The 57,671-nt window shown below is 39.9% G+C and carries 56 protein-coding genes, 1 tRNA gene and 2 pseudogenes (1 of these 59 running past the window's edge); 18 read left to right on the top strand and 41 right to left on the bottom strand.

Translation table 11 applies throughout. The features are described 5' to 3' along the window. The 4 genes from trmB to CVS91_RS06570 all read right to left on the bottom strand — a co-directional run. Positions 1–1,032, bottom strand: the 5' portion of a protein-coding gene (trmB, locus tag CVS91_RS06585) for a tRNA (guanosine(46)-N7)-methyltransferase TrmB (RefSeq protein WP_107831134.1). The gene continues 156 nt to the left of window position 1, outside the view; the window shows 1,032 of its 1,188 coding nt (coding positions 1–1,032); its start codon is at positions 1,030–1,032; its stop codon lies off the left edge, out of view. Next, positions 1,032–1,445 (bottom strand): hypothetical protein, encoded by a 414-nt coding sequence (locus tag CVS91_RS06580; protein WP_107831132.1) that lies wholly within the window; start codon positions 1,443–1,445, stop codon positions 1,032–1,034. The genes trmB and CVS91_RS06580 overlap by 1 nt, the downstream gene beginning before the upstream one ends. Positions 1,446–1,563: 118 nt before the next feature. Continuing rightward, on the bottom strand, positions 1,564–2,238 hold the full coding sequence (locus tag CVS91_RS06575) for a fibronectin type III domain-containing protein (RefSeq protein ID WP_180996447.1): 675 nt from the start codon (positions 2,236–2,238) through the stop codon (positions 1,564–1,566). After that, entirely contained in the window at positions 2,171–3,142 is a 972-nt protein-coding gene (locus CVS91_RS06570) for an RluA family pseudouridine synthase (RefSeq protein WP_103638460.1), read from the bottom strand. Before CVS91_RS06570 ends, CVS91_RS06575 begins: the two co-directional genes overlap by 68 nt. A 52-nt stretch (positions 3,143–3,194) precedes the next feature. Between CVS91_RS06570 and CVS91_RS06565 the strand changes: the two genes are divergently transcribed. Beyond that, complete coding sequence (locus CVS91_RS06565) at positions 3,195–4,301, top strand: FtsW/RodA/SpoVE family cell cycle protein (protein ID WP_107831130.1); 1,107 nt, start codon at positions 3,195–3,197, stop codon at positions 4,299–4,301. Here CVS91_RS06565 and CVS91_RS06560 read toward each other — a convergent pair. The 9 genes from CVS91_RS06560 to pheS form a co-directional block, all read right to left on the bottom strand. Then, complete coding sequence (locus tag CVS91_RS06560; RefSeq protein WP_107831128.1) at positions 4,298–4,903, bottom strand: DUF4304 domain-containing protein; 606 nt, start codon at positions 4,901–4,903, stop codon at positions 4,298–4,300. The genes CVS91_RS06565 and CVS91_RS06560 overlap by 4 nt on opposite strands. Positions 4,904–4,927: 24 nt before the next feature. Then, positions 4,928–5,494, bottom strand: coding sequence for an elongation factor P (gene efp / locus CVS91_RS06555; protein ID WP_107831126.1), 567 nt, complete (start codon positions 5,492–5,494; stop codon positions 4,928–4,930). Positions 5,495–5,515: 21 nt separating this feature from the next. Next, positions 5,516–7,096: a phosphoglycerate dehydrogenase gene (gene serA, locus CVS91_RS06550; protein WP_223231412.1), complete on the bottom strand. Its 1,581-nt coding sequence runs from the start codon at positions 7,094–7,096 to the stop codon at positions 5,516–5,518. Next, on the bottom strand, positions 7,090–7,572 hold the full coding sequence (locus CVS91_RS06545) for a hypothetical protein (protein ID WP_107831119.1): 483 nt from the start codon (positions 7,570–7,572) through the stop codon (positions 7,090–7,092). Before CVS91_RS06545 ends, serA begins: the two co-directional genes overlap by 7 nt. A 5-nt stretch (positions 7,573–7,577) precedes the next feature. Next, on the bottom strand, positions 7,578–9,254 hold the full coding sequence (locus CVS91_RS06540) for a 30S ribosomal protein S1 (RefSeq protein ID WP_103616994.1): 1,677 nt from the start codon (positions 9,252–9,254) through the stop codon (positions 7,578–7,580). Between the two features lie 80 nt (positions 9,255–9,334). Next, complete coding sequence (locus CVS91_RS06535) at positions 9,335–10,159, bottom strand: 4-hydroxy-3-methylbut-2-enyl diphosphate reductase (protein ID WP_021093116.1); 825 nt, start codon at positions 10,157–10,159, stop codon at positions 9,335–9,337. Then, on the bottom strand, positions 10,140–11,426 hold the full coding sequence (aroA, locus tag CVS91_RS06530) for a 3-phosphoshikimate 1-carboxyvinyltransferase (protein WP_107831117.1): 1,287 nt from the start codon (positions 11,424–11,426) through the stop codon (positions 10,140–10,142). The genes CVS91_RS06535 and aroA overlap by 20 nt, the downstream gene beginning before the upstream one ends. After that, positions 11,423–13,759 carry a phenylalanine--tRNA ligase subunit beta gene (gene pheT / locus CVS91_RS06525; RefSeq protein ID WP_107831115.1) on the bottom strand — a complete coding sequence of 779 codons (2,337 nt, stop codon included), beginning with the start codon at positions 13,757–13,759 and terminating at the stop codon, positions 11,423–11,425. Before pheT ends, aroA begins: the two co-directional genes overlap by 4 nt. Continuing rightward, positions 13,756–14,751: a phenylalanine--tRNA ligase subunit alpha gene (pheS, locus tag CVS91_RS06520; RefSeq protein ID WP_103576109.1), complete on the bottom strand. Its 996-nt coding sequence runs from the start codon at positions 14,749–14,751 to the stop codon at positions 13,756–13,758. The genes pheT and pheS overlap by 4 nt, the downstream gene beginning before the upstream one ends. Positions 14,752–14,869: 118 nt before the next feature. Between pheS and CVS91_RS06515 the strand changes: the two genes are divergently transcribed. Beyond that, a complete protein-coding gene (locus tag CVS91_RS06515; protein WP_004317216.1) occupies positions 14,870–15,223 on the top strand; it encodes a histidine triad nucleotide-binding protein in 354 nt (117 codons plus the stop codon). Between the two features lie 53 nt (positions 15,224–15,276). On the opposite strand, the gene CVS91_RS10700 is transcribed toward CVS91_RS06515, so the two are convergent. From CVS91_RS10700 to argH, 3 genes and pseudogenes are all read right to left on the bottom strand, one after another. Continuing rightward, positions 15,277–15,585 carry a CZB domain-containing protein gene (locus CVS91_RS10700; RefSeq protein ID WP_375338548.1) on the bottom strand — a complete coding sequence of 103 codons (309 nt, stop codon included), beginning with the start codon at positions 15,583–15,585 and terminating at the stop codon, positions 15,277–15,279. A gap of 54 nt (positions 15,586–15,639) precedes the next feature. Beyond that, positions 15,640–15,948: pseudogene (locus CVS91_RS10695) on the bottom strand (methyl-accepting chemotaxis protein); the annotation flags it as partial. 457 nt (positions 15,949–16,405) lie between these two features. Continuing rightward, positions 16,406–17,806, bottom strand: a complete 1,401-nt coding sequence (argH, locus tag CVS91_RS06505; RefSeq protein WP_107831113.1) for an argininosuccinate lyase — start codon at positions 17,804–17,806, stop codon at positions 16,406–16,408. Between the two features lie 269 nt (positions 17,807–18,075). On the opposite strand from argH, the gene CVS91_RS06500 reads away from it, so the two are divergent. After that, positions 18,076–18,465: a hypothetical protein gene (locus CVS91_RS06500; protein ID WP_012001374.1), complete on the top strand. Its 390-nt coding sequence runs from the start codon at positions 18,076–18,078 to the stop codon at positions 18,463–18,465. Positions 18,466–18,467: 2 nt separating this feature from the next. Here CVS91_RS06500 and CVS91_RS06495 read toward each other — a convergent pair whose 3' ends face one another. The 4 genes from CVS91_RS06495 to CVS91_RS06480 are packed head-to-tail and all read right to left on the bottom strand — an operon-like array spanning position 18,468 to position 21,943. Continuing rightward, positions 18,468–19,007 carry an oxidoreductase gene (locus CVS91_RS06495; protein WP_103610818.1) on the bottom strand — a complete coding sequence of 180 codons (540 nt, stop codon included), beginning with the start codon at positions 19,005–19,007 and terminating at the stop codon, positions 18,468–18,470. A 2-nt stretch (positions 19,008–19,009) separates the two neighbouring features. Further along, positions 19,010–21,187, bottom strand: coding sequence for a heavy metal translocating P-type ATPase (locus CVS91_RS06490; RefSeq protein WP_107831111.1), 2,178 nt, complete (start codon positions 21,185–21,187; stop codon positions 19,010–19,012). Between the two features lies 1 nt (position 21,188). Beyond that, a complete protein-coding gene (locus CVS91_RS06485; protein ID WP_004317198.1) occupies positions 21,189–21,392 on the bottom strand; it encodes a heavy-metal-associated domain-containing protein in 204 nt (67 codons plus the stop codon). Further along, complete coding sequence (locus tag CVS91_RS06480) at positions 21,389–21,943, bottom strand: GNAT family N-acetyltransferase (protein ID WP_107831109.1); 555 nt, start codon at positions 21,941–21,943, stop codon at positions 21,389–21,391. The genes CVS91_RS06485 and CVS91_RS06480 overlap by 4 nt, the downstream gene beginning before the upstream one ends. A 151-nt stretch (positions 21,944–22,094) precedes the next feature. Here CVS91_RS06480 and CVS91_RS06475 point away from each other — a divergent pair, with 151 nt between their 5' ends. The 4 genes from CVS91_RS06475 to CVS91_RS06460 all read left to right on the top strand — a co-directional run bounded on the left by CVS91_RS06475 (position 22,095) and on the right by CVS91_RS06460 (position 25,532). Further along, the gene (locus CVS91_RS06475) at positions 22,095–22,802 is read left to right on the top strand and encodes a YebC/PmpR family DNA-binding transcriptional regulator (protein ID WP_009294306.1); all 708 of its coding nucleotides are present in this window, start codon (positions 22,095–22,097) and stop codon (positions 22,800–22,802) included. 11 nt (positions 22,803–22,813) lie between these two features. Further along, entirely contained in the window at positions 22,814–23,308 is a 495-nt protein-coding gene (locus tag CVS91_RS06470; RefSeq protein WP_107831107.1) for a peptidylprolyl isomerase, read from the top strand. A gap of 11 nt (positions 23,309–23,319) precedes the next feature. Continuing rightward, positions 23,320–24,675 carry a cation:dicarboxylate symporter family transporter gene (locus CVS91_RS06465; protein ID WP_021084182.1) on the top strand — a complete coding sequence of 452 codons (1,356 nt, stop codon included), beginning with the start codon at positions 23,320–23,322 and terminating at the stop codon, positions 24,673–24,675. Between the two features lie 164 nt (positions 24,676–24,839). Continuing rightward, positions 24,840–25,532, top strand: coding sequence for an aspartate/glutamate racemase family protein (locus CVS91_RS06460; RefSeq protein ID WP_009294309.1), 693 nt, complete (start codon positions 24,840–24,842; stop codon positions 25,530–25,532). A 535-nt stretch (positions 25,533–26,067) separates the two neighbouring features. Here CVS91_RS06460 and pckA read toward each other — a convergent pair. From pckA to CVS91_RS06425, 7 genes are all read right to left on the bottom strand, one after another. Beyond that, on the bottom strand, positions 26,068–27,642 hold the full coding sequence (gene pckA, locus CVS91_RS06455; RefSeq protein ID WP_199906245.1) for a phosphoenolpyruvate carboxykinase (ATP): 1,575 nt from the start codon (positions 27,640–27,642) through the stop codon (positions 26,068–26,070). Positions 27,643–27,748: 106 nt separating this feature from the next. Further along, a complete protein-coding gene (locus CVS91_RS06450) occupies positions 27,749–29,551 on the bottom strand; it encodes a biotin/lipoyl-containing protein (RefSeq protein ID WP_107831103.1) in 1,803 nt (600 codons plus the stop codon). Positions 29,552–29,673: 122 nt separating this feature from the next. After that, positions 29,674–31,062 carry a TRAP transporter large permease gene (locus tag CVS91_RS06445; protein ID WP_107831101.1) on the bottom strand — a complete coding sequence of 463 codons (1,389 nt, stop codon included), beginning with the start codon at positions 31,060–31,062 and terminating at the stop codon, positions 29,674–29,676. After that, positions 31,050–31,571, bottom strand: a complete 522-nt coding sequence (locus CVS91_RS06440) for a TRAP transporter small permease subunit (RefSeq protein WP_021085810.1) — start codon at positions 31,569–31,571, stop codon at positions 31,050–31,052. The genes CVS91_RS06445 and CVS91_RS06440 overlap by 13 nt, the downstream gene beginning before the upstream one ends. Then, positions 31,564–32,916, bottom strand: coding sequence for a sodium-dependent transporter (locus CVS91_RS06435; protein ID WP_107831099.1), 1,353 nt, complete (start codon positions 32,914–32,916; stop codon positions 31,564–31,566). The genes CVS91_RS06440 and CVS91_RS06435 overlap by 8 nt, the downstream gene beginning before the upstream one ends. Next, positions 32,916–34,247 carry a sodium-dependent transporter gene (locus CVS91_RS06430; RefSeq protein ID WP_107831097.1) on the bottom strand — a complete coding sequence of 444 codons (1,332 nt, stop codon included), beginning with the start codon at positions 34,245–34,247 and terminating at the stop codon, positions 32,916–32,918. Before CVS91_RS06430 ends, CVS91_RS06435 begins: the two co-directional genes overlap by 1 nt. Continuing rightward, the gene (locus CVS91_RS06425) at positions 34,247–35,593 is read right to left on the bottom strand and encodes a sodium-dependent transporter (protein WP_107831095.1); all 1,347 of its coding nucleotides are present in this window, start codon (positions 35,591–35,593) and stop codon (positions 34,247–34,249) included. Before CVS91_RS06425 ends, CVS91_RS06430 begins: the two co-directional genes overlap by 1 nt. Positions 35,594–35,799: 206 nt before the next feature. On the opposite strand from CVS91_RS06425, the gene CVS91_RS06420 reads away from it, so the two are divergent. From CVS91_RS06420 to CVS91_RS06410, 3 genes are all read left to right on the top strand, one after another. Next, positions 35,800–36,102, top strand: a complete 303-nt coding sequence (locus CVS91_RS06420) for a F0F1 ATP synthase subunit C (protein ID WP_004317263.1) — start codon at positions 35,800–35,802, stop codon at positions 36,100–36,102. A gap of 48 nt (positions 36,103–36,150) precedes the next feature. Next, positions 36,151–36,235 (top strand) — tRNA-Leu (locus tag CVS91_RS06415). A 60-nt stretch (positions 36,236–36,295) separates the two neighbouring features. Then, entirely contained in the window at positions 36,296–37,159 is an 864-nt protein-coding gene (locus CVS91_RS06410) for a VIT1/CCC1 transporter family protein (protein ID WP_103576132.1), read from the top strand. Here CVS91_RS06410 and ribD read toward each other — a convergent pair. The 12 genes from ribD to CVS91_RS06350 form a co-directional block, all read right to left on the bottom strand. Next, the gene (ribD, locus tag CVS91_RS06405) at positions 37,156–38,217 is read right to left on the bottom strand and encodes a bifunctional diaminohydroxyphosphoribosylaminopyrimidine deaminase/5-amino-6-(5-phosphoribosylamino)uracil reductase RibD (RefSeq protein ID WP_107831093.1); all 1,062 of its coding nucleotides are present in this window, start codon (positions 38,215–38,217) and stop codon (positions 37,156–37,158) included. The two genes, CVS91_RS06410 and ribD, sit on opposite strands and share 4 nt — an antisense overlap. A gap of 15 nt (positions 38,218–38,232) precedes the next feature. Next, on the bottom strand, positions 38,233–38,784 hold the full coding sequence (locus CVS91_RS06400; protein ID WP_087581118.1) for a hypothetical protein: 552 nt from the start codon (positions 38,782–38,784) through the stop codon (positions 38,233–38,235). An 11-nt stretch (positions 38,785–38,795) separates the two neighbouring features. Next, entirely contained in the window at positions 38,796–40,445 is a 1,650-nt protein-coding gene (locus tag CVS91_RS06395) for a formate--tetrahydrofolate ligase (protein ID WP_107831091.1), read from the bottom strand. A gap of 1 nt (position 40,446) precedes the next feature. Next, the gene (rimP, locus tag CVS91_RS06390; RefSeq protein ID WP_103578884.1) at positions 40,447–40,863 is read right to left on the bottom strand and encodes a ribosome maturation factor RimP; all 417 of its coding nucleotides are present in this window, start codon (positions 40,861–40,863) and stop codon (positions 40,447–40,449) included. Beyond that, positions 40,856–41,221, bottom strand: a complete 366-nt coding sequence (rbfA, locus tag CVS91_RS06385) for a 30S ribosome-binding factor RbfA (protein WP_004317240.1) — start codon at positions 41,219–41,221, stop codon at positions 40,856–40,858. The genes rimP and rbfA overlap by 8 nt, the downstream gene beginning before the upstream one ends. Beyond that, positions 41,218–43,875, bottom strand: coding sequence for a translation initiation factor IF-2 (infB, locus tag CVS91_RS06380; RefSeq protein WP_107831089.1), 2,658 nt, complete (start codon positions 43,873–43,875; stop codon positions 41,218–41,220). Before infB ends, rbfA begins: the two co-directional genes overlap by 4 nt. Then, a complete protein-coding gene (locus tag CVS91_RS06375; protein WP_021085774.1) occupies positions 43,862–44,116 on the bottom strand; it encodes a hypothetical protein in 255 nt (84 codons plus the stop codon). Before CVS91_RS06375 ends, infB begins: the two co-directional genes overlap by 14 nt. A gap of 21 nt (positions 44,117–44,137) precedes the next feature. After that, complete coding sequence (gene thrB, locus CVS91_RS06370; RefSeq protein ID WP_103573430.1) at positions 44,138–45,022, bottom strand: homoserine kinase; 885 nt, start codon at positions 45,020–45,022, stop codon at positions 44,138–44,140. Positions 45,023–45,030: 8 nt separating this feature from the next. Next, positions 45,031–45,393 carry a glycoprotease gene (locus CVS91_RS06365; RefSeq protein WP_107831087.1) on the bottom strand — a complete coding sequence of 121 codons (363 nt, stop codon included), beginning with the start codon at positions 45,391–45,393 and terminating at the stop codon, positions 45,031–45,033. 80 nt (positions 45,394–45,473) lie between these two features. Beyond that, entirely contained in the window at positions 45,474–46,358 is an 885-nt protein-coding gene (gene lpxC, locus CVS91_RS06360) for a UDP-3-O-acyl-N-acetylglucosamine deacetylase (RefSeq protein WP_004317248.1), read from the bottom strand. Between the two features lie 60 nt (positions 46,359–46,418). Then, on the bottom strand, positions 46,419–47,789 hold the full coding sequence (locus CVS91_RS06355; RefSeq protein ID WP_004317224.1) for a M23 family metallopeptidase: 1,371 nt from the start codon (positions 47,787–47,789) through the stop codon (positions 46,419–46,421). 61 nt (positions 47,790–47,850) lie between these two features. Further along, entirely contained in the window at positions 47,851–48,681 is an 831-nt protein-coding gene (locus tag CVS91_RS06350) for a prephenate dehydrogenase (protein ID WP_009294324.1), read from the bottom strand. Between the two features lie 89 nt (positions 48,682–48,770). Between CVS91_RS06350 and bamA the strand changes: the two genes are divergently transcribed. From bamA to recO, 7 genes are all read left to right on the top strand, one after another. Then, positions 48,771–51,026 (top strand): outer membrane protein assembly factor BamA, encoded by a 2,256-nt coding sequence (bamA, locus tag CVS91_RS06345; RefSeq protein ID WP_103636470.1) that lies wholly within the window; start codon positions 48,771–48,773, stop codon positions 51,024–51,026. Between the two features lie 129 nt (positions 51,027–51,155). Further along, on the top strand, positions 51,156–52,073 hold the full coding sequence (gene accD, locus CVS91_RS06340) for an acetyl-CoA carboxylase, carboxyltransferase subunit beta (protein ID WP_107831222.1): 918 nt from the start codon (positions 51,156–51,158) through the stop codon (positions 52,071–52,073). 2 nt (positions 52,074–52,075) lie between these two features. Then, on the top strand, positions 52,076–52,531 hold the full coding sequence (locus tag CVS91_RS06335) for a 23S rRNA (pseudouridine(1915)-N(3))-methyltransferase RlmH (RefSeq protein ID WP_107831085.1): 456 nt from the start codon (positions 52,076–52,078) through the stop codon (positions 52,529–52,531). An 11-nt stretch (positions 52,532–52,542) separates the two neighbouring features. Next, positions 52,543–52,899 carry an RNA polymerase-binding protein DksA gene (dksA, locus tag CVS91_RS06330; protein ID WP_009294329.1) on the top strand — a complete coding sequence of 119 codons (357 nt, stop codon included), beginning with the start codon at positions 52,543–52,545 and terminating at the stop codon, positions 52,897–52,899. 9 nt (positions 52,900–52,908) lie between these two features. Beyond that, positions 52,909–53,907 (top strand): uroporphyrinogen III synthase HEM4, encoded by a 999-nt coding sequence (locus tag CVS91_RS06325; protein WP_107831083.1) that lies wholly within the window; start codon positions 52,909–52,911, stop codon positions 53,905–53,907. Beyond that, complete coding sequence (locus CVS91_RS06320) at positions 53,904–54,827, top strand: tRNA dihydrouridine synthase (protein WP_107831081.1); 924 nt, start codon at positions 53,904–53,906, stop codon at positions 54,825–54,827. The genes CVS91_RS06325 and CVS91_RS06320 overlap by 4 nt, the downstream gene beginning before the upstream one ends. Next, positions 54,828–55,442, top strand: a complete 615-nt coding sequence (recO, locus tag CVS91_RS06315) for a recombination protein RecO (RefSeq protein ID WP_103609165.1) — start codon at positions 54,828–54,830, stop codon at positions 55,440–55,442. Here recO and CVS91_RS06310 read toward each other — a convergent pair. Further along, entirely contained in the window at positions 55,439–56,587 is a 1,149-nt protein-coding gene (locus tag CVS91_RS06310) for a Cj0814 family flagellar-dependent secreted protein (protein ID WP_107831079.1), read from the bottom strand. The two genes, recO and CVS91_RS06310, sit on opposite strands and share 4 nt — an antisense overlap. 164 nt (positions 56,588–56,751) lie before the next feature. On the opposite strand from CVS91_RS06310, the gene CVS91_RS06305 reads away from it, so the two are divergent. Further along, a complete protein-coding gene (locus CVS91_RS06305; protein ID WP_107831077.1) occupies positions 56,752–57,459 on the top strand; it encodes a hypothetical protein in 708 nt (235 codons plus the stop codon). An 80-nt stretch (positions 57,460–57,539) separates the two neighbouring features. Here CVS91_RS06305 and CVS91_RS06300 read toward each other — a convergent pair. Then, a pseudogene (locus CVS91_RS06300) lies at positions 57,540–57,671 on the bottom strand (cell surface protein); the annotation flags it as partial.

Raw genomic sequence — 57,671 nt, 5'->3', positions numbered from 1 at the left:
TTTTAGCAAAATTTCACTCTCGTTTATGGTGTAAATTTCTTCAAAATGTAAAAAGTGATCCTCTTTTTTTATGATGAAATTTTTAAAATTTTTAATGATATTTTTTACGCTAGTCTTTTCTTTGAAGCTAAAATCTCCAGCCAAAACGCTCTCACCGCTTTTTGCCTCACAAGTATAAATAACATCGTAAATGTCCTTATCTTGGCGTCTCCAGCGGTCTTCATACTTGCTAGTTACCTCTAAATTTCTATTTTTAAAAGCCTCTATCTTTGAGTTTGCGGGCTCTAAAAATTTACTCAAACTAAAGTCGCAATACTCCTTGCTATCAGTTCTTAGCTCAAATTTACCGCCAACTTTTAGTATCCTCTCGCACTCAAACGCAAACGCCGATGAGACCACGCGTCTATGCTCGGCCTTATTCCACGGCACTGGGAAATGTAAAAATACTCTATCAACTAAATTTGATCCAACTAGCGAGAGTAAGAGCCTTGCGTCTGTGTTTATCAGACGCACGTTTTCTAGGGCATTTACCTTAGCAAGCTTTGCTACTTGCTCGATACTTGGCTTATAGACCTCTATGCCGATAACTAGGGCATTTGGGTTGTTTTTAGCCTGATAGAGCAAGTGCCTGCCAGAGCCAAAGCCGATCTCGATAAAAATCTCTTTAAATTTATCTTTTAGCTCGCAAAAAGCTGGCACAAACTCTTCAAGGCTTAAAATTTCACTCACTTTTTTGGTCAAATTTGTCTTTTTTACAGCAAATGCTTGGCTGATGATGCCGTTGCAATTTTGCTCTTTAAAAAGCTCAAGCGCTTCTTGCAAAAGCCCAACTTTAGCAGGCTTTGTAAGCTTTTCTCCCTTTACGACGATGCCATTTTTGCCTGGCTTTACGACTAGAAAAAAGCCTTCATCTTCATTTTTTGTGTAGATGAGCCTCTCGTTTCGGCCATTTGCCTGCCAAAGAAATTTGATCTTGTCGTTACCAAATGGAAACGAGAGCTCTTTTAAGGACGAAGCGATGAAATTTGGCATTATTTTATGCTAACTTCTGCTTTTGATGACTTATCAGAAGCGATGCCATACTCATCGACTGCTACGACGCTGTAAGAGTAGCTAGCTCCTTTTTGGACGCTGTCATCTCTAAGCCCAGTATCGCTTATGCCGCTAAAGACTTTCTCGCTAGCACCGCTTCTATAAACTGTATATGAGCTAGCTCTATCAACTGCACTCCAGCTTACATTTACGCCGCTGCCATCGTAGCTAGCGCTTATGCTTGGAGTTTTTGGTGCGCCAAGTGTGTTACCAACGATCGGCTCTTCTTGCTTTAAGCTCTCAAGACCGTCTTTATCGACAGCTGTGACTCTATAATACCTTGTCGCTGCGTTTGTATTTATGAGATCCTCATAGGTGTTGCTAGTCGTTTTTGCTAGGTATGTGTAAGGCAAAATTTTACTTGTCGTTCTATAAACTTTAAAATAAGCAAAATCCTCAGCTGGCGCGTAATCCCACGTTAAGATGATCTTTTTTGGAGCATTTTTGGTCGCTTGGACGTTCGTTACTGATTTAGGGTAACTCCTTTGTTGTGGCGCTTATGTTTTGGCTTGGTTTTGAGATGACGCCAGAAGAAGTTTTAACTAAGATCCTATACTCATAAGATCTGCCAGGTTTTACCTCGGTGTCGATATACTCGGCATTTAGTCTGCCATTTACCTCTGCGATCTGGCTAAATTTATTAGCTCCTGCATCGCTTCTTTGGATGATGTAGCTTGCTACTGTGCTATCAGGATGTGGTCTCCAGATCACTTTTACGCGGCCTGGAAGCCCTGTGATAGCTTGTGCAAATGGCACAGAGTCAAGCAGTGGCTTAGTTGTCGCAGTTGCGACCGCACCTGGTTGAGAGATAGCGTTGCTTGAGTAGGTTCTCATTTGGTATGAGTAAGTCGTCTCTGGAGCTAGGTCGCGATCCACATAGTGCGTAGCAAAGCGGTCTTTTATGTTTGCAACTAGTTGCATTTTTGAGTTTGCATCGTTTGGATTTGAGCGGTAAAGGTAGTAGCCAACGACGCTCTCATCGGTCACTGGGTTCCACTCGAAGCCAACTTCTGTCATATCTGAAATAGTTTTTAAGCTTGTAATCGTTGGTAGTGACGTGCTTTGCTGAGTCGGTACGCTAGAGCCGCATCCCGCTAAAAAAGCTACTAAAAATGGTGTCAATATGCGTAGGGCAAATTTTTTCATCAAAAATCTCCTTGGGAATTTTTTTGTAAATTATTTGGTTAAAGTCATCATACGTTTTTGCGGTAAATTCTACCCTTTTGCCAGTTCGCGGATGGATAAAATAGAGCATATAAGCGTGAAGCATAACCCTGCTTATTTTATCGCCTTGGCTCTTAAATCCGTATAAATCATCGCCTAAAATGTGGCGATTTATGCTAGCAAGATGCACTCTTATCTGGTGCGTCCTGCCTGTAAAAAGCTTTGCTGCTATCAAATTTACTCCGCCTTCACTTAGCAAATTTACAAAGGCGCTTTTGGCAAATTTAGCGTCCTCAATGATCGCTTTTTTTAGACGGTTGTTTGGATTTCTACCGATTGGCTTGTCGATGATGACGTCCTCTTTTAGGGGCAGGTCGGTGAGCGCTAGATAAATTCGTCCCATGCTCTTATCGCTTAGCTGCTCGCTTAGTTTTGCGTGGGTGAAGTTGTTTTTAGCGACGACGATAGCACCACTCGTGCCCTTATCTAGGCGGTGGACGATGCCAGCTCTTACGTCGCCGTTTAAATTTGAGAGCATAAAGCCCTTTTTGTTTAGCCACTCAACAAGTGTCGCCTCTTTGACGCTTGGGGCTTGGTGAACGACGATTTGAGGGGGCTTGTTTAGCACTATGAGATCGTCGTCCTCGTAGATGATCGGGATGTCAAAATTTACTTCGTATTCGTTTTGCACCTCTTTTTTTGGGGCAAAATTTACGCAAATTTCATCGTTTTCGCTCAGTAAAAAGCTTGGTTTTGAAACTGGTTTTAAATTTACACTTACAAGGGAGTCTTTTATCAAATTTAAAGCTTGATTACGTGAAATTTGAAGCTCTTTGGCCACTGCAACGTCGAGTCTTGAGCTATTTAAAACATTAAATTTAACCAAAATCAAAGCCTTGTTTGTGATATAATCTAGCCCAAAAATTAAGGTTTGCTTCTTGATAAAACTAGATCGGCGTATTTTAACACATTTTGATTTTATTCAGCCGTTTTTAATCATCCCAATCATAGCCATCTCATACATCCTAGTCTCCGAAGCAAACGACATTTTGGCAAACAAACAGCTTGTATATTTTGGCATCGGATTTGTCTCATTTTGCATCGCATTTTTACTGCCTATTAGACGCATCGACTGGATCATCCCGATGTTCTACTGGGTCTGCATCGTGCTACTTTTAAGCGTTGATATCTTTGGCGTTAGTAAGCTTGGAGCTAGGCGCTGGCTTGAAATTCCATTCGTTCACTTCACGCTTCAGCCATCAGAGCTCATGAAGCCAGCATTTTTGCTGATGCTAGCCTATCTAGTTAAGCAGCGCCCGCCAGAGGCTGATGGATACGGGCTAAAAGACTTTTTAAGGCTTAGTTTTTACATACTTTTGCCATTTGCGCTCATCATGAAAGAGCCTGATCTTGGCACCGCGCTCATACTTTTAATAGTTGGTTACACCATCCTTTTTGTCATCGGCGTAAATAAAAAAATTTGGATCTGCATCATCCTTGCCATAGGATTTTCGGCGCCGGTTTTATATGAAAATTTGCATGATTATCAAAAAAAGAGGATCCACGACTTCATCGCTGAAGAGCCAAGCTATCACGTCAAGCAAAGCATCATCGCCATAGGTAGCGGCGGACTAAAAGGCAAGCCAAAGGACGAGGCGACGCAAACACACTTTAAATTTTTGCCAATCGCCACTAGCGACTTCATCTTCGCCTACAATATCGAGCGTTTTGGCTTTTACGGCGCGCTTCTTTTGCTTGGGCTTTATGGAGCGCTTATAACGCACTTACTTAGCCTAAACTACGGGCTTAAGAATGATTATTTCACGCAGGTGACCGCCACTGGCATAGCAGCGCTCATCTTTGTCTACGTGGGGGTAAATGTCTCGATGACGATCGGCTTTGCACCGGTTGTGGGCGTGCCACTGCCGTTTTTTAGCTACGGCGGAAGCAGCTTTGTCACCTTCATGGTACTTTTTGGGATACTGCAAAATTTGCTAACTTTTAGGTTTGATCATACCTACAGATCTATAAAGATTAAATTTTAAAAATTTATCTCATCTTTTTTATATTTTCTAAGCAGCTCATTTATTTGGTTTTCAAATTTGTTCCATCTTGCTTCGCCGCCATGCTTTGCGAAGAGCTTTTTGGCATGAGAGATCAAAATTTCACTTTTATCTTTTATCAAAAGATATTCGTAGAGTTGATTTATCGCTGCAAGGCCGTTTTGTTCAAGCATTAGCTCTATTAAATTTACTTCAGAGCTATTTTGCTCAAAAAATTTAAAAACAAAGCCAAGGTCATTTACCACATTTTCATAAATTTTAGCCATGTCACTATCTGGCTCTAGCTCGTAGTATACAGCAGCAGTGCTAGAAATTTCATGTGCTCTAGCTCTAAAATGGCACTCATACTCTTTTGGCTTGCTAAGCGCTTCTTTGCCAAGAGTAGCCTCTATAAAAGGGGCGTAAATGCCGCAATTTATATAAAATCTCGTACGCTCTGAGCCATTGCCACTACTTTTTTGAAAATTTACAACATAGATCAAATTTGGGGTATTTTTGTAGAAATTTAAAGCGCTCTTGCTAAAGCCATTATCCTTAAATAGCGGCTTTAGTAGAGCGATAAGCTCGTCAAATTTCTCTTTCATAAATTTAACGTGCCAGATGTATGGTTATTTATTTGCGCGCTCGATGTACTCGCCACGAACGGTATCAACGCGGATGACCTCGCCCTCAAGCACGTGAAATGGTATCTGAACTACCGCGCCACTCTCAAGTGTAGCTGACTTTTTGCCACCTTGTGTGTCACCCTTGAAATTTGGTGGAGTTTCAACTATCTTTAGCTCGACTACTTGTGGCACTTCGACGCCAATTGCGTTGCCATTGTGAAATAAAATTTCAACCATCATGCCATCGATCATCCATTTTTTAACATCGCCCACATCCTCGTCGCTGATCGCAACTTGCTCGTAAGTAGTCGTGTCCATAAATTGGCAAAACTCACCATCATCATAGAGGTATTGCATCTCTTTTTCTTCAAGATGCGGTTGCTCGCACTTGTCACCTGCGTGAAAAGTCTTTTCAAGAACCTTTCCGTCGACAAAAGATTTGATCTTTGCACGAACAAAAGCTGCGCCCTTGCCCGGTTTAACGTGTTGATATTCTACGATTTTATAAGGAACGCCATCGATCTCGATCTTTAGTCCCTTTTTTAGATCGCCCATTGAATATGAAGCCATTTTTTATCCTTTCGTAATTTGTTATATAACTGCGTATTGAGCCCAAACACAAGCTTCAAGTGCGTTTAATCTCTCTAGCGTTTCTGTTTTTATATGTTCATCAACCAAGATGACCGCAAGCGCCATGCCATGCTCATCTCTGCCAAGACGGAAGTCAGCGATGTTTATCTTCTCGTCAGCTAAAATTTTACTGATCTGAGCGATAACGCCTGGTACGTCGTGGTTTTTAAAGATGATCATCTTACCTTTTGGCTTGAAGTCAGTCTTAAAGCCATTTACGGTTACGATGCGTTGTTGATTTTCACCAAAGACCGTGCCGCCAACGCTTACGATGCCGTTTTCAGTCGTAAGACGAACTGTGATCTTGTTTTTAAAGATACTGTCTCCACCTGTGCTAGTTTCGGTAGTTATGCCTTTTTCGTCACATAAAAATTTAGCATTTACGTAGTTTATCGCATCGCCAAGACTCTCTTTTAAAGCACCCACGATCGCAAAAGTTAGCATTGAATTTGCATATTCGCCAATCTGCCCGTGAGTCTCTATGCGGATAGCTTTGATCGCGCTTTTGTTTATCTGAGCTGCAAGAAATGCCATCTTACTTGTAAGATCGATATAAGGCTCAACAAACGGTGGTAGATCTTCTGTTTTGATAGGTAAATTTAAAGCGTTTGGATAGCTTATGCCGCGTGCTGCCAAGATAGCCTGCTCGACTGCCTCTACTGCGATGTTACGCTGCGACTCAAGGGTGTTTGCCCCAAGATGCGGTGTGACACTTACATTATTTAGATCAAGAAGCGGATGGCTTGTCGCTGGCTCTTTTGTAAAAACATCAATACCAGCAAATGCTATCTTGCCGCTTTTTAGCCCCTCATAAAGAGCCTCTTCATTATAAAGACCACCTCTAGCGCAGTTTATAAGCCTTACGCCATCTTTCATCTTTGCTATCTCTTTAGCGCCGATCATATCTGTGGTTTCTTTGGTTTTTGGAGTGTGGATCGTGATAAAGTCACATGCCAAGATGTCATCAAAATTTTTAGTATAAGTGCCGCCCATATCGATGACCTTAGATGGATCGATGTATGGATCGTATGCGATGATATCCATGCCAAAAGCTTTTGCGCGAGCTGCTACTCTTGAGCCGATGTTACCAAAACCGATCACGCCTAGCTTTTTCTTAAAAAGCTCAACTCCATACCACTTCTCGCGTTTCCAAATTCTATCTAGTTTTAGATCGTTGTGAGCGTATTCAAGTGATCTTGCAGCTGCTAGCATGTGTGCCATAGTTAGCTCAACTGCTGCGATAGTATTTGCAGTTGGGACGTTCATAGCGATGATGCCTCTTCTTGAACAGCCATCTATATCAACGTTATCCACGCCAACACCAGCTCTAACGATAGCTTTTAGTTTCTTGCCAGCTTCTAAAAACGCCTCATTCACCTCAGTCGAGCTTCTAGTGATCGCCACATCAGCCTCACCTAAAATTTTTAAAAGCTCGTCTTTTGGGGTATTAACTGCGTCTATTATATTTATATCTTGCTCTTTTTTTAAAAGTTCAAAACCTACTGGGTGTATAGCATCGCAAACAATGATAGTTTTCATAATTTTACCTCTCTCACACTTGAGTGGATATCGTAAACTCTTAGCTGCAAAATGATATTTTGCAAAAGCCTTGAGTCTTGGGTATTTAAAAAGATCTGGCTCTTAGCCCCATCTCTTACTACAGTAAAATCAACCTCACTATTTCGCAAAGTCTGCATCAAGCAGAACATAGAGTAGATGTCGTTTTTATCTATCATAAGTTCGTATGCTGTGATCTTTGGCTTTTCTATCTTAGGTCGGTTGTATTCTATAAAAATTTCATTTACGGGCAATACGTAATCTTTTTTCTTAATAGTTGCCAGCTCGTTGATCCAGTTTTCACTGCCGGCTGTATTTTTGGTTATATTTTGCTCATTTGTAATATTTTTTTCAGTAGTTTGGCTGAAATTTACGCTTGCAAATTTAACAAGATAAACTCCAACCAAACCTAATATCACAAAAAGCAGAACAACTACTAATAAAAGTGTGCGTCTGCCCATTTATACTAGCGTAATTGTTCTTTTATAATGTCGCCAAGTGTTACTTTGTCGTCGTTATCGTTGATCTCATTTAACACTTCACGCTCTTTTTGTTTTGCTAAACGGCGTATGCTTAGGCGAATTCTATTTTTCTTCTCATCGATAAATGCAATAGCAGCTTCGATCTCATCGCCGATCTTTAACGTGCTAGCATCTACACTGCCTAGATCTTCTTTGCGGATTAACGCATCAACATTATCGCCAAGCTCAACAAATACGCCAAAGTCTTTAATGTCACGGATCGTTCCTTTTACGATGTCGCCAACACTAAATTTATTAGCAAATGCCTGAACTGGACTTTGTTTTAGATCTTTTAGGCTTAGAGAAATTTTTTGCTCAGCGCTGTCGATTTTGATAATCTTTACTTCTAGCTCATCGCCAGCCTTAAACATATCTTTGCACTTATCATTTCTATCCCAAGATGCATCTTCGTTGTGTAGCAAGCCCTCAACGCAACCTACTCTAACAAATGCACCAAAATTTGTGATAGTTGTCACAACGCCTTTTACTACGTCACCCTCTTTGAATTTAGCTTTAAATTCATCAAATGGCTTTGGAAGTAAATTTTTAAGGCTCACTCTTAAGCGGTGTCCTTTTGCGTCTATTTCTATAACCTCAACATCGATCTCTTGGCCTTCACTGATGTGATCTTTTGGATTTTTGATATTTTTGTCCCATGAAATTTCAGATATATGTAAAAATCCTTCAATATCATTTCCAAGATCGACAAATGCGCCATAAGGCTCGATATTGCTAACTGTTACTTTTATAGTGTCGCCAACTTCTAGGCCGTCGCTTATGATCTCTTCCCAAGGATCTGGAGTAGCAGCCTTGATAGATAGAGATAGGTGGCGTTTTTCGTTGTCATAGCTGATAACTTTAACTAAAACTTTATCGCCCTCTTTGTATAAAGAGCTAGGATTTACTGGGCCTTTATAGCTTATCTCGCTGTAGTGAACAAGTCCGTCTACACCGCCAACATCAACAAACATACCATAAGTTGTGATTTTCTTAACTGTGCCCTCTATAACACTATCATTTTCTACTATGTTTGATAGAGCTTCTTTGCGTTTTTTGCGGTCGTCATCTAAAATTTTCTTTCTTGAGACAACGATGCTATTCTCTTCTTTATCAACTTTTATAACTCTTACTTTGTATGATTTTCCAACTACGCCCTCAGCGTTTTTAAATCCACTGTGCGTTCTTGGTAAGAAAAATTCTACGCCATTTGCGTCTTGAGTGATAAAACCACCTTTATTTTTTCCAACTACTTTTACGTCGATTTCGCCAGAATTTTCAGGATCGTAAGCTTCGATGAAAGCTTTAACTTTCTCTTTTCTAAGTGCTTTTTTGTGCGACACTATAGGTCTTCCATTTCTTGATCCAGTTATTACAACTTTGATCGTATCGCCAACTTTATGCGTCAGGTTGCCGTTTGCGTCAGTGATCTCAGAAACATTTAAAATGCCTTCTGACTTCTTGCCAACGTCGATTAAAACCTCATCGCCATTGATACTGACGATCTTTGCGTCACTATCTTCTTCAGTCTTTTTAAAAGACTCCTCTAACATCGCAGCAAAATCAATATCTTCGATATCTTCGTCTTTTGCTTTTCCTAATTGAACACTTTTGTTCACAGCCATCTTGATCCTTTAAATTTTATTATGCCAGTAGAGGCAAATTGGCTTATTATAGTTAATTGTGGCTTTAGCTAGGATAAATTTTATACTTTTTTGATTCTGTCAACGACTTTTTGTATGATCCAGTCAGGTGTGCTAGCGCCCGCACTTATGCCACACAAATTTTTGCCATCAAACCATGATCTTTCAAGCTCTTCTTCGCTTTCAATGAGATAGCTATCTTCGCAGAAATTTTTAGATATTAGGTAGAGTTGCTTTGTGTTTGAGCTGTTTTTACCGCCGATTATTATCATCACGTCAGCTCTTTTTGCTAAATTTTTAGCAGCCTCTTGGTTTTCAAATGTCGCGTTGCAGATCGTGTTAAAAACGCGCAGCTCTTTTACATGAAGCATGAGATAGTTTGCGATCTGCATAAATTTCTCAACTTTTCTAGTAGTTTGGCTAACGAGCGCGACCTTTTGCTTAAATTTAATGCCCTCTAGCTCGCTCTCTTCAAGCACGACATAGACGTTGCCCTTAGCATACGACTTCACCCCTTTTACCTCTGGATGGTGCATGTCGCCAAAGATCACCACATCATAGCCCTCTTCGCTCATTTTTTCGCAAATTTGTTGTGGCTTTGTCACAAACGGGCAAGTTGCGTCGATCACTTTTATATCGGTTTTTTTTAGCTCCGCAAGGTCGTTTTTAGTGATGCCATGAGTGCGGATGATCGCCTTTTTCTCATCTTTTAGCTCATCTATGCCCTCAAGCGTCTTTACATTGTAGTTTTTCTCAAGCCTATTTATCTCTTCGTTGTTATGGATAAGCGGGCCGATAGTTGCGGCATCTCCAGCGTTTTCAGCTATCTTTATCGCTCTTTTTACGCCAAAGCAAAATCCATAACTACTAGCAAGCTCGATCTTCAACTCTAGCTCCCATTTTCTTTAAAATTTCAGCAAAATTTGGAAACGAAGTGGCGATAAATTCGCTCTTTTCTATCTGCATGCCACATTTTAGTCCAAGTATGGCAAAGCTCATGGCGATCCTGTGATCTCCGTGGCTATCTATCGTGGCAAATTTCGCCTCAGAGCCATTTATGATAAAGCCATCTTCAAGCTCGCTAGCATCGACACCGCACTGCTTTAGCGCATTTATCGTGACAGCTATCCTGTCGCTCTCTTTTACGCGAAGCTCTTTTGCATTTGTTAGCTTACTTTGGCCCTTGGCGCAGGCAAATGCGATGGCTAAAGCTGGGGCTTCATCGATGAGCCACGAGATATTTTCGCTAACTTCTACACCTTTTAAATTTGGCGAGTATCTAACCTCGATATCGCCGATATCTTCGTATTTGCTTGAGGTTTTGTGAAATTTTATCTCAGCGCCCATTTTTTCTAAAACCCTGTAAGCTTCGATGCGAGTTTTATTTAACAAGATATTTTTTAAAATGATATGCGAATTTGGGATGATTAGAGCTGCGACTGCGAAGAAAAATGCCGAGCTTGGGTCATTTGGCACGTCTATATCAAGTGGCGCAAGTGGGCCTTTCATCGGCTCTAGAGTGATCTCTAGCTCGTCACGCTTTATATCAGCTCCAATGCCTGCAAGCATGCGCTCAGTATGGTCTCTGCTTAGCTCTGGCTCGCTAAATTTGCAGCCATTTGAGTAAAGAGCTGCTAGTAAAAGTGCGCTTTTTACCTGAGCTGAAGCGATCTTGCTCTCAAAACTAAATCTTTCAAATTTAGTCCCTCTTATGCAAAGAGGAGCGTTGTTTGCATTGTTTGCACCATCTATCTTTGCACCCATCTCACTTAGAGGCTTTGCTATCCTTGCCATCGGGCGAGAATTTAAGTATTTATCACCACTTAGCACAAAAAAACCATCCTGCGCGGCTAATAGCCCCATAAAAAGCCTCATTGCTGTGCCCGAGTTGCCACACTCTAAAATTTCATTTGGCTCTTTTATCTTTTGTGGCGGAGTGATCGTTATCTCAGCTCCGTTATCTTCGATCTTTGCGCCAAGGAGCTCGACTATTTTTAATGTATTTAGCGTGTCGCCTGCTCTTAGGTAGTTTCTAACGCGAGATGGCTTGTTGCTTAAAAGCGAAAACATCGCGCATCTATGCGAGATAGACTTGTCAGCTGCGATGTCGTCGATGGTTAAATTTAGACTTTTTTCTAATGGATAAATTCTCATCTTATTCCGATATTTAGTTTCTCTTTTAGCTCGCTTAAAATTTTATCCATAAGTGCGTTTATATCGTCATCTTCAAGCGTTTTTTCCATATTTTGGAATGTAAATTTAAGGCTAAGGCTAATCGCGCCGTTTAGTTTCGCATCTTTATAGATATCAACTGGCAAGAACTCTTTTAGCTCTTTTAAATTTAGCCCTCTTATGCACTCATAAATTCGTCCAGCCTCGAAATTTTCAGGCACGATGAGACTAAGATCTCTTGTAGTGCTTTGAAATTTTGAGTAAGGCACTGCTAAGATCGGCTCAAATTTAAGCTTTGCAAAATCAATCTCACAGACATAAGTTTTAGGCAGATCCCTTTTTGCCTCTACTCTTGCATCGACTCTGCCGATATAGCCGATCTTTTCGCCATTTTGATATATGTGTGCTTGCTCGTATGGGCTAAGATATGAGATCTCTCGGCAAGGTTTTAGCTCAAATTTACCTATGACATTTTGCACCATCGCTGCAAATGCGTAGAAATTTGCCTCTTCGCCCTTTGCGCCGTTTATAAGTGTTGGCTCTTTTAAGAGACCTGATACGACAAAGCCTAAATTTAAGCCTTGGTTTGCATTTTCGTCAAAAACTTCGCCAAGCTCAAAAAGCCTAACTGAGCGTTTTGAGTTTTTGATGTTTTTCTCGCTTGAGCTTAGGAGGTGATTAACAAGTGCTGGTCTAAGCGTGTTTAGCTCGTTGTTTATAGGATTTAGTATCTTGATCTTGCAAGGCTTGAAATTTAGCTCACTTAGCTCATCAAGGCTGTCAAATACGTAGTGCACGCTTTCAAAAAAGCCATTATCGGCTGCACGGTGCCTTAAATTTAAAGCATTTTTATAGTCAAAATATGTCTTATTTAGCCTATTTTTCTCAGAGAAATTTAGCGGCGTTGAGGCGATATTGTCGATGCCTATTATCCTTACGATCTCCTCGCAGATATCATGAGAATTTACGATGTCATGGCGAAATAACGGCACTTTTACGTTAAAGCTCTCTTGCTCGACATTTACCGCGATCTCAAAGCCAAGTTTCTTTAAAATTTTAACAACATCGTTTCTAGCAACCTCTTGACCGATCATATTTTTAAGCTCACCAAGTGAGATGCTAAGCGTGATAGGCTCGGTGTTTAGAAGTGATTGTTGTGAGCCTGCAAAAAGGCTTAGACTATCTTTAAAGCCAGCTAGCCTTTTAAAAAGATAGTCCGCCCCGTAAGCTAAATTTGGCTCGCTACCACGGCTTGAGCGATAAACTTGATCGCCTTTTGGTAAATTTTTATTTTCAAAAATGGCCTTTGAGACAACATCTGGTTTTACGTAGCTAGCCTCTACCAAGATCACCTTTGAGCCCTCATCAACCCTAGCCTCATCGCTTTGGTAAATTCCAGCAACGCCTAAATTTTTATCCTCGCAAAATACCACACACTCGCCATTTTCGCCATTTTTGATGTCAAAAACTGCCTTTTCGCCCTCGCCCACAAGCTTAGCGTGATCATAAGCTCTAAATAGAACGCCCGTGCAAAATGTCGCGTATTCAAGCAGTCTTTCTACTAAATTTGTCTTTTGACAATCAATTAGAGCTAGTCTCAAGCGAGTTAATAAATTTTCATTTAATGCATTTTTTAGCTCAAATGCTTTATACAAAAACGAGCCATTTACCTTATCTTCAGTTCGCACAGATGCGATCCTGCCGATGCCTAGTAAATTTTCGCTATCTTCATTTTCGTGGCTATCTTTCATATTTAGATCAAGCGCGGTGCAAATTTCTCTTGCGATGCCGTGTAAATTTTGACAGTCGCCCCTATTTGCTGTGACATCAACCTCGATGATCACATCTTTAAACGCTTCAAATTCACCAAGACTTGTGCCAAGTTTTAGCTTGCCGATACTCTCATCAAGTGGCAAGATACCGTCATTTGTCTTAGGCAGTCCTAGCTCAGTTGAAGAGCAGATCATACCGCATGACTCGATGCCTCTTAGCTTTGCCTTTTTGATCTCAAGACCATTTGGCATCGTCGTGCCAATGAGCGCAACTGGCACAAACTGACCTGCCTCGACGTTTTTAGCCCCACACACGATCTGAAGCGTTTCGCTGCCAACATCAACTTGACAAACGCTTAGTTTATCGGCATCTGGGTGCTTTTCTCTACTTTTTACGTAGCCAACTACGATGCTCTTTGGTAAATTTATCTCTTTATAGCTATCAACTTCTAAACCGATTGAATTTAATGTCTTTGAAAGTGTCTCACCGCTAACCTCGCTAAGGTCGATCCACTCGTTTAACCAATGCTTTGAAATTATCATTTAAACTGCTCCAACAATCTTAAATCTCCCTCAAAAAGTGACCTTAGATCAGGCACTCTATGAAGCAACATCGCAAATCTCTCAACGCCAAGGCCAAAGGCATATCCACTTACATTTTTATAGCCAACCGCCTTAAATACATTTGGATCAACAACGCCGCATCCAAGCACCTCAAGCCAAGTAGTCTGCTTGCACACCCTGCAGCCCTTGCCATGGCAGAATATACAACTAATATCAACCTCTGCGCTAGGCTCCGTAAATGGAAAGAAGCTAGGGCGAAAACGTACTTCAACGTCGCCAAACATGTGCTTTAAAAAGCCCTCTAACATTGATTTTAAATTTGCAAAGCTAACTTTCTCAGCATCCTCCACCACAAGGCCCTCGACCTGGTGAAACATCGGTGTATGCGTTAAGTCCATATCACGCCTAAAGACCGTGCCTGGCGCTATCATGCGAATAGGTGGCTTTTGATTTAACATAGTTCGCACCTGAACTGGGCTCGTATGCGTCCTTAAAAGTCTAAAATCATCTAGGTAAAATGTATCTTGCATATCCCTTGCTGGGTGGTATTTTGGTAAATTTAGCGCCTCAAAGTTGTGAAAATCATCTTCTATAAGTGGCCCAGTCTCGAGCGAGAAATTTAGAGCTAAAAAATACTCAATTATCTTATCCATCGTGGCCATTACTGGGTGCAGCGCCCCGCTAGCAACAGGCTCGTTAAAGAGCGTGATATCAGCGGCCTCTTTTTTCATCTTGCTATCTATCTCTTGCTCGCTAAGCTCGGCCTTTTTGGCTTCTATAAGCGCGCTTAGCTCATCTCTTTGCTTGTTTAAATTTGCTGCAAATTCCTTTTTCTCATCCTCGCCAAGCTCTTTTAGCTTTGCAAAGCCTTGCGCCAAGATGCCCTTTTTGCCAAAAATTTCTACCCTGACCTTCTCCAGATCATCAAGAGTTGAAATTTCATTTTTGATTTTGTTAATGAAATCTTGCAATTTTTTACCTTTATGAATTTTTGCATCGATTTTATAGAAAAAGAGTTAAAATCAAGATAAAAAGCGCGAAATTTAAGCACACTTTGATATAATTTCTCAAACTTTCAAAGGAGCTAAAATGACCATATTTGAAAAGATCGTTGCTGGTGAAATTCCTTGTAACAAAGTGCTTGAAAGCGAGAAATTTCTAGCTTTTAACGACATCAACCCAAAAGCGCCGATCCACATCCTCATCATCCCTAAAAAACACTACAAAAACTTCCAAGAGATGGATCCAGTTTTGATGGGCGAGATGACTAAATTTATCCAAGAAGTGGCGAGCTTAATGGGCGTTGATAAGAGCGGTTACCGACTCATAACAAACTGCGGCGAAAACGGCGGTCAAGAGGTTATGCACCTACACTTTCACCTACTTGCTGGCGCAAAACTTGGCTGGAGCGAAGGCGTAGCTGATCCACAAAGCACATTTTAATCCAAATTTAGACTCAAAACTGAGTCTAAATTTCACTTTCTTTAATACTAAATTTATTTTCTAGCAGCTTTTACCGCTTCAAGTAACTCTTCAAAGCCTGCTTTACTTGAGTGCTCAACATCTTTTAGTATCTCGACACCTGCTAAATGCCCCTTATCTTTATCAGCAAAAATCGCCATAGCCTTATCTAGTCCGTGATGGACATTTTCATGGTGCGCAGCTATGCTTGAGAGGGTTCTTGGATCTTTGATGATGGTATTTTTCACATCCTTTTCATACCACTTGCCAAATCTACACTCATGCACGTCTTGAATTTTATTTATCTCGCCAAGAAGCACGCCTCGGTAGCCATTTAGCTTCATGTTGATGTGATCTATCTTGCCGTTACTTACATTTACTTCGTTTGTGACGTTTAGGGCTTGATTTAGGATGTTTTGTGTGTTGGCATTTACGCTTGAGATGTTGCCCTCAAAACCGCCTAAAATTTGCATCGCATTTGCTGAAATTTTAGAGAAATTCTCGCTCATTTCGATCATTGTGTTTGCACTTTGCTTAAGGCCATTTATATTTACTTCAACCTCAAGTGTAGCCTTTTGCGTGCGCTCAGCAAGCTTTCTAACCTCATCAGCCACAACAGCAAAGCCTCGTCCATGCTCGCCAGCACGAGCTGCCTCGATAGCAGCATTTAGCGCTAGCAAATTTGTCTGATCTGAGATATCTTTTATGAGATTTATGATCTCAACGATAGAATTTACACTTCCATCAAGCGAAGAGGCGTCGTTTGAGAGATCGCCACTCATCTGGCTTACTTGCTCGATCGAGCTTAAAATTTCAGCCGTTTGAGACTTTAGCTCGCCTGTTTCTTTGAAGGTTTTTTCATTTAAATGGTTTATATTTTCAAGCATTTTTAGGTTTTCTTCGATGGTTGATTGTAAGAAATTCATACCATCTTGATAGCTAGTAAGCAACAAATTTACAGCCTCTTGCTTATCCTTAGCTTGCTCTTTTGGCTCGCAAGTTTTGGCATTTTTTAGCTCATTTTTAAGTGCTAAAATCTCAGCTTTTAAAGCTTCATTTTCTCTCTCTAAAGCTTCATTTTTACTACCAAGCTCTTTACTTTTGCTGTCAAAAAACATTTTTCATCCTTTAAAATTTGTAAATTTTGCGTAATTATAACTCTTTTTACTTAAGCCAGTCGTCTAAAATTTGAATTTGCTCTTCAATACTTTTATTTGCCGTGCCGCCTTTTGAAGTGCGGGCCTCTTTTGAAGCGTGAAGATCTAGAAATTTAATGGCATTTTCATCTAAATTTTCATCGACACTTTTTAGCTGCTCTTTGTTTAGCTCACTTAGATCAAGCCCCAAGCTTTCAGCCTTTGCGACAGCCTTGCCGGTGATAAAGTGCGCCGTTCTAAATGGGATATTTTTCTCACGCACCAGATAGTCCGCTAGATCAGTAGCACTTAGATGCCCTGTTTTTGTCGCTTTTAACATATTTTTTTCATTAAATTTAGCCGTTTTTATCATCTCATTTAGGATAGTAGCTGAGCTTAAAATGGTCGAAACACTATCAAAAACGCCCTCTTTATCTTCTTGCATATCTTTGTTGTAAGCAAGTGGCAAGCCCTTCATAGTCGTTAGCAGCGCTACTAAATTTCCATTTACACGCCCAGTTTTGCCGCGTATGAGCTCAGCGACGTCTGGATTTTTCTTTTGAGGCATGATGGAGCTACCCGTGCTGTAAGCGTCGCTAATGCTTACAAAGCCAAATTCCTGCGAGCTCCAAAGTATGAGCTCCTCACAAAGCCTAGAAGCGTGCGTCATAAAAACGCTAATGTTAAATAAAATCTCCAGCGCAAAGTCGCGGTCGCTCACGCTATCCATCGCATTTTGCGTGCAACCTGCAAAGCCAAGCTCGCTTGCAACGATAGTTCTATCTATCTTGTGAGGCGTGCCTGCAAGGGCTGCTGAGCCAAGCGGACTTAGGTTATTTCGCTCATACGAACTGACAAATCGCTCAAAATCCCTCTTAAACATAAACGCGTAGGCTAGCAAATGGTAGCTAAGGCTTACTGGCTGGGCATGCTGAAGGTGCGTATAGCCTGGCATTAGCGTATCTTTGTGGTTTTTGGCTAAATTTGCAAGTGTGGCGATGAGCTCTTTAATGAGAGATGAAATTTCTAAATTTTTCTTTAAAACGTAAAATTTAAAATCAAGCGCAACTTGGTCATTTCTGCTTCTAGCTGTGTGTAGTCTGCCTCCAAGCTCAGCTCCGATGATCTCGCTAAGGCGCTTTTCAACCGCCATGTGGATATCCTCATCCTCTATCTTAAAAGCAAATTTACCAGCTCTTATCTCAGCTAAAACCTCATCAAGCCCTTTTATAATCGCCTCTGACTCCTCTTTTTTCAAAATTCCGCAAATTCCTAGCATTTTAGCGTGCGCTTTACTGCCAGCGATATCCTCTTCAAAAAGATTTTTATCAAAATTTATAGAAGCGTTAAATTCCTCAAGCAACTTCGAGCTAGCCTCGCTAAATCTACCCTCCCACATCTTTTTGTGAGTATTTTCATCTTTTTTCATAGCTTTGCCTTTGATTAGTTTTGCGTGATTTTAACAAAATGGTGCTTAACTAGGCTTTTACAAGCATTTTAAAAATAATTTTTTTGGTCAAAAAAGTGAAATGTAATATAAAAATTATGTTAGAGTAGTAAAAAAGTTATATATATAATTTACATTTAAGGTTATTAAAATATAATTCGCCCAGCAACTTTTTAAAAACTATTTCAAGTTTTTTGATTTTTTGCCGATATAGTTTTAAATGAAGAAATAAACTAAAAAGGAAGGACGATATGCAAATAGATGCAAATATGAACTCAAATGTTTTCTATCATAACGGCTACACATCTATATCATCAAGTAGCGCTAAAACCAGCATATTAGTATCTTCTGGCTATGGCACAAAAGATATCGTTAGAAGTAATGATGTGCATGTCGAACAAAGAGAAGAGGTTAGACAAAAACCTACAATTATTAGAAAAGAAGATGTCACAGAGTTACAAAAAAATTTAGAAAAATTACAAGATCAAAGAAGCGATATAGCTGATCAAATTTCAAGCATCCAACACCTGAAAGATCGTGATTCTATGCAGATGCTTCATCATCTAAATTTAGAACAATCAAGCATTCAGAATAACATTTTAAGTATTAAAACTCAGATGACAGAAATGGTACAGGCTTAAGACTAAGCCTTACCGATAATAGTTTTTAAAACCAAACAAAAATCCTCTAAAAAGTATCCCATTGACTTATAGAAGTTACTGCTAGCGTTTTGTTCAAGCTCTTTTGCGAGAAGCTCGGCATAAGGTAAGAAAAACGAGAGGCTAAAAGCAGCAAGAAGCTGCATAGACTCTTTTGTCGCCTCTTTTTTTAAGATATTTGCTATCAAAATGAGCTGATTTGAGATGCTATCAACCTCACCCATTTTCGGCTCAAAATTTATAGCCTTGTAAAATTGTGCCAAATCATCTTTTGCGCTTGAGAAAAAATAGCTTGCTTCAAATTTTGCCTTCAAAATGACAAAATCATCACACAAGGCCGCACTACTCTCATCTTTGATAAATTTAGCGTAAAGCTCATTTCCTTTTATGTTCGCATCGCTCTTTGTCTGCGTTATCCACGCATTTGTCTTTTTGATACGCATAAAAGATGAGACACCCAAGATGCCATTAAAATTTGTAGCAAGTGCAGCCGCTACGACGCTATAAAGCTCTCCAAGTCTCAAATTTAATCCTTAAGCTTCAAATATCTAAGTCTAAGCGCATTTAGCACGACAGTAACCGAGCTTAAGCACATCGCCATCGAGCCATAAACTGGACTTAGAAGCAGTCCAAATACCGGATAGAGCACGCCAGCAGCCACTGGTATGCAAATGGCGTTATACATAAATGCCCAAAACAAATTCTCTTTTATGTTAGCAATAGTCGCATTTGCAAGCTTTACAAGCCCACTCACGCCACGCAAGTCATTTTTTACAAGCACGATATCTCCAGCGCCTTTAGCGATGTCTGAGCCTGAGTTCATAGCGATACCAACGCTTGCTTCTTTAAGCGATGGCGAGTCGTTTATACCATCTCCCACAAAGATCACGCCACCTCGGCTCATGAGCTCTTTTACCTTGTTAAATTTATCCTCAGGCAGCATATTTGCGTAGTATTCGCTCACGTTTAGTTTGCTAGCGATATTTGCCACTACTTTTTTATCGTCACCTGACAGGATCACACTTTGTAAATTTAGCCTTGAAAGCTCGTTTATAACGCCATTTGCTTCATTTTTTAGCTCATCACTTAGTGTTAAAAAGCCGCTAAATTTTTGATTTATCACGCAAAGTATGACGCCGCTTCCATCATTTGTAGCCTCTTTTATCGCTTTACTATCAGCTTCATTTAGCAAGATATCGTTTGCTGCGAGCAGTTTTTCGTTGCCTATTATTATCTTATTGCTCTCGTCTTCATAGACGATGCCTTGACCAACTACGTTTTGAAATTTACCATTTAGCTTTTGTAAATTTATGCAATTTTGTTTTGCATATCTTACGATCGCCTTTGAGATCGGATGCTCGCTTAAATTTTCAGCAGATGCCACTAGCTCTAACTCTTTTTCGCTCAAATTTGAGCTTTTAACGCTGATTAACCCCTTACTTAGCGTGCCAGTTTTATCAAATGCTACAAATTTAGCATCTTTTATCAGCTCTAAAACTTCTGGGTTTTTAACCAAAATTCCAGCTTTTGCGCCGCGTGCAAGGGAGCTTACAATGGCTATTGGCGTAGCAAGTCCCAGTGCGCATGGGCATGAGATGATAAGCACGCAGATCGCGCAAGAGATCGCATAGGCGAAATTTCCACTAAAAATTATCCATATCAAAAATGTAAGAACTGAGATCGCCACGACGCTTGGCACAAAGATGTTTGCTATCTTATCAGCCAGCCGTCCGATAGGCATCTTTTTGGAGCTAGCGTCGCTTAGTAGGCTTAAAATTTGAGATAGTAAGCTCTCGTAAGAACTCTTTGTCACTTTGACGCTTATGTAGCCATTTGTGTTTAGAGTGCCAGCAAATACGCTATCGCCTACCTCTTTATAAACAGGCAAGCTCTCTCCTGTAAGCATAGAAGCATCTATCTCAGCGCCTCCTTGGACTATCACGCCATCACTTGGGATGTTGTAGCCATTTTTTACGATGACGATGTCGCCTACTTTTAGCTCATTTACATTTACCTCTTTGCTCTGTCCATCTGGCATGACCAAAAAGGCGGTCTTTGGTGAAATTTTAAGTAGCGTCTTTAGGTAGTCGCCTGCCTTTGCCTTTGAGCGCTCTTCAAGATACTTGCCAAGCAAAACAAAGGCTATTATCATCGCTGCGCCCGAGACATAGACGTTTTTTAGATCATCTGGGATGAAATTTGAAAAGATCACAACAAAAAGCGAGTATAAAAACGCACTGCCGCTTCCAAGAGCTACAAGCACGTTCATATCGTAGTTTTTGTTTTTAACAGCCTCTATGGCGTGAGCAAAGAAGTCTTTGCCACTAAAAGCTAGCACCAAAAACGCTAAAACTAGCATGAGTAAATTTACTAGCAAGTTATGAGGCGCGAACATCTCAAGCGCCATTATCACGATGCTTGTGATAAATGCAAATATAAATTTATTTCTTATCGAGGTTATATGCTCGTCTCTTTTGGCTTCAAATTCATCAATATTTGTCGCCACAAAGTAGCCAAGCTTCTTTATCTTTTGCTCTAAAACTTCACGCACGCTAGCGTCTTTTAGGACAAACTCACCGCTTGCGTTTGCGAAATTTACATTTGCTTCAAGCACCCCATCTATCTTTTTAGAAACCTTCTCGATAGCGTTTGAGCAATTTACGCAGCTCATTCCCGCTATATTTAGCTTGACTTTTAAAGGCATATCAAAGCTCCTTTATAACGTCAAATCCCAGATCAGCCATTTCTGATTTAAATTTCTCTACATCGCCATCTTTTATATCAAGGCTTACTTGTCTTGGCTCTTTGCTAAGATCGACTTTTATCTCGCCAAAGTCATCCTCAAGTGCGTTTTTTATAGTATTTGCGCAGTTTTGGCAATGCACGTTATTTACCTCAAATGTTTTCATATTATCTCCTTTATCATGTGGTCGTATTCGTGTAAATTTATGATCTTTTTGGTGTTAAATTTAAAGCCAAGGCTCTCGTAAAATTTACGAACTTTTGGCTTTTTTATATCAACTATAAGCGAGACCTTTTTATGTCCTAGCTCTTTTGCTTTGGCAAATGAGTGCAAGATAAGCTCTTTTGCAAGACCTTGGCCTCTAAATTTCTCATCCACAGCGATGCTATCTATATAAAACTCATCGTCAAAGCACTCTTTTTCTACTTTGGCGTCTTTGCCAAGCGCCTTTAGATGCTGAGAAATTTCTCTATCAAGCAGCCACGCGTCGCCACCAAAATAAGCACACATCGCAGCGATGATCACGTCGTCACGCCTATAGACATAAACATTTTTATAGCTAAGTCTGTTTGTCTCGCTTTGAAAAAATTTCTCTAAAATTTCATCGCTTTTTGCAGGATCGTCGTAGCCACTTAGCTTGTAGGCGATATCCTCCATCGCTAAATTTAGTAGTTTTATGCAGATTTTTGCATCTTGTTTTTGAGCATTTTTTATCATGAGTATGATTATATGCCTTTAGCTTAAATTTTTACCAAATATTATTTTCAAATTTGCAAATCAGGCGCTTTAGCAGGCAAACTAAAAATGTTTTAAAAAAGTATAAAATTTTTTTAGTTATAATCCGTAAAAAATTTATTTAAGGATATTTATGGGACGAGCATTTGAGTACCGAAGAGCAGCAAAAGAAGCTAGATGGGATAAGATGAGCAAGGTATTTCCAAAACTTGCAAAGGCTATAACAGTAGCGGCAAAAGATGGCGGATGTGATCCGGATATGAACCCAAAACTTCGTGCAGCCATCGCAGCAGCAAAAGCTGAAAATATGCCAAAAGATAACATCGATGCGGCTATAAAAAGAGCAAATGGCAAAGATAGCGCTGATATTAAGACTATCTTTTATGACGGCAAAGCAGCTCACGGCGTGCAAATCATCGTTGAGTGCGCTACTGACAACCCAACAAGAACAGTTGCAAATGTAAAAGCGATATTTAGCAAAAATGGCGGAGAAATTTTACCAAGTGGCAGCCTTAGCTTTATGTTTACAAGAAAGAGCGTTTTTGAGCTTGAAAAACCAAGTGCAGATATCGAAGAGATCGAGCTTGAGCTCATTGATTATGGACTAAGCGACATTGAAGAAGATGAAAACGCACTATTTGTTTATGGCGATTACGCAAATTTTGGCACACTTCATGAAGGCATAGAGAAGCTAAATTTAGTAGTTAAAAAAGCTTCACTTCAGTACTTACCAAATCAAACCGTAAGCCTAAATGAAGAGCAAATGCTTGAGGTTGAGAGGCTTCTTGACAAGCTAGAAGACGACGATGATGTCCAAGCAGTTTATACAAATATCGAGTAAAAAGGAGCAACATGCGTTTTGATGAGTTAAAAGTTTATGATATAAATTTAGACGAGCTAAAAAAAGATAAATTTGCGGTTTTAAAGACAGAAAAAGGCGATATCAAACTTGAGCTTTTTGCGGAGGATGCACCGCAAGCTGTTGCAAATTTTGTCCATTTGATAAAGTCAGGCTTTTATAATGGCCTAAATTTTCACAGAGTTATACCAAATTTCGTCATCCAAGGCGGCTGCCCAAATGGCACAGGCACAGGTGGTCCTGGCTGGAGGATAAAATGCGAATGCGACAACCAAAAGGTAAAGCACGAGCGTGGTAGCCTTAGCATGGCTCATGCGGGCCGTGACACTGGCGGATCGCAGTTTTTCATCTGCCACAGCAAGCAACCTCATCTTGACGGCGTGCATACAGTCTTTGGAAAGTGCGCTGATGACGAGAGCTTAAAGGTGCTTGATGCTATCAGACAAGGCGACAAGATCCTCTCAGCAGAGATCAAAGAGAGCCTATAAAAGGGGAATTTATGGAGAGTGCAAAAACGCAAAAAAGTCTCTTTGTGAGGCTATTTACCAATCTCGCCATTTGGGTTGTGATAGGTATAGTTGGCGGTGTTATCGTCGGTATGGTGGCACCTGAGCTTGGCATAGCGAGCAAGCCAGGCATTGATTATTTTATAAAAGCCCTTAAAATTTTAATCGGCCCTATCATCTTTTTAACGATCGTTTCAGGCATCGTCGGACTTGAGAGCCTAAAAGATCTTGGCACCATCGGGCTTAAGGCATTTATCTACTTTGAGATAGTTAGCACGCTTGCTCTTGCTGTTGGTATCATCTTTGGCGAGACGCTTCGTCCAGGACATGGCATGAACCTTGACTACACCCAGCTTGATGCCTCAAGTGTGGCTAAATTTACATCTCAAGCTGGAAATATGGACGCAAATAGTGGCTTTTTAGCACACACGCTTCATCTTTTAAGAGGCGCTGTGCCAGTAGATGACATCTTCCCTTACGTGCACATACTTGATCCATTTATAAAGTCAAACACACTTCAAGTGCTTTTCATGGCTATAGTCGTTGCCATCGTGCTTTCGTTGCTAGCGCATGATAAAAAGCAAGCTTGTCTAAAACCGCTTGAATTTATCCAGCACTACGTCTTAAAGCTACTTACTTGGCTTATGCTATTTAGCCCAGTGGCTGCCTTTTCGGCGATGGCTTATTTGATAGGTAAATTTGGCATCGGAACACTTCTTGGTATGATGGAGCTTCTTGTTGTTATGGCACTTGCGAGCTGCTTTTTCATCTTTGTCGTGCTTGGCGTCATTTGCTACTTTGCCAAAGTCAATGTCTTTAAATTTATGCGCTTTATCTCAAAAGAGGTCTTGGTCGTTTTTGCGACAAGCTCGAGCGAAACAGCTCTTGCACCACTTATGCAAAAGCTAGAAGCAGCTGGTATAAATAGAGGCGCAGTTGGCCTTATCATACCAACTGGCTACTCATTTAACCTTGACTGCACCAACATCTATCTAAGCTTAAGCGTTATCTTCTTAGCGCAAGCCTTTAATATCCCACTAAGTTTTGAGCACCTAATAAGCATTTTAATCGTGCTAATGATCACAAGCAAAGGCGCTGTTGGCGTTACAGGATCAGGCTTTGTCGTCCTTGCTGGCACACTAAGCGCACTTCCAAGCACTGGCATACCAGTCGTAACCGTGGCTGTGCTACTTGGCGTTGATAAATTTATGTCAGAGATGCGTGCTGTTGGTAACCTTTGCGGTAATGCCGTTGGCTGCATGATCGTATCTATCTGGGATAAAAAGGTCGATATGGAGAAATTTAGATACGCGCTAGACCATCCAGACGAATTTCACTTCCACTCATAATAGAATTTTTAAGGGGCAAATCGCCCCTTTTTATCTTAAAATTTACTTCAAAACTTAAAGTGCTTATCCCCTATTTTTACAATACCCAATGAAAATTTAGAAATTTTATTTTTAAATATAGAAACTAATATTATAATTATTGAAAATTTTAATTTGGAGGAGTTATGAAGACATTAGGCATCATAGGCGGCATGGGACCACTTGCCACGGCTGATTTATACAAGAAGATCATCGATATAACCCCAGCAACTTGCGATCAAGAGCACCTACACATTGTTATCGACTCATACGCTCAGATAGAAGATAGGACAAAATTTATCATGGGCGAGGGAGAAAGTCCGCTTCCAAAGCTAATTCAAAGTGCTAAACTTTTAAAAAATGCAGGATGCGAAGCTATGCTAATGGCTTGCAACACGGCTCACTACTTTGCCCCAAGCATTGAAAAAGAGGCTGGAGTGAAAATTTTGCACATTGCAAAAGTTACAGTAGATGCCTTGCAAAAAAAATATCCGCACGCTAAAAATATCGCTGTCATCGCAACAAGTGGCACAAAAAAGGCTGGCGTTTATGATCAAATTTTAAAAGAGCGCGGGCTAAAAAGCGTGGATTTTAGCAAAGAGACGCAAGATGTCATCATGGAGTGCATCTACAAAGGTGTCAAAGCTGGCAAACTAGAAGAGTATGTGCCAGTGTTTTATGAAGTGCTTTCAAACATTGAAGCTGACGTTTATATCGCAGGCTGCACCGAGATACCGATGTTTTTACCATTTATCAGCAGCGAGTATAAATTTATAGATGCGACATTTGAGCTGGCAAAAGCTGGCGTAGAATTTGGACTAGAAAAGAGAGTGTTTTGATTAAATTTAGCCAGATACCTGGCTAAATTTTCGTTTTAACTGCAACTTACACTAAATACAACAGCGACTTTTTATAGTAGAAATTTGAGATCAAATTTAGCTGGAGTGTTATGGCCAAATTTTAGTTCTAACTGCAAAGATCGTTTGTATTAAATTTTTTTGATATCTGATGGGTGATTTTTAGAGCTTAATAAGTGTGGTTTTATAGCGAGAAGCTTTAGAAAGTCTAGTGAAATTTAGTATTTTGATTTAAATTTAGCTGGAGTGTTCTGGCTAAATTTTAGCTCTAGCTACAAAGATCGTTTGTATTAAAATTTCTGATGTCAGGCGATTAAATTTTTCAGGCTTATAAAGAGTGGCTTTTGGTTAGAAATTTTAGAAAGTCTATTTAAATTTGGCCGAGCTATTTCGCAAAATGTTTTAAATTTTATATTAGAAATTTAAAAAAGAGCTATATTTTATAGTTCTAAAATTTTTACTATTTGATAGTTTAAATTTAAAAAGCCTTGCAGGCAAGTTCCCGCAAGGCTATAAATTAAGCTGTTGGGCCAGCTTTGGCGTACTCAACACCCTCTTTTACATCTTCGTAGCGTTTGAAATTTTCAACAAACATCTTTGCAAGCTTGTCGCGTGAAATATTGTACTCAGCTGGGTGTGTCCATGTATTTATTGGATTTAGCAGTTTTGTCTCTACACCATCAAGCTCTTTTGGAATGGCGAAGTTAAATTTATCAAAATTTTCAAACTCGCACTTTGTGATGCTACCATCAAGGATCGCATTTATGCAAGCGCGTGTTGCTTTTATGCTCATACGCTTGCCAACGCCGTAAGCACCACCGCTCCAGCCTGTATTTACAAGATAGACATTAACACCGTGCTTATCGATCTTCTCGCCAAGCAGTTTTGCATAGACAGTTGGGTGAAGTGGCATAAATGGCTCGCCAAAGCAAGCGCTAAAAGTAGCGATAGGCTCAGTTATACCGCGCTCCGTGCCAGCAACTTTTGCTGTGTAGCCACTTAAGAAATAATACATCGCCTGCTCTTTTGTGAGCTTCGCAACTGGAGGAAGCACGCCAAAAGCGTCAGCACTTAAAAAGATAATGTTTTTTGGATGGCCAGCGCTTGAGCTTGGCTCGTAGTTGTCGATGTGATAGATCGGATAGCTCACGCGTGTGTTTTCAGTCTTTGAGCCATCCTTATAATCAACCACGCCGTTTTCGTCAGCCACTACGTTTTCAAGTAGCGCATCACGCCTGATCGCTGCGTAAATTTCTGGCTCGCTGCTTGGATCAAGGTTGATACATTTTGCGTAGCAGCCACCTTCGAAGTTAAACACACCATCATCATCCCAGCCGTGCTCGTCATCGCCAATTAGTTTGCGTTTTGGATCGGTTGAAAGTGTCGTTTTACCAGTGCCAGATAGGCCGAAAAATAGCGCCGTATCGCCCTTTTCGCCTACGTTTGCAGAGCAGTGCATGCTTAGTTTGCCCTCAAGTGGCAACCAGTAGTTCATCATAGAAAAAATGCCCTTTTTCATCTCGCCACCATACCACGTGCCACCGATCACCGCGACATTTTCCTCAACGTTAAATATGACAAAAACCTCTGAATGTAGCCCATCAGCCTTGTAGTCCTCATTTTTTGTTTTGCAAGCGTTATATACTACAAAGTCAGGCTCAAATTTAGCCAGCTCTGCTTCACTTGGGCGGATGAACATATTTTTTACAAAGTGCGCTTGCCACGCCACTTCAGTGACGAAGCGGACTGATTTTTGGCTCTTTTTGCTAGCTCCACAAAATGCATCTTGGATAAAAATTTCTTTACCACTTAGCTGATCTTTTGCTTTTTTAAGAAGCTTGTCAAATAGCTCTTTTGTGATAGGCTGATTTATCTTGCCCCAAGCGATGTATTTTTGGCTTGGATCTTGCTTGACAAAGTACTTATCTTTTGGGCTTCTACCTGTAAAAATGCCGGTATCAACCATAAATGTGCCGTTACTTGAGACTCTGCCCTCGTTGTTTGCCTTTTCAAGCTCAAAAAGCTCGTCGTAGCTTAGATTATGATTTATCTTTTTGATCTCTTTTAGACCTAGCTCGTCTAGTTTATTTATCATGTTGTTTCCTTTTAAATTTTCGTTTCTTTATAAATTCTGACCTAAAAGTCATCAAAATGTTAATCAAATTTCGCTTAACACTATCTTTTTAAAAGTGGCAAATTTATTTAAATCTAGCCACCACTTGATTGTTCGCGACACTTTGACCTTTGCTAACCTCGATAGAGCCTATGATGCCGTCTTTTGGGGCTTTGACCTCTATCTCCATCTTCATCGCTTCAAGCACGACTATGGCCTGACCTTTTTTGACATGATCTCCTACGCTTACTAAAATTTTATGCACAGCGCCTGGCAAGCTTGCGACGATGTCATTTTCTGTTGCGTCTGCTACTGCACTTTTGGCATTTTTTACGCTCTTGCCTTCAACTTCGGTGATTGATTTTACTTGGATGCTATCGTTAAAGCCTTCGCTTACTTCGACATTGTAGCGGCTACCATTTACGACGACGCTATATCTGCCACTTTGAGTTTGTCTGCCCTCATTTGCTTTGGCATTTGGATCTACTTTTCTTACATTTACTTTAGCTTCGCCTTTTAAGAATGCGATGCCTTTTTCTTTACAAGCTGCTGCTATAAAGACGTTTTCTTCGGTAACCTTGATCTTATTTTGTTTTAAAATTTCTTTTACGTGCGCAAGTGACTTGCTCTCATCTTTATCAGCTATATCAACTGCGTGTTTTGTGGTTGGTTTTAGCCCTAGTTGCTCGCTAGCAAGCTTAATGATCTCTTTATCAGGCGTAACTGGGGTCTTGCCAAAGTAGCCAAGCACCATTTTGCCGTACCCCTCAGCGATCTTTTTCCACTTGCCAAACATCACGTTGTTAAATGCTTGTTGGAAGTAAAACTGGCTAACAGGGGTCACTGAAGTGCCGTATCCGCCCTTTTGCACCACCTCGCGCATAGCAAGGATGACCTCTGGGAATTTATCTAAGATGTTGTTATCTCTCATCATCTGGGTATTTGCAGTGAGCGCGCCACCAGGCATCGGTGAAAATGGTATGAGCGGGCTTACTTGCACAGCTTCAGGCGGCAAGAAATACTCTTTTAAACAATCATTCAAAACGCTTTCGTATTTTAAAATTTTCTCCACATCAAGGCCGCCAAGATCGTAGTTTTTGCCTTTTACTGCGTGAAGCATGGTTAGGATATCTGGCTGACTTGTACCACCACTTACTGGGCTTGCGGCTAGGTCTATACCATCGACACCAGCTTCAAGCGCTGCAAGATAGCAAGCGACACTTACGCCTGCAGTTTCATGCGTGTGAAGTCTGATGTGAGTTTTTTCTGGCAAGAGTTTTCTAGCCATTTTTATAGTTTCATAGACCTTTTGTGGGCTACTTGTGCCACTTGCGTCTTTAAAGCAAACGCTGTGATAAGGGATATTTGCATCTAAAATTTCTCTTAAAATTTTCTCATAAAATTTAACGTCATGAGCTCCCACACAGCCACTAGGTAAGTCCATCATAGTAACGACAACTTCGTGTTTTAGCCCGTGATGAGCGATCCTCTCGCCTGAATATTTTAAATTTTCAACATCATTTAGTGCGTCAAAATTTCTAATAGTAGTAGTTCCGTGTTTTTTGAAAAGTTTTGCGTGAAGGTCGATCAGCTCGCGGCTACCGGTGTCAAGTGTGACGGTATTTACGCCCCTGCTTAGGGTTTGAAGGTTTGCTTTTGGTCCTACGATGCTTCTAAATTTATCCATCATCGCAAAAGCGTCTTCATTTAGGTAAAAATAAAGGCTTTGAAATCTCGCTCCTCCGCCAAATTCAAAATGCTCCATGCCAGCCTCTTTGGCTGCTTCAAGCGCGGGCAAAAAGTCGTTCATAAGCACTCTAGCGCCATAAACTGACTGAAAGCCATCTCTAAAGGTCGTATCCATAACATCGATAAATTTCTTTGCCATATTTCACCTCATTAAATTTATAAATTTACTAAAAAGCGGTCATAAAAAATGGCTAAGTTGGGCAGAAACTCAAATTAGCCATTTTGCTTGTTTTTGGTATTTTACAACCAAAAACTTTTATATCATTTAAAAAGCGAGAGTAAGAAGTTAAATAATCCGCCGTGGCTCGCATCTAGCATCGGCTTTATCTCCATTAAAAATACGCAGAAAAAGATTAAAACTGCCATTTGAATGATGATATAAGGCACTACACCTTTATAAATAGCAGCTGTTTTTATCTCAGCAGGTGCGACTGATCTTAAGAAAAATAGACTAAAACCAAATGGCGGCGTCAAGAATGAAGTTTGTAAATTCATAGCAACTAAGATCGCTAGATAGACTGGGTTTATGCCTAGTTTTGCGGCGATTGGCACCAAGATAGGAAGCACGATATATGAAATTTCAACAAAATCTATAAAAAAGCCAAGCACAAAAATAACAGCCATACTAAAGATGACAAAGCCCCACTTCTCGCCTGGTAAATTTGTCATGAAATTTTCAACTATCTCATCGCCTCCAGTGTAGCTAAAAACCATAGAAAAGGCAGTCGCACCAACAAGTATAGCAAAGACTAGAGCTGTAGTTTTTACGCTCTCAGCCAAAGCCTCTTTCATCATAGAAAATGAAAATGTCCTATAAAATATTGCCAAGATGATAGCGCCAACGCAGCCAAATGCTGAACTTTCAGTTGGTGTAGCGATACCTGCAAAAATAGATCCTAGCACACAAATAACTAGCAAAAGTGGCGGAAAGATCGCAATTAACGCTCTAACGATCTGCTTAAATTTACTAACGCCGCTTTCATCTTTTACGATAGGAGCGACCTCTGGCTTAAGATAAGCAGCTATCAAAATATAAACTATATAAACCCCAACTAGCGTGAATCCTGGCACAATGGCTTGGTGAAAAAGCTCGCCAACTGGCACTGAGAAGATGTCGCCCAAGATGATAAGCACGATAGAAGGTGGGATGATCTGACCAAGCGTACCAGCAGCGCATATCGTACCACATCCTAGGGATTGGTCGTATTTATACTTTAGCATTACAGGCAAGCTTATAACGCCCATAGCAACGACGCTAGCTCCTACGACGCCAGTAGATGCTGCAAGAAGCGCTCCAACTAAGATAGTGCTTATCGCGATACCGCCTCTGATTTCTCCAAAGAGCATACCCATACTCTCAAGTAATCTCTCAGCTAGCTTTGACTTTTGAAGCACGACACCCATAAAAACAAAGAGTGGAACTGCTATGAAAATTCTACTCTCCATGATAGAGAAAATCCTATAAGGCATGAAGTTAAACATATCTTTAAATACTTCTATACTGCCAAGTAGTCCATCGCCATCGCTAAGGCTCTCTACGACGCTGCCAACCATGCCAAATATCATCGCAACCGCGCCAAAGGTAAATGCCACTGGAAAGCCAATGCCAAGCATCAATAGCGCGGCTATAAACATTATTAATCCCGCCATATTTTCTCCTTACTAGCTTTCTTATAGCGATTTAAATTTTTTATAAAAAAGCCGATCGCAAAAAATACAAGCACATAAAATGAAAAAGGGATCATTGCTTTTATGATCCATCTATGGGTAAGACCGCCTGGATCTGCGCTGGCCTCTGCCGAGCTGTAAGCATCTCCTACAAATCCAAATGATAAATTTGAAACCAAAAGCGCAAATGGTATGATAAAAAATACAGTGCCAAGCATATTTACAAGGGCTTTATTTCTTTCTGAAAATTTAGCATAAAAGATATCAACTCTAACATGTGCGTCCTCTTTTAGAGCATAGCTCATGCCAAGTAGAAATATCACAGCAAAAAAGTGCCACTCAAGCTCCTGAAAAGCAACGTTGCCGTAAGAGAAAAAGTATCTTGCCACAACGTTAAAAAATACGTCTATTATCATCAAAGCCATAATAAACATACAAATATAGCCGACTATATCACCAGCTTTGTCAAAAAATCTCTCAATCTTATCCATTAAAAACCTTTAATAGTTCATTTATCATGATAATGAGCACACAAACTGGTGCTACATATCTTAGTAAAAAATACCATGTATTAAATACAAAATCACTCATATATGGGCTAAATAGCACATAAAGCGCATCTCTTTTCATAAAATATCCAACAAATATCGCTCCACCGATACCGCTAATTGGTAGCAAGATATTTGAAGCAGTAAAGTCAAGGAAGTCAAAGAAATTTTTACCAAATATCATAAATTTATCGCCAACATTTTCTATATTTGATAAAAGACATAAAAATCCCACCATGAAAATCCCAGCTCCAACTATGCAAAGCGCTTTTTTTCTGCTCATGCCATACTCTCTGATCAAGAAAAATACAAATGGCTCAACGATAGAGATCGCTGAAGTGATACCAGCAAAGATAAGCGCAGCAAAAAATGCCACCGCTAAAATTTGACCTATCACACCAAGCTTAGCAAAGAGCGTTGGTAGCGAGATAAAGACAAGACCTGGTCCTTGAGATGGAGTAGCGCCAAATTCAAATATAAAGGTAAAGATAACAAGACCTATCATAATAGCAAGCGCGATGTTTATAAAGACGATACTTAGCGTTGAAGTGGCTAAATTTGTATCATCGCTTAGGCTAGCTGAATAGGTAATGATCGCTGCCATGCCAAGAGATAGCGTCCAAAATGCAAGTCCAAGAGCTAGCAAGAGCGAGTTAAATGAAATTTTACTAAAGTCAGGGATGAGCAAAAACTCGGCTGATTTAGAAAAGCCATCCATCGTCATAGAAAATATAAGCATGATCAAAACCATGATAAATAGGCTTGGCATCATCCAAACATTTAGCTTTTCTATGCCGCTTTTTACGCCTTTTGAAAGGATGTAAAAGCAAGCTGCAAATGCTATAACAAAATATAGCGTCTGCTCGCCAAGACCATGCGTCAAAAGATCGTTAAATATCACTTTTGAGCTATCTATATCACTTGGCAAGCCAGAAAAAGATAGGACAAAATACTTAAAGACCCAGCCGATTATCACGATGTAATATGATGAGATGATAGCTGCTGTGACCATGGCTAAAATTCCAACCAGTTGCCATAAATTTTTATTTTTAGCTGCTAGCTTTCTAAAAGCATTGACGCTGTCGCTCTCGCTAAGCTTGCCGATACTAAGCTCTGCCATAAAGATAGGCACGCCGACTAGAAAAGTTATCAAAAGATATAGGATAATAAACGCCGAACCGCCGTTTTCACCAACCATGTATGGAAATTTCCATGCATTGCCAAGTCCGACAGCCGATCCAGCGACTGCTAGGACATAGCCTATTTTAGAAAATTGTTCTTTTGCCATTATGAGATCTCCCTTATTAACACCACTAAGACTAAAATAGGTGCTACAAACCTTATTAAAAAATACCAAATTTTAAATATAACCTTGCCCATATAAGGCACAAATAGCTCTTTTAAAAGCTCAAATTTCATAAAGTAGCCAACAAAGATAGCAAACAAGATGCCACCAAGCGGGAGCATGATGTTTGAGCTGAGATAATCAAGCAGGTCAAAAAAGCTCTTACCAAAAAATGTAAGTGCATCTTTAAATTCGTTTGTGCCACTTAATGCGCATAAAATTCCTAAAATATAAACCACGCAAGCGACGATTAGGATCGATTTGTTTCTACTAAATTTTAGGCTTTTGCTTAAGAAAAATATAAATGGTTCAACCATCGATATAACCGAGGTGATGCCAGCAAAAAATAACGATATAAAAAATGTAAATGCCAAGAAATTTCCAAGCAAGCCAAGCTTAGCAAATAGCGTTGGTAGCGATATGAAAGCAAGCCCTGCGCCTTTTGATGGCTCTGAGCCAAACTCAAATGTAAATGTAAAGACGATAAGGCCGATGATGACGCTTATTATGATATTTGCAAAGACGACATAGAGCGATGAGGTAAATAAATTTGTATCATCGCTTAGACTTGATGAGTAAGTAAGTATGCAGCCAATGCCAACACACATCGTAAAAAAAGCAAGTCCAAGAGCGTTTAAAACAGCTGCTTGATCTATCTTTGAAAAGTCAGGCACTAGTAGAAATTTAGCCGCTTTATCAAAGCCCTCCATACCAAAAGAGTAGCCAAGCATAAGCAAAAGCAGAATAAAAAGAGCTGGTATGAGATAGACATTTATGCGCTCGATACCGCTTTTTACGCCTTTTGTAAGGATGAAAAAGTAGGCAAAAAATGCGATACTAAAGTATAAAATTTGTTCATTTATGCCATTTGAAGTGAAATTTACAAAAAGCGTCTCTGAGCTTGCCATATCTTTAGGTAGCTCGCCAAAGCTTAAAATGACGTATTTTAGCACCCAGCCAATGATGAGCGTGTAAAACGAAGCGATAAATAGCCCAGTCACCATGATAACACCGGCAAATTTCCAAGAGCTTGCCCCTTTTGTGGCTAGACTTTTAAACGCTCCAACCGTATCAAGACGTGAAATTTTACCCATCGCCATCTCAGCAAAAAATATGCTAAGACCAACAGCAAAGGCAAAAAATAGATATATAAGGATAAATGCCGAACCGCCGTTGCTGCCGACCATGTATGGAAATTTCCACGCATTACCAAGGCCGATAGCCGCTCCAATTATCGATAAGACAAAGCCAATTTTACTAAATCTCTCTGCCATTATTTACCTGCCATCTGGTAGATCATTATCGCACAAATGGCAACTGGCACAACATATCTTAAGAAAAAGTACCAAATTTCAAAAAATGCTCTTCCCATAAAATCGCCAAAGAGCAGATACAAACTCTCTTTTTTAAGTTTATAGCCAACAAAAAAGCTAAATACGATAGCGCCTATTGGCATCATAATATTTGATGTGAGAAAGTCAAGCGCGTCAAAAAATGGCTTGCCACAAACGCTAAAAGCACTTGATGTGTCTGAATAATATGAAAGTATGCAAAAGATGCCTAGGATATAGACAAAGGCACCAATGTAAAGAAGCGCCATCTTTCTTGAAATTTCAAATTTCCTAACCAAATAATAGGCAAAAGGCTCGATCATCGAAACTGCGCTCGTAATGCCAGCAAACAATAGCGATACGAAAAATGCGACCGCCATGACATTGCCAACGACGCCAAGCTTTGCAAAAAGTGTGACAAGCGAGATAAAGATAAGGCCTGGGCCACTTGCCGTGCTATCAGCCCCATAAGCAAATATAAAGGTAAAAACAACAAACCCCATCATAATGCCTATTAAGATGTTTATAAAGATGATAGAGAGCGTTGATTTTATTAAATTTGTCTTCTCTGGTAAATTTGCAGCGTATGTCGGTATGACGCCAACGCCCATAGATAGCGAGAAAAACGCAAGGCCTAGAGCCTGCAAGACAACATCTGGTGTGATCGCACTAAAATTTGGTACAAATAAAAATTTAGCCGCCTTCACAAAGCCATCACCCATACTAAGCGCGTAAAAAAGCATACAAACTAGCAAGACAAAAAGGCTTGGCATCATCCATATATTTAGCTTTTCGATGCCACTTTTTACGCCTTTTGAAACGGCAAAAAAGACCATCAAAAAGACTAAGCTAAAACAAAGCACGGCACTGCTTAGATCATTTGATAAAAGCGTGTTAAACTGCTCGCCTGCAGCTTTTGTATCAGATAAAAGTGGCGAAAAACTAAGATAGATATACTTTAAAATCCAGCCAATAACAACCATATAAAATGAAGCTATAAGTATCGCTCCGATCATGAAAAAGCCAGAGAGTGACCAAGCTTTTTTATGCTTTGGAGCAAGCTTGTAAAGAGAGCTTACGATGTCGCTTTCGCCAAGTTTGCCGATGCTAAGCTCGGCCAAAAATGCCACAAATGCGATAGCAAATGTAAGAAGCAAATATAAAATTATAAATGCTGAACCGCCGTTATTTCCCACCATCGTAGGAAATTTCCAAGCATTGCCAAGACCCACAGCAGAACCAGCCATCGCAAGGACAAAGCCTATCTTTGAAAATTTCTCGTTTATCATTGAAAACCTAAGATTAAGAATAAATTAAATTCTTTCAAAGATAGCATAAAAAAACTTTCATTTTTCTAAGCCAAGAATTTTTTATAGGCAATTTAAATTTTTAGTGTTTTTATTTGAAACAAAGTTTTGTTTTTGTAATATTACGGCTCATGAAGTTCAAGTAGGGGACAGATCCGAAAGAGCTTTAAAATTTTAAAGGAGCAACGATGAAAAAGATCGTGTTTTTAATTCTTGGTCTTGCTGCATTCGCATTTGGCGCTGATGGCGAGATGATCAGATCATATTCAGTTATCGCTGGCGGTATCGGCCTTGGCCTTGCAGCTCTTGGCGGTGCTATAGGTATGGGTAACACAGCTGCTGCAACTATCAGCGGAACAGCTAGAAACCCAGGTGTTGGTAGCAAACTTATGACTACAATGTTTATCGCTCTTGCGATGATCGAAGCACAAGTTATCTACGCACTTGTTATTACACTTATCGTTCTTTACGCAAACCCAATGCTTGGCTAAGCGTAAAGCTTAAATTTAGCCCCTCTTTTGGGGCTTTTGTTCTTTTTTGCGATCATGGTGGAATTGGTAGACACGCTATCTTGAGGGGGTAGTGCCGCTAGGTGTGCGAGTTCGAGTCTCGCTGATCGCACCATCTTATCTCTCTTTCTAAATCAAAATCTTAAATTTCTAAGCTATAAAAAAGGAAAATTTTATGTTAGACAAAAAACGTGCTTTAAAACAATTACAAAACGAAGCAGACGACGCCGCTATATACTCACTTCTTGAAGCTAGCGAAAAAGACGATGAGAATAAAAAAATACTTCGCAAATTAATCACCGAAGAGAGGCGCCACTATGCTTTTTGTCAAAAGATAACTGGCGAGAGCAGAAGCGCAAATTTATTCAAAGTCATCTTTTATACGATACTTGTTAAAATTTTTGGTACCTCTTTTACTCTGAAATTTATGGAGTCACGCGAAGAAAATGCAGAGAAATTTTATCTTGACATCGTAGATGAATATCCTGAAGCTCGTGATATTTACGAAGAGGAGATGAACCACGAAAATAGTCTAATCTCCATGCTAAAAGACACAAAGCTCGTAAATGCTGGTGGCATCGTGCTTGGCATGAATGATGCGTTAGTTGAGCTAACAGGCACACTTAGCGGTATCGCGCTTGCATTTTCAAATACAAAATCAGTTGGCGCAACAGGCCTTATCATGGGCGTGGCAGCTGCACTTTCTATGGCTGGCTCAGCGTATCTCGAGTCAAAAGAAAATCCAAGCGACGAGATCAAACCGCTTACCTACTCGCTCTACACAGGCGGCTCATATATCATAACAACGGCATTTTTGATACTTCCATTTTTCATCTTTACAAGCGGTCTTTACGCCGTCTTGTCGATGTTTTTCTTTGCGCTAGTTGCCATCATCACTTACAACTTTTATATAAGCGTGGCAAAGGAGCTTAAATTTTTGCCAAGAGTGATTGAGATGTGTGTGATAACTTTTGGCGTTGCGATCATATCTTTTGGCATCGGCTTTTTAGTCAAACACTATTTTGGACTAGATATTTAATCCAAAATTTCATACCAAGTGTAGTTATCCTCTCCAAAATTTCCACTAAAAAGTGGTTTTAAATTTAGATCAAGACTCAAATTTTCACCAATTTTGAAATTTGAGCTTTGATAGATAAGTAGCCATTTTACATTTGCTAGCTTGCCCTCTTTTGCGAGCTTTAAAAACTCGCCAGCTCCTTCAAACATGCAAAGTCCTTTTAGATCAAGCTCTTTTTGGATGCTTACTTTTCTATCTGGCACGCTAAAAAGTGGTATCGTCTCATCAAATTTATCACTTCTTGAGTAGATTATGACGTCTGGGTTTTTGCCATTTTTTACAAGTCTGGTATCGAGCATTGGTCGGTCTGTCCGCACTGTGTTGCCACCGATCACCAACGTATCTATGACGCTTCTTAGTTTATGCACATGGGCGCGGCTAAGCTCATTTGTGATGATACCGCCACTTGCCACGCCGTTTTTACTAATGGCGATTTTTAAAAAGCTAAATCCACCATTTTGATATGCCAAAAACGGCTCAAGAAGCTTATCGCAGCGCTCTTTTAAAACGCCAAATTTAACTTTCACTCCAGTGCTTTTAAGTAAATTCCCACCGCCACTTGCTATTTTATTTTCATCGTGGCTGCCAATTATGACCTCGCTAAAACCAAGCTCTTTTAGCAAATTTGCACAAGGTGGCGTTTTGCCGTGATGCGAGCAAGGCTCAAGTGTGACATAGGCTTTTGCATTTTTTAATAAATTTGAGTGGTAATTTAGTATAAATTCGTAGCTGAATTTTGGCTCTAAAAGGCCAAATTCGCCCTCTTTTATCTTAGAGATAAATTTAGCGTTATACGCTTTTATAAAATCATCTTTAAATTTTTCACTTTTTTTGCAAAGTGCAAAGAGTATCGCTGTCGGTTCAGCGTGTAAATATCCAGCTTTTTCATGAGCCTTACAAGATAAAATTTGCCCATTTTCATCAAGGACAAGGCATCCAACGGCTGGATTTGGGTAGGTCAGGATCTGAAATTTCCAAGCCTCGCTTAAAGCAAGACCCATGTAAAATTCATCGTTCATCTTAGCAGACTATATTTATTTTCCTATATCTTTTATCTCATCAACAAGTGTTTTTGAGATCAAGTCGATATCGGTCGGCTCATCCTGTGCATCCCACCTAAATGCAGCAATCTCCGCCAAAACAGCCATCTCTTTGAAATAGCTATATTTTGTCGTAGAGACTGGTATAGCATAAGAGACCAATAGCCTATCTGCGTTATCATAAATTTTCACGCTGTAGCTAAAGTGAGGCTTGTTTAACGCCTTGCCACCCCAGTTAAACCATCTTTCATAATCCATTTGTATTTTTATCTTAAAGCTATTTTCGTCTCCTAAAATGCCCTGCTTTTTTAGATGTTTGTTTATAAATTCCACAAATTCATCACGAAGTTCGCTTTCATTTTTATAGTTAGGGTTGTACTCGTATCTAGTTGGCTGATTTGTCAATGTCAGGTTAAAATCACTAACAATGTATTTAGCCACGCCTTTTTGTATCGGCGTTGGCTCAACATTATATTTATATCTTCCCGCGCATCCAACAAAGAAAGCACCTAAAACTATTAAAAATAGTATTTTTACAAATTTCATATTTTCTAAATTTACGACAAGCCGTCGATCTTGCCCTCTGCGTCTATCCTCATATTGACCGCAGCTGGCACTTTTGGAAGTCCTGGCATTAGCATGATCTTACCGCAAACCGCGACGATAAAGCCAGCTCCCGTTCTAATGTCAAGGTCTTTTACACTAAAAGTAAAGCCCTTTGCTCTACCCAAAAGCTTCGCATCGTCGCTAAATGAATACTGAGTTTTTGCGATACAAACTGGCAAATGGCTTAAATTTAGCTCTTTTATCATCTCGAGCTTTTTAAGAGCAGCCTCTTCAAAGACCACCTCGCTAGCTCCATAAATTTCTTTAGCGACCTTTTCGATTTTAGTTTTTATATCATCGCTCATCTCGTAGGTGAAATTTATCTTGCTTGGCTTATCGCACGCTTTTAAAACTAGCTCGGCAAGCTCAAGCGCACCTTTACCGCCTTTTAAGAAATTCTCACAAACTGCCACTTCTACGCCAAGCTTTTGGCAGTACTCTTTTACAAAATTTATCTCTTCATCAGTGTCAAAGCCAAATTTATTAAGCGCCACAACTACGTTTTGACCAAATTTGACTTTTAAATTTTCGATGTGTCCGCCAAGATTTTCGATACCTTTTTTAAGGGCGTTCATATCTGGTTTTGTGATCTCGTCTTTGTTTGCTTCGCCGTTATATTTTAGCGATCTGATCGTGCTTACAAGCACCACAGCGCTTGGTTTGATGTCAGCGATCCTGCACTTTATATCTAAAAATTTCTCCGCGCCAAGCTCCGAGCCAAAGCCAGCTTCAGTGATGACGTAGTCGGCTAAATTTAGAGCTGTTTTTGTTGCGATGACCGAGTTGCAACCGTGTGCGATGTTTGCAAATGGGCCACCATGCACGAGCGTAGGTGTGTGCTCAAGTGTTTGAAATAAATTTGGCTTGATCGCATCTTTTAAGAGTATGCAAACAGCGTCCTCGCAGCCTAGATCACGCACGTAGATAGGCTTTTTATCGCTATCATAGGCGACCATGATGTTTGCCACGCGCTCTTTTAGATCAGAAAGGCTTGTGGCTAGACAAAGCACAGCCATGATCTCGCTTGCAGCGGTGATGTTAAAGCCATCTTCTCTTGGCACGCCGTCCGTTCTGCCGCCCTGCCCAACGGTGACAAATCTTAACGCGCGGTCATTCATATCCATGCAGCGCTTCCATAAAATTTTCTCTATTTTTAGTGGGTTTTCTTGATAGAGGCTATTGTCTATCATGGCAGAAATGAGGTTATTTGCCGATGTTATCGCGTGAAAATCGCCAGTAAAGTGTAAATTTAGATCCTCCATCGGCGCAAGCTGCGAGTAGCCGCCACCTGCTGCTCCACCCTTTATGCCAAAAACTGGCCCAAGAGATGGCTCGCGAAGTGCTAGGCAGACCTTTTTATTAAGTAAATTTAGTGCGTCAGCAAGACCTATTGACATAGTCGTTTTGCCCTCGCCGTATGGGGTTGGATTAGTCGCGGTGACTAAGATGAGTTTTGAGTTTGATGGCTCAAGCCTAGGGGAAATTTTAGCCTTAAATTTGCCGTAAAGCTCAAGATCGTCTTCGTTTAAGCCTACTTTTGCGGCAACTTTACTGATGTGTTCAAGTTTCGTTTGGTGAGTTATCTCGATGTCGCTTAGCATTTTACCACTCCAAATATGTTTTTGCTTTTTTTATCTCACTAATGTTGATCTCAAAAATTCCCTCTTCATTTTCTACTGCGATGCTCTCTTCGTCTGCTTTTACAAGCCTTCCTGCAAATTTCTCAGCCTCGGTTTGAACTTTTACAAGCTCGCCGATGCTTGATTTAAAATGAGATGGCTTACTAAGCTTTCTCTCAAGGCCAGGCGAGCTAACCTCAAGGTTATAATCCCCGCTAACTGGCGGTGTCACGTCAAAGATAGGCGAGAGCAGACGGCTCACTTTTTCGCAGTCATCAAGGCTCACTCCGCCATTTTTTGTGATATAAACTCTAAAAATAGCCCTGCCATTTTCATTTGCGATCTCGCTGTCGTAAAGCTCTACGCCGCATTCGCGTACTAGTTTGTCTAAATTATCCATTTTTGTTTAAATCCTTTGAAATTTTATCAAACAACTTATCCATATGGTTTTGATACTCTAATCTATCGTCAAATTTAAAGTGAAAATTTGGACATCTATACCAGCCCTCAGCCGCCATGCAGTGGTTTTGCAAGTGTCTGCAGACGCGCTTTAAATGCCCCAAAATATACTCTTGCTCGCGCTCGTCAAACATCATCTTGTCAAGATAGACAAAGGCGTCGTATCTGCCCTTTTTGCACTCGACGTCAGTGACGCAAAGCCCCTTTAAAATGCTATCTTCAAGAGTGGCTAAAGCCTCTGGTATGAGCTCTTTTAGCACGCTCTCTGTTCTCATACGCTTTATTTCGTTAGCGTTCATAGAGTAGCTTTCTCCTTGACTTCTTTGAAGCTTTCGATGTAGTCATTTTCTCTGATGTCGTTGAAATTTTCGATACCAACGCCACACTCGTAGCCTTTAGCAACTTCTTTAACGTCATCTTTAAAGCGTTTTAGTGAGCTTACCGAGCCCTCATAAACGACCACACCTTCTCTAATAAGGCGAATTTTTGCCCCTCTGTTTATCGTACCCTCAGTGACGATACATCCAGCGATTGCGCCTACTTTTGGCACATGGATCACTTGGCGAACCTGAGCTTGACCAAGCTGCTCTTCTCTGATGATTGGCGACATTAGTCCGCCCAAAATCGCCTTCACATCGTCGATTAGGTTATAAATAACGTTGTAAGTTTTTATCTCGACGCCACTCTCTTTTGCCTTCTCTTTGATCTCGCCAGTTGGTCTGATATTAAAGCCAAGGATGATACAGTCGTTGCTTGCGCTTGCAAGCGCAACGTCGCTTTGCGTGATACCGCCAACGCCTGAGTGGATCACATTTACTCTGATCTCGTCATTTGCTAGTTTTTCTAGGCTCGCTTTTAGCGCCTCGAGTGATCCGCCAACGTCAGCTTTGATGATGACTGGAAGTGTCTTTAGCTCGCCCTCAGCGATCTTAGCGCTAAGCTCATCGATACTAACTTTCGTGCTCTTGCTAAGCTCTTTTTGACGGATATATTCAGCCTTTTTCTGTGCGTATTCGCGAGCCTCTTTATCAGTTTTTACGCCTATTAATGTCTCGCCAGCCTCTGCTATCTCGCTAAGGCCTACTATCACGCCACATTCGCCTGGTTTTATCTCTTTTAATGGCCTACCCTGATCATCAAGCAAGCTTCTTATCTTACCGTATGCAACGCCAGCTACGACAGTGTCTCCGACATGAAGCGTGCCGTTTTCAACGATGATGGTAGCTACTGGACCACGGCCTTTTTGAAGTGAGCTCTCGATGACAGTAGCCTTTGCGTTTGCCTTTGGATTTGCCTTTAGCTCCAAAAGATCAGCCTGCAAAAGCACGATCTCAAGTAGATCATCTATGCCCATGCCTGTTTTTGCAGAGATCGGCACAAATTCATACTTGCCACCCCACTCTGTTGGCATGATGTCAAGCTCAGCAAGACCGGTTTTTACTAGATCAGGATTTGCTGACTCTTTATCCATTTTATTTATTGCGATGATTATTGGCACGCCAGCGGCTTTTGCGTGGCTAACCGCCTCTTTTGTCTGTGGTTTTACGCCGTCATCTGCTGCAACAACGATGATAACTATATCAGTTACGCCAGCGCCCCTTGCACGCATAGCCGTAAATGCCTCGTGGCCTGGAGTGTCGATAAATGTAATGTTTTTGCCGTTTTTATTTACCATATAAGCACCAACGTGCTGAGTGATGCCACCAGCCTCGCCTGCTGCTACACGAGACTTTCTTATGTAGTCAAGTAGCGAGGTTTTGCCGTGGTCAACGTGACCCATGATGGTTATGACTGGTGCTCTTGGCTGGAGATTTTCATCGTCTTTTATCTCCTCTTCGTAGGCTGCTACGTAGTCAAATTCTTTTTGATCGTCGATGATATTTACCTCGACATTGAACTCATCAGCCAAAATTTCTATCGCATCTTCGTCCAAAAAGTCGTTTTTAGTCGTCATCATACCAAGCATAAATAGCTTGCCTATGACCTCGCTAGGCTGTTTGTTTAGCTTTTCAGCAAATTCGTAAACGCGAATTTCTTTTGGGATATTTATCGAAGTTACAGCTTCGCTGTTTTGTTTATTTTCAGGCTTTTTGTGTTTTTTTCTAGCTCTTCTTTGTATGCCGCCTTCGCCAAATGAATTTATCGTGTTATTGACGGTTGTTTTCATCGCATTTGGCTGTTTTGTCCTTTGCATAGGAGCTGGCGCTGGTGTTTTGAAGCTGAAATCAGGCAACACCACCACATCTTCATCTTCAAGCACGATGTCGCCAAAGTCGCTTCCGCCAAGCAAGTCCATCTTCTCGGCACTATCTTTTTTGCTTACAACTGTTATCTTTTTCTCTTTTTTCTTTTTTCTAGCCAAATTTTCATCGCTAGCAGAGAACATACTCTTAAAATCGCTAATGTTAGTAACAGCCGCCTCAGCCTTTTTCTCCTCTTTCACTGGAGCTGGCGCCTCGAAATCTTTTTTCTTTTTAACTATCACAAGGCCGCGTCTTTTTTGAGTCACATCAGCCAAACTCTCTTTTGGTTTTGGCGCCTCAGCTGGCTTTTGCTCAACCTTTACAAGCTCTTCTTTTTTAGGCTCAGTTTTAGGCTTTTCTTCTGAAATTTGCACCTCTTTTTTAGGCTCAGTCTTTGCCTTTTCGGGTTTTGGCACAGACTTAGCAGCTGCCTTTTTAGGTTCAGTTTTAGGCTTTTCTTCTTTTTTTGCTGGCTCTTTTTCTGCCTCTTTTTTAGGCTCTTTTTTTGCTTTTGGCTCGCTCTTTTTCTTTTTAAATTTATCTGGTATTACGCCAGTTTGAACGTATTCATATATTGCTTCAGCCTCTTCAAGGCTCACAGCATTTGAGTGAGTTTTGACCTTTAGGCCTAGTTCTTGAGCTTTTTCGACTATCTCTTTACTTGGGTAGCCAAGCTCATTTGCGATCTCTGAAATCCTAACATTGCTCATTTAAGAGTATCTCCTTTAACTTCGGTGCGTCAAGTCCGAGGGCACCTTTAGTTTGTTTATCAATTATTTTTTTTAAAATTTTGTCGTCTTTTTGCAAACAGCCATCACACAGATAGAAACTGCGGCCATTTCCTTTGCCGCACTCTAAATTCTTGCCTACCAAGCGGTATCTTTTTAGCAAGTTTTGAGAAAATTTGACTTTGCAAGCGACACATGTCCTTACTGGATTATTTTTATTCATTATACCTTTTTAAACTTGTTTCTAGCTTTGCGTGATTTCGTATCCATCGTTATCAAATGAAAAAATTTCCACTCTAAAATCACCAAATTTACTCTTTAAAGCATCTTGTAAATTTTTAGCGTCATCTTTATATGCGATGTTTAAAAAGCTTGAGCCTGAGCCTGAAAGTGTGCTCATTAGCGCTCCATTTTCATAAGCTACCTTTCGCACCTCAAAAAGCTCTTTTAAAGCGCTCATTCTGCGCTCTTCGTGCATCATATCTTCACTTGCTATCCTCAAAAGATCATACCTTTTTTCATAAAAACAAGACGTCAAAAATGCAGCGTGAGAGAGGTTATTTACGCACTCTTTCATGGTGTAGTTTTTTGGCAAAATTTGTCTTGATGATGCCGTGCTCATCGGCTTATTTGGGATGACAACAACCGCTTTTATATCATCGCTTAAATTTATTTTATTTGCATAGACACTGCCATTTTTTACGATAGCACTGATAAATCCTCCATGAACTGCTGGCGAGATATTATCTGGGTGGGTTTCATAGACGATCGCTTTATTTAAAACGACGCTTTTGCTAGCCTTAAACCCAGCCATCTCGTAGGCTGAAGCTATGGCTCCAATGATCACTGCGGAGCTACTACCAAGTCCTCTTGAAAATGGGATATTGTTTTCAAAAATGACTCTAAAATTTTCATTTTTTCCGGTTAGCTCGAGAAAAATTTCATTAAAAATGCTTAGAAAAATGTTGTTTCTTTTTAAATTTACGCTATCGCTTCCCTCGCCATTTATCGAGACCGAGCTAAATTTAGATGGCTCGATCTTTACGCTATTAAAAAGCTTTAAACTAAGCCCCAAAGCATCAAAACCAGGACCTAAATTTGCACTTGTGGCAGGGATTAAGATATTCAAATTTTCTCCTAAACAGCTTGGATGATATAATTTGGAAGTGTATCTGAATTTAGTTTTAATTCATCTAAATTTAAAGGCAACACAAATCTTACTGGCTCAACTTTTTCAAGCAAAATTTCGCCCTCTTTTAAGACAAAGCTTAAATTTTTATTTGCCCTGATTGCTTGGCCGCCATTTAGACTAAATCCGCTAACTGCGTAAAACTCGCAGCCCTTTGCCAAAGAAAAAGTTTTTAAGATGACGTAGGCCACCTTTAGTCCCATAAAGCTACCTGGCGTGTTTGCGTAGATGATCTTTGTGATGTTAAATTTAGAGGATAAATTTTCTAGGATTTTTATCAGAGCTTCGCTGACATGCTCATCAGTTGCGATCTCATCAAATTTTACGCCATCTTTATAGACTCCAACTAAAAGTGGAGTCGATAAAGAGACTACTAAAATTTCAATATTTTTTATGCAAATACCTTTTGATACTCTTTTAAAAGCTCGCCACTAAGCGTTGCGATCTCATAATTTTTCTCATCTGCCATTAAAGCAAGTGTTAGTTTGTGATTTAGATCGTGGCTACCCGCAAATGCTGTGTAATCCCCAAGTAAAGGTGCTCCAAGTAAGCTCAAATCGCCAACTGCATCTAAAATTTTATGTCGTACAAACTCATTTTCAAATCTCAAACCCTCTGGATTTAAAATATGTGTATCATCGATAGCCACAGCGTTATCAAGTGATGCACCAAGGGCTAAATTTTGAGCTTGTAGGCGTTGCAAATCTTTTAAAAAGCCAAAAGTTCTAGCACGAGCTATATTTTTTACAAATGAACTCTTGCTAAATTCAAAAACATATCTTTGTTCGCCGATAACTGGGTGGTCAAATTTGATCGTATAGTCAAATTTTGGATTTCTTGAAGGCGAAGTTCGCACAAATTTTGACCCCTCAACCACCTCGACCTCGCGGCGGACAAGGATGACTTTTTTACCAGCATCAAGATGTCTTATACCAGCTTCATCAAGCAACATACAAAAGCTTATCGCACTGCCGTCCATGACAGGAATTTCGTTTGCATCAACTGAAATTCTAATATTATCAATGCCGTATCCATTTACAGCTGCCATTAGGTGCTCTATCGTGCTAATAAAGCCCTTTTCGTTGCCAACGACGGTTGCCATTTGCGTATTTATAACGTTTTTAGGCTCAGCTTTAAAACTAATACCAAGATCTTCGCGGTGCAAAATAATACCTGAATTTGCATCAAGAGGTTCTAGTATAAGTCTTATCGGCTCACCCTTATGAAGCCCTATACCAACGGTCTCAACGCGTCTTGCGATAGTAGTTTGTTTCAAAAATTTTCCTTATATTTTTTTGTTCGCTTATGATAGCACTAAAAAATCAAATTTGCAAATTTAATTCTTATCTATCATCGCCTTTGCGGCATCTAAGACACTTGTCACATTGTCTTTTATCCACTTTTTATCCATCCATTGCTGAGGTCTTACCTCTTCGCCTTGGACCAAAATTCCAAAGTGAAGGTGATCTCCAAGTGCAAGGCCGCTCGTTCCAGTTGTGCCTATTTGATCGCCAGCAGCGACCATATCGCCCTCTTTTACCTTCGCACTTGAGCAGTGTCCATAGAGCGAATAAAGTCCAAATCCATGATCGATCACAATGTTTAAACCATAAATTCCATTCTCAGATGCTAGCACAACTCGACCTGCATTGCTAGCTATTATCGGAGCTGATGCCACGCTTGCAAAATCTATACCCATGTGCCATGACTCACTTACTTGCTCGTTATTATATGTATAGAAGCGGTGGTCGGCAAAATCAGCTACTTTCTTGCCATTTCTAAGCGGGTAAAATGGGATGATATTAAAGCCATTTGTGATGTCAGTATCGACGTTTGAAGTAAGTGCTGTTATCTTCTCTTCGTTTGAATTTCTTAGTGTTTCATTGACAAATTTCATCTTCTCAAGCCTTGAAAGAGCGTTTGGATCTTTGGCGTATTGATCTGTTAGATCAACGATCTTTCCATCTAAAAATCTATCATTTAAAGCAATAGTTGAAGTTTTGTATTTTACATTTTCATAAAAATATCTCACGTGAGACTTGCTCTCGTTACCTGCAAAGTCTCTTGCGATGACCTCAGCGCTAAAGTTTTCAACCTGCACTGGCCAAGCAACAAGTGCTGCGTAAAAGCCCTCTTTATAAAATGGCACGGCCTTAAATTTCTTACCAAAATTTGTCTGGACATAGACCTCTTTTAGCTGATTATCAGTCGCTCTAAAGACGACAACTGCGCTACCGCCTTTTGAGATAGAATAAGACTGAGAAAGCACGTAAAGATCAGGCTTAGAGGTATCAAGCACGACTTCAACTTTTTTGCTTGCTTTATTGCCTGTAAAAAAGCCCCATTTGCTAGTATCGACCGCTTCTATGCTCATCTCATAAGTATCTTTTTGAGCAAAAAAGCCAGTCTTTGGGAAGGTTAAATTTACATCAAGCTCAGTGCTTGGATTTTGTATGATTTGATTTAGTAAATTTAGGTCATTTTTGCCGTCATTTATGCTAATGCGCACAAATTTTATACCACTATCATCTTTAAATTTGATATTCATAGGCGAGCGAAGGTTCCAATAAACCTTATCAGCAACGCCGATAATTGGCTCGTTTCGTTCAAAGTCTTTCGACATCAAAGCATAGCCAAAGCCACCAGCTAATATCAAAACAAGTAAAACTACAACAATACCAAAACCGCCTATTCCACGTCTATACATATATTATTACCTTAAATTTTATTTGCGAAATTTTACATTTAATCAATAAATTTTTAGTTAATTACAAAATTTCTCTTACAGCTCTAGCTTCGCTCATCCAATCAAAAAGCTCATCCCAGCGCTCATCTTTTATGAGATCTTTGCACAAATTTAGCTCTTTTTCAAACATATTTATCGCGGCAACGACGTTGTTTTTATTTTGCTTAAAGATATCGCTCCACATAAATGGCGAACTCTTTGCAACGCGTATCATGCCCTTAAATGTCGGTCCGCCAAGTGCAACGATATGCCTTTTATCCTCTTCTTTTAAGATCCCGCTAGCAAGCGAAAATGCAATAGCGTGAGGCAGATGCGAGATGAGACCCACGTGATGATCATGCTCTTTTGCACTCATGAAAATGATCTTCATACCAAGGCAAGAAAATAGTTCAACACTCCTTTTTACATGTTTTTCTGCGCTCTCAGCAAAGTCACAAACTATGACAGTAGCCCCTGTATAAAGCGACTTAAATGCAGCTTCTGGACCAGAGTACTCGGTACCTGCCATCGGGTGAGCTGGGATGAAATTTTTGCGAATTTTTTCTGGCACGGCTTCTATTATCTTTTGCTTTGTCGAACCAAAATCAATGATCGTCGTATCTTCGCTAATGTCGGTTAAATTTTGCACGATGCTCACGATGGCTTCGACTGGCACGGCCAAAAAGATGATATCACACTTCTTTTTCATCTCATCGATGCTTAAAATTTCATGTACCAAGCCAAGTTCTAGCGCTTTTTTGCTGTGATTTTCATCTTTATCATATCCGCTGACACATGAGATCAATTTTTCATCTTTTAACGCAAGACCAAGCGAGCCACCCATAAGACCAAGTCCGATGATACCTATTTTCATAAAAAACCTTTAAAATTATAAAATTTAAATTTTTTAAAAATAAAATATGATATTATACGCACTTATACTAAAACTCTAGGTTAAATTTAATGAAAAAGAAATTATTTTTACTAGCACTAGCTTTAAGCGGTCTAAATGCACAAACGATTCAGTCAATAAATTTCAAAGGTCTAATCCACCTTTCACCTGATGTAGCCACTCAGATAATGGGGCTAAAAGTCGGTCAAGAGCTAACGCCAAAGCTTAGCGACAAGGCTATCACAAATTTATACAAGCAAAATTATTTTGATGATATCTACATAGAGGATACAGGTAGTGGCAATCTTTTAGTAAAAGTAAAAGAGAAGCCAAGTGTGGCTAGAGTCGATCTAAAGGGTGTTGTGACAAATGACAAAACTGCGATCGAATCGCTAATCAACATCAAACCTGGCAATATGTATGATGAGCTAACTATCGAAAAAACAAAAGAGAGAATTCGCCAGTACTACGAGTCAAAAGGCTATTTTGACACAGTTGTTGATGTAGAAAAACAGCCAGTTGCAGACAACGACAGCTCGCTTTTCATCACTCTAAACATCAACCGCGGCGAAAATATGATAATCAAAAAGGTAAATTTAGTCGGGGCAAAAGAATTTGACTATGATGATATCGAGCCAGTAGTTGCAAACAAAAGTAGAGAATTTATGGGCTGGCTTTGGGGCAGAAACGACGGTAAAGTTAAACTTTTCGAGCTTGAAAACGACCCAGCAAGGATTCAAGATAAATATTTTCAAAAAGGTTATCTAGACGCGACAGTTTCGTCACCTTACCTAAATGCGTCATTTGATAACTACACAGCTGATCTTACCTACTACATCCACGAGGGCGAGCCTTATAAGGTTTCAAATGTAAGCATCACAGCACCTGAAGAGCTAGGACTTGATACTAAAAAGATCATAGATGACTTTAGACTTGAGGCTGGCGATACGATGAACTCGGCAAGACTTCGCCAAGATATGAAAAAGCTTGACGATATGGTCGCTGACAAGGGCTATGCATTTGTTAAAGTCTATCCAAAGACTGATAAATTTGATGAAAATAAAACAGTTGATATCGACTACGAAGTAGATCCTGGCGAAAAAGTATATATAAGAAATGTTCAAATTTCAGGAAACGACAGAACAGTTGATCGCGTCGTAAGACGTGAGCTATATCTAACTGAGGGAAATTTATATAGTAGAACCGACCTTCAAGACTCAAAAGATGCTCTAAAAAGAACAAGCTACTTTGACGATGTCGAGATAGAAGAAGATCCAGTTGATAAAAACACAGTCGATCTAAAAGTAAAAGTAAAAGAGGCTTCAACTGGCTCAATAAGCGGCGGTATCGGATACGGAAGTAGCGATGGCTTGCTACTAAACGCTGCTCTTTCTGATACAAACATCTTTGGCTCTGGCCTTCAAGGACAAGTAAGCGTAGATAAGAGTGATAGAGAGCTTTCAGGTCAGATAAGTCTTACAAATCCAAGAATTTTTGACTCAGAGTATAGCCTTGGTGGAACACTCTATGCAAACGACTATGACTGGAGAACATATAAAGAGAGAAGCTACGGTTTTAGCACAACACTTGGTAGAAAATTAACCAGAAATTTAAGTGCATCACTTACTTATAATATCGAACAAAGTAAAGTTACTCTAAAAGATGATGAACTAAGAGATATTAATAGATACACAGGTAAAGAAATTTATAGAGAAGGCAAGGCTATAAAAAGCGCTATAACTCCAGCTTTAACATATAACAGCACTGATGATTACTACTTGCCAAGACGCGGTATCATAGCCAGTACATCATTTGAGATAGCAGGACTTGGTGGTGATATGGATTTTGTTAAAAACCGCACAAATTTCAACTACTATCTAGGCCTTAGAGAGTACATCGACTACGATCTTATCCTAAGATATAAAGCAAGCTTTGGCAAAATTTGGGAAAGAGGCTATACTCCGATCAACGAAAGGCTTTACCTTGGTGGTATAAGAAGCTTACGTGGTTACGAGAGCAGAACCGTATCTCCAAAAGTAAAATATAATGGCGACTACTATGAATACGGCGGCGAAACATCATTTAACAACTCAGTTGAGATGAGCTTCCCTATAATAGAGCGTGTCAAAATGCGTGGTGTTGTATTTTATGACTATGGTATGATCGGCGAAAATAGCCTAAATGAAATAAAAAGATCATCAGTTGGTACAGGTATCGAGTGGATAACACCTATCGGACCACTTCAACTAATCTTCGCAAAAGCTCTTAAACCTAAAGAGGGCGATGATACAAATACATTTGAATTTACTATCGGAAGACGCTTCTAATAAGATACTTTTAAGGGGCTAGTTTGCCCCTTAAATCCCCCGCAAACAAACAAACTTTAAGTCATATAAGAAAAAGCAAGGCTAACATTAGATATAATCCCACAATTTTTAATATAAGTGGGTAAAAAGATGAATTTCTCAGACATTTTTTCAAAGATAAGAAAAGCTCAACCTCGTCCAGAAGAAGCACCTACACACTGGGTAAAATGCGACAACTGCCACTCACTGATGTATTACAAAGAAGTTGAAGCTTGTTTTAATGTATGCCCAAAATGCGGCTACCACATGAGATTAAAAGCTGATGATCGCATAAATTTGATCTGCGATGAAGGTAGCTTTGTAGAATTTGACGCAAATTTAAAACCAGTAGATCCTTTAAATTTTGTCGATAAAAAATCATATAAAAAAAGAATCACAGAAAATAAAGAAAAAACAGGACGCACAAGCTCAGTGATATGTGGCGAAGGCAAATGCAACGGACAAGAGATCCAGCTAGTTGTTTTTGACTTTGGCTTCATGGGCGGCTCACTAGCTTCAGTCGAGGGCGAAAAGATCGTAAGAGCGATAAAACGCGCGATCGAAAAACGCCAAGCCTTAATCATCGTAAGCGCATCTGGTGGTGCTAGAATGCAAGAGAGCACATTTTCTTTGATGCAGATGTCAAAGACTTCAGCAGCCCTAAAACTTCTTGATGAGGCAAAGCTTCCATATATTTCTATCCTTACAGATCCTACGATGGGTGGCGTTAGTGCATCATTTGCATGGCTTGGAGATCTAATAATCGCTGAACCTGGCGCGCTAATAGGCTTTGCAGGACAAAGGGTCATCAAACAAACCATAGGCGCTGATCTCCCAGAGGGCTTTCAAAGGGCTGAATTTTTGCTTGAGCATGGCCTCATAGATGACATCGTGCCAAGAAGCGAGCACAAAAAATATATAAGCGATGTGGTTAAATTTCTTACAAATAACAAAACTATGATCTCTAAAAGCGAAGTGACAACTCCAAGTGAAGCTGGCTTTGAGCTAAAGCTAAAAACCAAAGGGTAAGTTTGGAAATTTCGGTTTTTAGCATTCAAAAATCATCACGTGACAACTTTGAAAACGAGATACAAGAATATATAAAAATGAGTGCAAAATTTGCCAAGATAAACGACAAAATAATATTTAATGAAAAGATAGCAAAGGCTCAAAGCAGCGGCAGAAGCGATGCGCTAAGAGCTTATGATGAAATTTACGAGCCAAATTTAAAAGGCTTTTGCGTGATGCTTGATGAAAATGGCTCACAGCTTGACAGCCAAGAATTTTCTCAAATTTTAAACTCAAATTCACAGATCAATTTTTTCATAGGTGGAGCTTATGGGCTTAGCCAAAATTTAAAAAACAAGGCACAAAAAGTCGTAAGCTTAAGCAAGATGACTATGGCACATAAAGTCGCCAAGCTCGTACTTTTTGAGCAAATTTTTAGAGGGCTTTGCATAAATGCAAACCACCCATATCACAAATAAAGGAATATAAAATGACTCAAAACGAGCTAAATTTTTTCAAAAAACTACTTGAAGAGCGAAAATTACAAATCAAAAAAAATATTTATGACTCATCAGTTGAAGTAAGCGGTTTAAGAGATAGTGGCGTAAGCGATGAATTTGACATCGCTTCAGTAAATACCGATCAGCTTATAGAGCAGTCTATCTCAACCCAGCAAAGAGCCGAGCTTCACGAGATCGACGAAGCGCTTGAAAAGATAGCAAACAAGACTTATGGAATTTGTGACATGTGCGAAGAGGAGATCGGCATCCCTCGCCTAAAAGTAAAACCGCATGCAAAATACTGCATAGCTTGTCGTGAGATAATAGAAAAAACAGCAAAAAACTAAGGAGAAAATATGAAAACCAGAAAATTTCTCGTCTACTGCATCATCTACATAGCAGTTGTTGCAGGACTTACCTATTCTCTTAATAGTTCAGACTTCACCTTTGAGCTCTTAGGTCAAGCCATCACATTGCCAGTAGCTGTCTGGGTGGCACTTCCAGTAGCTCTTTTGGCGCTCCTTGCCCTACTTCACATCGCATATCACGGATACGCCTTTTATAGATATAAAAAATGGATAAAAAAAGATAGCCAGCTCTACAAAGACCTTGCAAAAGAGACGCTTCTTGGCTTTGAGAGCAACAAAGACTTTAAAACCGACACTTACAAGATCGCCTCACAGCTCACTCGCTCTATATCACCAGTAGGCGAGCTTAAAGACGTTGGCGTTGATGACGGCGAGATAAACAACATCTTACAAACCATAAAAAGCATAAAAAACAAAGAGATCGTCGATCTAAAGAAATTTAGGCTAGCAAAAGATAGCAAGCTAAACATCCTAAACGAGCTAAACAAGATCGAGCAGCTGCCTACTTACTATCTTGACGTGCTTAAAAACCAAGAGCAAAACGAGAGCCTTAAAAAGGCAGCCTTCGATAAGCTCATAAAAACAGCTTCATTTAGTGAGATTAAAAAAATTGATCCAGAGCTAGCAAGCGAAGATATAATGACCATTATCACGCGTTTCGTAAATGATGAGATCGACCTAAGTAGCGATGAAATTTTCAATCTTTTAAACAACGCAAAAGTGACAAAAGCACAATACGACAAAGCTGCCATTATGCTTAGAAATAAACTAAAACCAGATGCGTTTATCGGCATTTTTGAAAAGCTAAAAAGCATCCATGCTGACGCTGACGAGGCTTACGTATATGCGCTATTTGAGCTTCAAATGCTTGATAAAGTAAGAGAAGCCATCGAGGGTAGCGACCCTGATGAGTTTAAAGAGATAAAGGTTTTACTATTTTTACGAGATAACGGCAAAATGGTGCCTAGCTCGCTATTTTTTAAATGATAGACTTTAGCAAAAAGCCACTTTTCTTAGCGCCACTTGCTGGCTTTTCTGACCTGCCACTAAGGAGCGTCGTCAAGAAATTTGGCTGCGATGTCACTGTTAGCGAGATGATCAGCGCAAATGCCCTGGTCTATGAGAGCAGCGACAAAACCCTTGAAATGCTTAAAAAATCCCCAAACGAAGAGCCCTACGTCGTCCAGATAGCTGGCAGTGAGATAGAAAATATAAAAAAAGCTGTGCAGATAATCAATAAATTTGATGAAATTTATGGGCTCGATCTAAACTGCGGCTGCCCTGTGCCAAAGGTCGTTAGACAAGGTGCGGGATCGGCTTTGCTAAACGACCTTGACAAACTTCAAAGCATAATCTCAGCCATAAAAAGCGTCTCAAACAAGAAGAGTCTAAGCGTTAAATTTAGACTTGGCTTTAGCGACAAAAACGAAGAGTGCATAGCAAAGGCCTGCGAAGAAGCCGGCGCAGACTACATCGCAGTGCATGGGCGCACCAGAGCTGGCGGATACAGCGCAAAGGTTGATTACGAAGCGATCGCTAGAGTAAAAGCGAGCGTAAAAATCCCAGTCGTCGCAAATGGCGATATAAACGCACAAAATGCAGATGAAATTTTAAATTTCACAAAATGCGACGCCCTAATGATCGGCAGAGCAAGCATCGGCAACCCTTGGATATTTCACGAGATAAAGACCAAAACTAGCGTGGATAAGGCGCTAAAACAAGAGATCATACTAGCTCACTTTGACGCTATGATCGAGCACTACGGCGAGCACGGACTTTGCATATTTAGAAAGCATCTCCACCAATACAGCAAGGGCATAGACGGCGCAACAACATTTAGAAACGATGTAAATTTCATCAAAGACGTGACAGCGATGAGAGAGCACATAAGGGAGTTTTTTGCCTAGATGCAAGGCTACATCCTGCGCGTGCAAAAGGTCAGAGACGAGGACCTTTTAGTCTTTGTGCTAACGCCAAATTTACTCGTAAAGTCATATAGATTTTTTGGCGCTCGCCACTCAAACATCATGACTGGCTACAAGATCGACTTTGAGCTCGAGCAAGAGGCGAAATTTCTACCAAAGCTTAGAAGCATACTTCATCTTGGCTTTAAGTGGCTGCTAGAGCGTGACAAGCTCATCATTTGGCAGCAGTTCATGCGCCTACTTTATGATCATCTAAAAGAGGTCGAGCAGCTTGATGAAATTTATTTTAACGAGCTTGATCGCTGTGCCAAACAGATGCAGCTGCAAAATCCAAAACGCCTCATCATAGAAAGCTACGTCAAAATTTTAGAGTATGAAGGCAGGCTTCACAGCGAGCTTGAGTGCTTTATCTGCGACGAGGAGATAGAGAGTGAGCTATGCTTAACTCGTGGCTTTTTGCCCTCTCACAAGCACTGCCTTGATAGAAGCGAATTTGACGCTGGCAAGATCAAAAATTTGTTTGACACAAAAAGCACGATCGAGCTAAATGACGATGAGATAAACCGCCTTTATAAAATTTTACTTGACGGACTTTAGGCTTTTACCTTCGTCCTCTCATCAAATTCTTTTAAAATATCCATTATTTTATTTGCTAGCCCCTCAAGCGTTTGATCTTTTTTAAGCTCTAAATTTCTAAGCTTTAAAATCCTAGCTAGTATATCTTTTAGATCTTTCTTGCCAGATAGTATCTCATCATAATAAGCCTTTGGTATGCCTATCTCACTTCTATCTTGTTTTGTAATTATTTCATAGTTTTTATACACACTAAGAGCCTCGTCGGTTATCCTTGTTGTGCCACCTTGTAGCACAAGACCTTGCTCGTTTTTTAAAAATGCTACAAAGATTTGCTCCTTTGTATAGCCTTGTTCATTGTCATATACAGACATATCAGGCTTGAAGTCATATCCAGCACTACTAACCCACATATAAGGGATAGTATGCTCAGTCGTCATCACTTCTGGAGAGAAGTCAAGGAAATTTCCATTGACTTCTACATTTATATCACTTAGATCATTTATTAGCTTGCGTGCATTTTCTACGTCTTGAGTTGTTCTAAAGATATGAGTTATCTTTTCATTGCTTCTATCGGTTAGTCCATCTAGCTCATCGCTAGTCATCCTACCCATTAGGTATTCAACATGCTCTATTTTTTTATCTTTTGAAAAGTAACCCTTTGGCATCTTTGCTAGATCTTCATTTGAGTAAAATTCTTTACCCTTACTAATAACTCCAGCTGAAATTTGATCAAAAATTTTATAGTATTGCTTTATAGTGTCTGCTAGATCAATATTTGCAAAGCTATCCTCTCCAAACAGAGCATTATCCTTTCTTGTATCCATTAAAATATTTGTAAAGTTTGGGTGCTTTTGATTGTGTAGCACTATCGCATCAAGTGTGCTTCTGTGGATTTTAAAGTCCTGTGGCAGGCCTGCAGCCTTGTTAAAATCAGCTCCCATAAATCCTTTAGCATCTACACTATATCCATAGCCCTCTTGTGAAGTAAATTTGGCCTGATAAAGAGAGTCGATACTACTAGATGAAACAAAGTCATTTTTAGGAGTAGTGACTTGGTTGATCGAATTTATATTTGGAGTGTTAGGTAAGAAATTTGCAAAGCCTTCGCTTTTTGTATGTTTTTGGTAGTGCTGTTTTGTTAAGATGGAGTTATAAGAGACTTTCATAGCTTACTCCTTGAAATTTACTTCAAAGAGTAAGCAAAAGTTGTGCCGAAAATTTTTATCAACAAGGGAGCATTTTGTGTAAAGATAGGCTATATATAAACTAAATCGCTAAAAGGTCGATTTACCAACTAAGAAAATTTCACTCAAACAAAAGGCTTTTAAATATGATAAGCAGTGTAAATGGATTTACATATCAAAATATGAGGTATGAGCCAGCTGGAGCGGAAGAGAAAAACATACAAACAAAAGCAGAGCAACAACCTGATAAAAATAAAATAAATGATGATAGCAATAACGCTGTAACAAATAGCCCTCTTCAGCGCATTTTTGGAAACTACATGAGTGGTATTGCAGCTGATGGCAGGATAACCATTTGGGGTAAAGCAACAGGTCTTGATAGCTCGATAAGCAAGGACGAAGCAAATTCTTTGTTGCGTTTTATACAAGAGAGCAAGACAGGCGATTTTATGCCAATAATATCTGATGATATTAGTGATGAGCTGTTAAACTCAGCCGATCTTAGCATCAGTGAATTTAAAGAACGCTGGCTACAAGATAGAGCAAGGATGGCAGAGAAGCTAGAAAAGAGCAATGAAGACTTTTTCGCACAAGTAGATGCTATGAATGAAGAAGCTCAAAGAATTTTAAATAATAAAAACAATGAGCCAAGCTCAAATGATATAAAAGAAGAAAATTTTAAGCCTATTCAGGGACATAGCAAAAACACTGAAACTTATGACATTGCTAAGGATGAGAAATTTTCATTTTTGCTCAAGCTTCAAGAACTTGAGAGAGAACGAGGTATCGATGTGCTTCGTATTATGCAAAAACTTGAAGAAAATGGCAAAAAGGTTGTCGATAAAAAGGTTTAAATTCATCTTTATATCTATACAAGCCGCTAATAAGTTGTCCTATGACAAGGTAGAGAATGATCCTTGTTCTGCTTTATCCATCAAGCCATCTTATTTAAAATTTGCTTCTTATCTATCTTTTGCATAAGCTCTAAGACATCTATGCCTCTTTTTTCTTTGAAATTTAAAAGCTCTCTTGCGTAGAGAAATTTCTGATCCTTATTTATATCATA

This window comes from Campylobacter concisus, from assembly GCF_003048985.1.
Taxonomy (GTDB): domain Bacteria; phylum Campylobacterota; class Campylobacteria; order Campylobacterales; family Campylobacteraceae; genus Campylobacter_A; species Campylobacter_A concisus_AY.
The sequence above is the reverse complement of the archived record's forward strand: the minus strand, read 5'-3'. Positions and strand labels throughout refer to the sequence as shown.

Coding starts and splice junctions, on each gene's coding strand:
- CVS91_RS06575 (WP_180996447.1), bottom strand. CDS start 2,238: ATGAAAAAATTTGCCCTACGCATATTGACACCATTTTTAGTAGCTTTT.
- CVS91_RS06560 (WP_107831128.1), bottom strand. CDS start 4,903: ATGAAAGAGAAATTTGACGAGCTTATCGCTCTACTAAAGCCGCTATTT.
- efp (WP_107831126.1), bottom strand. CDS start 5,494: ATGGCTTCATATTCAATGGGCGATCTAAAAAAGGGACTAAAGATCGAG.
- CVS91_RS06545 (WP_107831119.1), bottom strand. CDS start 7,572: ATGGGCAGACGCACACTTTTATTAGTAGTTGTTCTGCTTTTTGTGATA.
- CVS91_RS06540 (WP_103616994.1), bottom strand. CDS start 9,254: ATGGCTGTGAACAAAAGTGTTCAATTAGGAAAAGCAAAAGACGAAGAT.
- aroA (WP_107831117.1), bottom strand. CDS start 11,426: ATGAGAATTTATCCATTAGAAAAAAGTCTAAATTTAACCATCGACGAC.
- pheT (WP_107831115.1), bottom strand. CDS start 13,759: ATGATAATTTCAAAGCATTGGTTAAACGAGTGGATCGACCTTAGCGAG.
- CVS91_RS06515 (WP_004317216.1), top strand. CDS start 14,870: ATGACCATATTTGAAAAGATCGTTGCTGGTGAAATTCCTTGTAACAAA.
- CVS91_RS10700 (WP_375338548.1), bottom strand. CDS start 15,585: ATGAAGCTAAATGGCTACCGAGGCGTGCTTCTTGGCGAGATAAATAAA.
- argH (WP_107831113.1), bottom strand. CDS start 17,806: ATGAAAAAAGATGAAAATACTCACAAAAAGATGTGGGAGGGTAGATTT.
- CVS91_RS06500 (WP_012001374.1), top strand. CDS start 18,076: ATGCAAATAGATGCAAATATGAACTCAAATGTTTTCTATCATAACGGC.
- CVS91_RS06490 (WP_107831111.1), bottom strand. CDS start 21,187: ATGCCTTTAAAAGTCAAGCTAAATATAGCGGGAATGAGCTGCGTAAAT.
- CVS91_RS06485 (WP_004317198.1), bottom strand. CDS start 21,392: ATGAAAACATTTGAGGTAAATAACGTGCATTGCCAAAACTGCGCAAAT.
- CVS91_RS06480 (WP_107831109.1), bottom strand. CDS start 21,943: ATGATAAAAAATGCTCAAAAACAAGATGCAAAAATCTGCATAAAACTA.
- CVS91_RS06475 (WP_009294306.1), top strand. CDS start 22,095: ATGGGACGAGCATTTGAGTACCGAAGAGCAGCAAAAGAAGCTAGATGG.
- CVS91_RS06470 (WP_107831107.1), top strand. CDS start 22,814: ATGCGTTTTGATGAGTTAAAAGTTTATGATATAAATTTAGACGAGCTA.
- CVS91_RS06465 (WP_021084182.1), top strand. CDS start 23,320: ATGGAGAGTGCAAAAACGCAAAAAAGTCTCTTTGTGAGGCTATTTACC.
- CVS91_RS06460 (WP_009294309.1), top strand. CDS start 24,840: ATGAAGACATTAGGCATCATAGGCGGCATGGGACCACTTGCCACGGCT.
- CVS91_RS06450 (WP_107831103.1), bottom strand. CDS start 29,551: ATGGCAAAGAAATTTATCGATGTTATGGATACGACCTTTAGAGATGGC.
- CVS91_RS06445 (WP_107831101.1), bottom strand. CDS start 31,062: ATGGCGGGATTAATAATGTTTATAGCCGCGCTATTGATGCTTGGCATT.
- CVS91_RS06440 (WP_021085810.1), bottom strand. CDS start 31,571: ATGGATAAGATTGAGAGATTTTTTGACAAAGCTGGTGATATAGTCGGC.
- CVS91_RS06435 (WP_107831099.1), bottom strand. CDS start 32,916: ATGGCAAAAGAACAATTTTCTAAAATAGGCTATGTCCTAGCAGTCGCT.
- CVS91_RS06430 (WP_107831097.1), bottom strand. CDS start 34,247: ATGGCAGAGAGATTTAGTAAAATTGGCTTTGTCTTATCGATAATTGGA.
- CVS91_RS06425 (WP_107831095.1), bottom strand. CDS start 35,593: ATGATAAACGAGAAATTTTCAAAGATAGGCTTTGTCCTTGCGATGGCT.
- CVS91_RS06420 (WP_004317263.1), top strand. CDS start 35,800: ATGAAAAAGATCGTGTTTTTAATTCTTGGTCTTGCTGCATTCGCATTT.
- CVS91_RS06410 (WP_103576132.1), top strand. CDS start 36,296: ATGTTAGACAAAAAACGTGCTTTAAAACAATTACAAAACGAAGCAGAC.
- ribD (WP_107831093.1), bottom strand. CDS start 38,217: ATGAACGATGAATTTTACATGGGTCTTGCTTTAAGCGAGGCTTGGAAA.
- CVS91_RS06400 (WP_087581118.1), bottom strand. CDS start 38,784: ATGAAATTTGTAAAAATACTATTTTTAATAGTTTTAGGTGCTTTCTTT.
- CVS91_RS06395 (WP_107831091.1), bottom strand. CDS start 40,445: ATGCTAAGCGACATCGAGATAACTCACCAAACGAAACTTGAACACATC.
- rimP (WP_103578884.1), bottom strand. CDS start 40,863: ATGGATAATTTAGACAAACTAGTACGCGAATGCGGCGTAGAGCTTTAC.
- rbfA (WP_004317240.1), bottom strand. CDS start 41,221: ATGAACGCTAACGAAATAAAGCGTATGAGAACAGAGAGCGTGCTAAAA.
- infB (WP_107831089.1), bottom strand. CDS start 43,875: ATGAGCAATGTTAGGATTTCAGAGATCGCAAATGAGCTTGGCTACCCA.
- CVS91_RS06375 (WP_021085774.1), bottom strand. CDS start 44,116: ATGAATAAAAATAATCCAGTAAGGACATGTGTCGCTTGCAAAGTCAAA.
- CVS91_RS06355 (WP_004317224.1), bottom strand. CDS start 47,789: ATGTATAGACGTGGAATAGGCGGTTTTGGTATTGTTGTAGTTTTACTT.
- CVS91_RS06350 (WP_009294324.1), bottom strand. CDS start 48,681: ATGAAAATAGGTATCATCGGACTTGGTCTTATGGGTGGCTCGCTTGGT.
- bamA (WP_103636470.1), top strand. CDS start 48,771: ATGAAAAAGAAATTATTTTTACTAGCACTAGCTTTAAGCGGTCTAAAT.
- accD (WP_107831222.1), top strand. CDS start 51,156: ATGAATTTCTCAGACATTTTTTCAAAGATAAGAAAAGCTCAACCTCGT.
- dksA (WP_009294329.1), top strand. CDS start 52,543: ATGACTCAAAACGAGCTAAATTTTTTCAAAAAACTACTTGAAGAGCGA.
- CVS91_RS06325 (WP_107831083.1), top strand. CDS start 52,909: ATGAAAACCAGAAAATTTCTCGTCTACTGCATCATCTACATAGCAGTT.
- CVS91_RS06320 (WP_107831081.1), top strand. CDS start 53,904: ATGATAGACTTTAGCAAAAAGCCACTTTTCTTAGCGCCACTTGCTGGC.
- recO (WP_103609165.1), top strand. CDS start 54,828: ATGCAAGGCTACATCCTGCGCGTGCAAAAGGTCAGAGACGAGGACCTT.
- CVS91_RS06310 (WP_107831079.1), bottom strand. CDS start 56,587: ATGAAAGTCTCTTATAACTCCATCTTAACAAAACAGCACTACCAAAAA.
- CVS91_RS06305 (WP_107831077.1), top strand. CDS start 56,752: ATGATAAGCAGTGTAAATGGATTTACATATCAAAATATGAGGTATGAG.